We start from the raw sequence: 51,901 nt of genomic DNA on the forward strand, positions 1-51,901 counted from the left end.
CACGAGCAATAACCCTACGCCGCCAGTGGGCTGCCCATCGCCCTGTGTGGATTGCAACCAGCACCCACGACGGCGAAGAAGCCATTTTGCTGGAAGCTCATCGTCAATTGTTATTACAGTATCCAACCCTATTATTGATTCTGGTGCCACGTCATCCAGAACGTTTCCCGAAAGCGATTGAACTGACCCAAAAGGCCGGATTCAGCTACACCTTACGCAGCGGTGGCGAAGTGCCATCCAGCAGCACTCAGGTGGTGATCGGCGATACCATGGGTGAACTTATGCTTTTATATGGAATTGCCGATATGGCATTTGTCGGCGGTAGCCTGATAGAACGCGGTGGGCACAACCCACTCGAAGCCGCTGCCCACGCGATTCCAGTGATGATGGGGCCACATACTTTCAATTTCAAAGATATCTGTGCCAAGCTTGAGCAGGCCGAAGGGCTCATCACCGTCACCGATGCAGCCTCGCTGGTGAAGGAAATTAGCGTACTGCTCACCGACGAAGATTGCCGCCTCTACTATGGCCGCCATGCGGTTGAGGTTCTGCATGAGAACCAAGGGGCATTGCAGCGATTATTGCATCTGTTGGAACCTTATTTGCCGCCGCGGAGCCACTAATGAGCGCCAAAAAACGTCTGTCTGTGGTGATGATCACCAAGAATGAAGCGGATCTGCTCCCAGAATGCCTGGACTCCATTTCCTGGGCTGATGAGATTGTCGTTTTAGATTCTGGCAGTGAAGACGACACTTTGGATTTAGCTCGTCAATACGGCGCGCAGGTATACAGTAACGTTCAGTGGCAAGGTTTTGGCAAACAGCGGCAGCGAGCGCAGCAATACGCTACCGGTGACTACATTTTGATGATCGATGCCGATGAGCGCGTCACACCTGAATTAAAAGCCTCTATCGACGTGGTATTAGCGTCTCCGGATGATGATGCCGTGTATAGCTGCGGCCGCAGAAATCTGTTTTTGGGGCGTTTTATGCGCCATAGCGGCTGGTATCCGGATCGGGTGACGCGTCTGTATGCTCATCATCGATATCAATATAACGATAACCTGGTGCATGAATCTGTTGATGCCGGAAATGCGAAAGTTATTCCGCTGAAAGGGGATTTACTGCACTTAACCTGTCGTGATTTTTTTGCTTTTCAGCGTAAACAACTCAGCTACGCCGAGGCTTGGGCTACACAACGCCACCAACAAGGTAAAAGCTGTAGTTATTTCTCTATTCTTAGCCATACTCTCGGCGCTTTTTGCAAGACCTGGCTGTTCCGCGCCGGATTTTTGGATGGTAAACAAGGGTTATTGCTGGCCGTAGTTAATGCGCAATATACTTTCAATAAATACGCCGCCCTGTGGGCACTCAACCAAAAATAACGCAAAAGCGAGACGCCATGATCACCAGAGCCATTTATCCGGGCACCTTTGATCCTATGACCAACGGTCATCTGGATTTAGTCACTCGTGCGTCTTCCATGTTTGGCCATGTCATTTTGGCCATTGCCGATAGTTCACATAAAAAACCGATGTTCACACTGGATGAGCGCGTTGCATTAGCCAGCGAAGTGACAGCGCATTTGACCAACGTGGAAGTGATCGGTTTTAGCGAATTGATGGCAACCTTCGCCCAGCAGCATAAAGCGAATATTCTGGTTCGGGGTTTGCGCTCGGTATCGGATTTCGAATATGAATGGCAGTTAGCGAATATGAATCGTCATTTGATGCCTACGCTGGAAAGCGTATTTTTACTGCCATCAGAGAAATGGTCATTCATTTCCTCTTCGTTAGTAAAAGAAGTGGCGCGTCACGGCGGCGATATCACACCATTCCTTCCCGCGCCAATTACCAAGGCTTTACTGGATAAACTCTGAGTTTACCTCTGATTTAATGCTGGCAGTGACGGCAGAAAAACGTGCTGCGCTGCCCATGTTTCGCACTTTCAATCAGATGACCACAGCGCCTGCACGGCTCACCGGCTCGACCATAAACCTGTAATTCCTGCGCAAAGTACCCCGGTTTGCCATCCGACTGCAAAAAATCACGTAGCGTTGTGCCGCCCTGCTCGATAGCGCGCAGCAATACCATTTTGATAGTTGCAACTAATAATCCGACTTCTGCTTCAGTTAGCGAACCCGCTGGGCGATCGGGAGCAATACCGGCGACGAACAGCGATTCACTGGCATAGATATTCCCCACACCCACCACAACTTTATTATCCATAATCCACTGTTTAACCAAGGTTCGCTTATTGCGAGACAGGTTAAACAGGTAGGAAGCGCTAAATTCATCGCTTAACGGCTCAGGGCCGAGATGAGCCAGCACGTTGCTGGTTGCCAAATCCGAAGCCCATAGCCATGCACCAAAGCGGCGCGGGTCGGTATAGCGTAATATTTTGCCGTTACTGATCACCAAATCCACATGGTCATGTTTTTCTGCCTCGGTTTCCTCCGGCAAAATCCGCAAACTGCCTGACATACCCAAATGAATGATAATCCAGCCTTTTGGCAATTCCAGTAACAGATATTTGGCACGGCGTTGCACACTCAGTACCAGTTGATCGCTCAGAGCCAGTATTTCATCTGAAACCGGCCAGCGCAGACGGGAATTTCTGACGATGGCATATTGAATGCTGTGGCCGACCAGGTAGGGTTCAATCCCACGTCGACTGGTTTCAACTTCTGGTAATTCAGGCATTTAACCTCCGATTCAACGTGTTTACCGACCTTTATATAACAAAAAACCCGGCCGAAGCCGGGTTTTTTATTAATCCACTAAAATTATTTAATTTTAGCTTCTTTGTAGATCACGTGTTGACGGACAACTGGATCGAATTTCTTCAGTTCCAATTTTTCCGGCTTAGTACGCTTGTTCTTCGTGGTGGTATAGAAGTGACCAGTACCAGCAGAAGAAACCAGCTTGATCTTCTCGCGAACACCTTTAGCCATGATTCAGTTCCTTAATACTTCTCACCGCGGGCACGAAGTTCGGCCAAGACCGTTTCGATACCCTTCTTATCAATAACACGCATACCTTTAGCAGATACACGCAGAGTTACAAAGCGCTTCTCGCCCTCAACCCAAAAACGGTGAGAGTGCAGGTTCGGCAGAAAACGGCGTTTGGTCGCGTTCATTGCGTGGGAACGGTTGTTACCGCTCACCGGGCGCTTGCCAGTAACTTGGCAGACTCGGGACATGTCTATTCTCCAAAAATCAAATCAGCTCGAGCTTCGTATAGGGTATGGCCGCCTCGTCAGGCTTTAGAGCCCATCTCAGCAAATTCACTGAGAAGACTCAATGTCATCAGGTCAGAAACCCCTGTCACCAGGTATAAACCTGCTGAGATAGGCTCTTCACGCCAAACCCAAGATTCTCAAAGGTGGCGTAGTATACGCTCTGAAGCGTAAGTGCTCAAGTCCCGAACAGCTAAAGATCCCGAAAGGATCGAGAAAATATCTCTAAATCCAGCCTCGTTCAGCAAAAGAGACACATTCGCCACGGCCAACCACTAAATGGTCGAGCACCCTAATATCTAATAATGAGCAGGCTTTTACCACCTGCGCAGTGATTAAACGGTCGGCTTGGCTCGGTTCAGCCTTCCCCGACGGGTGATTATGCGCCAGAATCAACGCAACAGCATTAACCTTTAGCGCTTCACGCACAATTTCCCGTGGATGGACCTCTACGCTGGTGATGGTACCAGTAAACATCTCCTCATGGCGAATAACACGATGCTGGTTATCCAAAAACATCACTAAAAATATTTCCCGCTCACGTTCTGACAGCAAATTTTGCAGGTATTTTTGCGTCATTCGCGGATTTAACATCGCATTCTCTTTAGTCATATGGTCAGAAAAACATCTGGTGGCCAATTCGGAAATGGCATGAATCTGACTATATTTAGATTTTCCCATGCCTTTTTGTGCACAAAGCGTCGGATAATCCGCCGACATCAAACGATATAGAGAGCCAAATTCGGCAATTAGGTGCTCCGCCATCGCCATCACATGCAGACCCGGAATGCCCGTTCGTAAAAATATGGCCAGCAATTCAGCATCACTTAACGCCTCAGCGCCATACTTCAGTAATTTTTCTCTGGGTCCATCCCCTTTCAGCCATAGTTCCATCCTAGAACTCCCCTATTCTCAATGCCGGAGTATCATGCCATGGCCGGATTATCCTCACGACAAGCATCAATAAATCCTGCGTGACGCCACGCAAATTTCAGATTGATCGCTAACCTACGTTGCCCCCTATAGCAAAACTGCCGATGGGTTATGCTAAAATATCGCCTCTTTCGGCTTTCATTCGGACAATCATGATGACGGGACTTTCCGGCAAACATATTGTGCTCGGTATCAGTGGTGGCATAGCCGCCTACAAATGTCCCGAGCTAGTACGCCGCTTACGCGATAAAGGCGCAGACGTGCGGGTAGTGATGACAACGGCTGCCAAAGCCTTTATCACTCCGCTAACCTTGCAGGCCGTTTCGGGATATCCCGTCTCTGATGATTTGCTCGATCCTGCCGCAGAAGCCGCTATGGGCCATATCGAGCTGGGGAAATGGGCCGATCTGGTCATCATCGCTCCGGCCACCGCCGATTTACTGGCTAGAGTGGCTGCAGGCATGGCCAACGACCTGCTGACAACGCTTTGTCTGGCAACCGCAGCCCCAGTTGCCGCCGTTCCCGCAATGAATCAGCAGATGTACCGCGCGAGCGCTACACAGGCCAACCTGCAAACGCTGGGAAGCCGTGGCGTTTTGCTTTGGGGACCGGACAGCGGTAGTCAGGCCTGTGGCGATATCGGCCCTGGCCGCATGCTTGACCCATTGGAAATCGTGGCATTGGCGGAAAATCATTTTTCTGTAAAACAAGATCTGCAACATCTTCATGTCATGGTGACCGCCGGTCCTACTCGTGAAGCGCTGGATCCGGTACGTTTTATCAGTAACCACAGTTCAGGGAAAATGGGGTTCGCCATCGCTCAGGCGGCAGCGCAGCGCGGCGCTCACGTCACTTTAGTCGCTGGGCCGGTCAATCTGCCAACGCCTGCCGGAGTCACGCGCATTGATGTGATTAGCGCTCTTGAAATGCAAAGCGCCGTTCAGCAAGCCGCCCCTCATCAGAATATTTTTATTTCCTGTGCGGCCGTAGCGGATTACCGGGCGGAACAGGTTGCTGATGAAAAAATAAAAAAACAGGGTGATGAAATCACGCTGAAAATGGTGAAGAATCCAGATATTGTTGCTGGCGTCGCCGCAATGACGAAAAAACGTCCATTTGTCGTCGGGTTTGCTGCCGAAACCCAGAATGTGGAAGAATATGCGCGACAAAAACTGGTGCGGAAGAATCTGGACCTGATTTGCGCCAATGATGTTTCGCTCGCAGAGCATGGTTTTAATAGTGATACCAATGCATTGCACCTTTTTTGGCCGAACGGAGAGAAACGCTTGCCCCACAGCGATAAATCCCTGCTTGGTCAGCGTTTAATAGACGAGATTGTCAGCCGTTATGATGAAAAAAATCGACGTTAAAATTCTGAATCCACGTATTGGCACCGAATTTCCATTGCCGACCTACGCCACACCTGGCTCAGCTGGCTTGGATCTACGTGCCTGCCTGGATAGCGCAGTAGACCTGGCTCCGGGGCAAACGACTCTGCTGCCAACCGGTCTGGCTATCCACATTGGCGATACTGGTCTGGCGGCGGTAATTCTGCCGCGCTCAGGTTTAGGCCATAAGCACGGCGTGGTGTTAGGTAATCTGGTCGGCTTGATCGACTCCGATTATCAGGGGCAACTGATGGTTTCCGTGTGGAACCGTGGCCAGCAGTCTTTCACTATCGAACCGGGCGAACGTATTGCCCAGATGGTGTTTGTGCCTGTAGTACAAGCCGAGTTCAATCTGGTCGAAGATTTTGACCTCAGCGAACGCGGCACCGGTGGTTTTGGTCATTCTGGACGCCAATAACCTACCCTAAACCTCGATACCGTAAAAAAGCTATCACATAAGCCGCCTGGGCATTGTATCCAGCGCGGCCGGTGTTCAGGTTTTTGTTAATTAAGTCATTTTTAGCAAGGGTCTAATCGGACATGGCAGAGAAAGAAAATACGAAAAGGAATCGGCGCGAGGAAATATTGCAAGCTTTGGCGCAAATGCTGGAATCCAGCGATGGCAGCCAGCGGATCACCACCGCGAAGCTTGCCGCCAACGTTGGTGTTTCTGAGGCTGCGCTATATCGGCATTTCCCCAGCAAAACCAAGATGTTCGATAGCCTGATCGAGTTTATTGAAGATAGTCTTATGTCCCGCATTAATTTAATTCTGCAAGACGAAAAAGAAACTTTTAATCGTCTCAGGCTTATTCTATTGCTGGTTCTTGGGTTTGCCGAACGCAATCCAGGGCTAACCCGAATTATGACCGGACATGCTTTGATGTTTGAGCAGGATCGTTTACAGGGCCGGATTAATCAGCTATTTGAACGTATTGAAGCTCAGCTACGTCAGGTATTACGAGAAAGAAAGCTACGGGAAGGTCAGGGCTTTGCACATGATGAAACCCTGCTGGCGACGCAATTGCTGGCTTTTTGTGAAGGGATGCTGTCTCGCTTTGTTCGCTCCGAATTCCGCTATTTGCCAACGCAAGAGTTCGATGCCCGCTGGCCGCTAGTGATGGCGCAATTACAATAGGTGACGGCCAATAGTCAGTCACCGCAAAAAGTAAAAAGGGCCAATTGGCCCTTTCGTCTTTGCACTTTGTTTTCAGCAAAATGGCTTAAACGCCGTAATTCTCGCGATAAACACGAACCGCGGCCAGATGATCGGCCATTTCCGGTTTTTCTTCCAGATAGGTAATCAAATCATTCAAAGTCACGATAGAAATGACTTTGCAGTGATAATCCCGTTCCACTTCCTGAATAGCTGAAATTTCACCGCGGCCACGTTCCTGACGGTCTAACGAAATCATCACGCCCGCCAGAGAAGCGCCCTGCGCGCCGATAATCTCCATGGACTCACGAATAGCGGTACCCGCGGTAATCACATCATCAACCAGCATCACACGCCCTTGTAACGGGCTTCCCACCAGGCTGCCACCTTCACCGTGATCTTTCGCTTCCTTACGATTAAAGCAGTAAGGAACATCGCGCTGATGGTGTTCTGCCAATGCTACCGCCGTTGTGGTAGCAATAGGAATCCCCTTGTACGCAGGGCCAAACAGCAGATCAAACTCTACGCCACAATCCATCAGGGCTGCCGCATAAAAACGCCCCAATAACGCCAGATCCAGCCCGGTGTTAAACAGTCCTGCATTAAAGAAGTAAGGACTGATCCGCCCTGACTTCAGGGTAAACTCGCCGAACTTCAAAACCTGTTTGTTAAGCGCAAACTCAATAAAATCGCGCTGATAGGCTTTCATTGGTGTATCTCCTTTCCAGATTAGTGACTGCTGTGGTCAGTTACCGCATCTATCCTCGATAAAATGCTCTCAGGCAACCGGGTATAAAAAAGGCGACTATCAGGTCGCCTTTATAAAAATTATTGTTCCAACGCCGCTTTCTGCGCCTGGAAGATGGTTTCTATTCCTCCCCGCGCCAAAGCCAGCAACGCCAGCAACTCTTCATGGCTGAACGGTTCGCCTTCTGCGGTGCCTTGCACCTCAATCATTCGACCATCTTCCATCATCACCACGTTCATATCGGTTTCTGCTGCAGAATCTTCCACATATTCCAAATCGCACAGGGCCTCACCTTTTACGATACCGACAGAGACAGCGGCGACCAGCCCTTTCATCGGGTTAGCTTTCAGTTTACCTTTGGCAACCAATGCATTAAGCGCATCGGCCAGTGCCACACAGGCACCGGAGATAGACGCAGTACGAGTGCCACCGTCAGCCTGAATCACGTCGCAGTCTAAAGTGATGGTGAATTCACCCAGTTTTTTCAGATCTACCGCCGCACGCAGTGAGCGGGCGATCAGACGCTGGATTTCCAATGTACGGCCACCCTGCTTGCCTTTAGCGGCTTCGCGCGGGTTACGGCTATGCGTTGCACGCGGCAACATACCGTATTCAGCGGTGATCCACCCTTGTCCCTGCCCTTTAAGAAAACGCGGTACGCCTTCTTCAACGGTCGCGGTGCACAATACTTTGGTATCGCCAAACTCAACCAACACGGAACCTTCAGCGTGTTTCGTATAATTACGGGTCAGGGTTAATGGACGTACTTGTTCTAGTGCTCGGCCTGCTGGGCGCATGGGAATTCTCCGGCGTTAAATCGATATTGGTCGCGCATTATACGGCCTTAGTGATGTAATGCCTATCCTGCCTGAGGCTGCGAGGCTATAATCCCTGCATCTTTTCTTTGAAACGGGTACGCAACGATGATCCGCAGCATGACCGCCTACGCCCGGCGTGATATTAAGGGTGAATGGGGCAGCGCAGCCTGGGAGCTGCGTTCCGTTAACCAACGTTATCTAGAAACCTACATTCGCCTGCCAGAACAGTTCCGCAGTCTGGAACCGGTCATTCGCGAGCGTATTCGCTCCCGTCTGACTCGAGGCAAAATTGAATGCCATCTGCGCTTCGAGATGGATCCTACAGCACAAAGTTCACTGATCCTGAACGAAAAACTGGCTAAACAGCTGGTTGAAGCGGCGAACTGGGTCAAAATGCAAAGCGACGAAGGCGAAGTCAATCCGCTGGATGTGCTGCGCTGGCCGGGAGTGATGTCTGCTGAAGAACAGGATTTGGATGCTATTAGCACCGAACTGATGCAAGCGCTGGATATTGCTCTCGATGACTTTATTGTTGCCCGCGAATCTGAAGGTGCAGCGCTGAAAGCCATGATTGAGCAGCGCCTGGATGGCGTAAGCGCAGAAGTGGTTAAAGTCCGAGCTCATATGCCAAACATCTTGCAGTGGCAGCGTGAGCGTCTGCTAAGCAAATTGGAAGAAGCACAGGTTCAACTGGAAAACACCCGTCTGGAGCAAGAGTTGGTGCTGATGGCGCAGCGTGTCGATGTCGCTGAAGAGCTGGATCGCCTGGAAGCTCACGTGAGAGAAACGCATAATATTCTAAAGAAGAAAGAGGCCGTTGGTCGCCGTCTTGATTTTATGATGCAAGAATTCAACCGTGAATCGAACACGCTAGCGTCAAAATCTATTAATGCGGAAGTCACCAATTCAGCAATTGAACTGAAAGTACTTATAGAGCAAATGCGCGAGCAGATTCAGAATATCGAGTAACTTCTCACCGCATGGCAAGATAATAGAAAGCCTCTAAAGCCCGTAATCTGGACTGACCCTATAAAAAGTTGGACAGTCCAGATTACGGGCTCATTAATATCCAGATTGACTTTATTCACCGATAAAACGTAAGTTCCAATTAAATACGCTGTAGTTAAACATGTAGCGTATGGCGACATACGTAATAATCAGGGTAGCGACGACAGCCTCAAAGGTAGCCAGATAATAAAGTTGGTAGCTGTAATCTTGTACTAATTCATACTTGCTCACCAAATCCGCTAATTTATATAACGCTGTCGCACCAATTGCCATTGGGAAGGTAAACGCAGCATAACCCGGGCTAAACGGCAATTTTAGTAAACGGAAGAATGACATGTAAATTACGCAAGTCATTAATATCGCAATACCGAACAGTAATGCACATACCAGTAAAGAAGGATTTGGCACTACGGTTAAATAACCTGCCAAACTAAGGCTCGCAGGAGCAGCCATAATCGCAATGGTTGGCTTCGCTGCATCCGGAACTTCGCGGCAGAACATAAAACGATAGATCATCAGCGGCAGCATACATGCGTAACTCAACATACCGATGACTAACAATAAATACGCAACACCCATAAAGGCCTGATTAGGCACCGCAACGTCAGCCACAATAATCCCAACGGGCGGAACAAACCAACTCGGCACCATATGATGCATTTCTATTTCTTGGATCCGATGATAAATAAATACCGCAAGAAAAATCAGGTGCACTACTACCGCCAGTGACCACAAGATCTCACCCGCCAACATACTCAAATTGCCCAAGGCTTTGGAAACCACCATACACCCCATGGTAAAGGTAGGAACCACGCTACCCACCACAGGATGTTTTAAATCTGATAATAAAACTCTGAAGTGAAAAATAAATTTACTGGCTACGGCAAGTAGCAGCACCGATGCGATTATCGCCCCGATATTTTGACCTAAACCGTTTAAGGGTAATGCATTTTCCAGGCACCAACCTATACTTGAAATACCCAGTGCCAGACCGGCGATAGGCGTCGGTAATCCTCTGATTTTACTATGTATAATTTCTAACATGTTACCGCCAAAAGCATAATCTACATAAATGAATAGGGCAAATATAGATACTCACCTTTGTTTAGGATATCCTTTTTTTATTGACTTAGCGTTTAGAAGAAATAAACAAATGGATATCACGTTGAAGCAATTGAAAGTTTTCCTAGCGGTAGCGCAAAGCGGCAATTTAACGGTCGCAGCCTCCCAATTGTTTATGACGAAAGGAGCTGTCTCTCAAACCTTGGCTGAGTTAGAAAAACGTCTGGGCCAAACCCTATTCGATCGTCACCACGCTCGTATATTTATTAATCCGGAGGGGGAAAAATTAATCTCAGTGGCTGATGAGCTGCTTTCAAGAATGAAAGACATCAATACATTATTTTCCGACAGCGCCAGCGTTCACAATTTATTTTTGGGTTGTAGTAAAACCATTGGCAGCTATATTTTGCCTGCACTTTTAGGTGAGTTTAGAAATAGCTATAACTGGTTGCCTAAAATAGCTATTGAAAACACTAACGATATTCTGAGTAAGTTACTCAAATTTGAAGTAGATTTGGCTATTCTTGAGGGAAATATCAATAATAAAGATATCTTGTCTACCCCATGGTTAACAGATGAAATGGTCGTTATCGCAACCAAAGATCACCCTCTCGCATACGAAAAATCAGTCCCGTTCTCAGTATTGAGTCAGCAGTCATGGATATTGCGTGAGCAAGGTTCGGGTAGCCGCAGTTATTTTGAAAATCATCTGGCACCATTGTTATTGCAGCCGAAGGTCATTTTATCTTTGGATACTTTCGATTCAATTTTATTTTCTGTTCAACAAAATTTGGGAATCACCTACGCTTCCCGGCTTATCATCCAAAATCCTTTTTTTCACGACCATTTCTCAGTAATCAAAACAGAAACCCGTTTTTTCCGCTCGATAAGCCTCTGCCACCATCGACAAAAATATCTATCTAATGGTGCTCAACAGTGGATCAATTTTCTGATTCATGCAGGTAAACGACTTGAGTTTGCACGAAATAATCAGATAGAGAATTGATTATTAGTTATGTCCAAAACTGGATATAAAATAGCAAAAAATATTACCTGTATTCTCAAAATTCATAGGCCAGATAAGGGATATCCCATCTTCGGTAAGTCAGTAATATTCGAATTCTTTGGAAGATCTCGGTCAATTAGTTTGTTTATAAAAGCAGCATAATTAATAAATCAGCAACAAAAAAATGAACCAGTAGTATCTATGGCTAAATTAATAATCTTAATCGATATTAAATTTATCTTTAAGCCAAAAAGATCGTAGAATAATCTATAGAGAACCAATGGAAAAACCTGTCAAAAAGGCGTGTTTCAAACGCTGATTTATTGCTCTTTATTGCATTAGGATTTTAGGTAACCAAATAAAAAATAATGTTTTTCTCCAAGTATTCCTCCCAATCAATCTGTGTCAGTCTACAAATCCGTAGGCCTAAAGGCAATTCGTTCATTTACGGCTACTATTTATGGTCAGGCAGAGTAAGAAATTAAATAAACATTTTATTGGCTTGAGCCTAATCATCCTGCACTACTATTAATCAGTACGGCAGATTATCACTATGACAGGGCATGTCTTGGCGAAATGTATCTTTTCATACAGGTTGCTGTATCCAAGATGCATATGAACTTTTCGGGGTATCTCTCATGTTCGTAGATCAAGACACATCGATCCTGGACACTTACTTTGGCACCCATAGCCCCTATTGGCGCTTGGCTTTTGATAGCCAAGCCTTGGAACTCTCCGCCGTAAAAGGCACGACCAATATTGCCGTTCCTCTTGATTCACTTCAAACAGCGAAAGTCCGCGCACTGACAGCCATTACTTCCAGCCTGGAAATCAGTATTTCTATCTATGGCAATCCAGTTCATTTGCATCTGGTAGGACGAAAAATTAATGACAAGGAATGGGGAGGAACAGCTTCAGCATATTCAGATACTGAAGCTGTCGCGCGCGATCTGGTGATGGGATTGTCCTTTGCCGAACAAGTCGTTTCCGAAGCTAACTCGGTTATTGTCATTCTGGATAAAAATGGCTCCGTACAACGCTTTAATCGTTTGAGTGAAGAATACACTGGCAAAAAAGAACAAGACGTCATCGGTAAGAATGTTTTTGAATTATTTATGACACAGAAAGAAGGCGCATCCTCGCGTAAAAACATTGAAGGTTTTTTTAAAAGAGGTGCTTCTTATGAAGTGGAACGCTGGGTTAACACGGTAAAAGGAAAACGCCTGTTTCTTTTTCGTAATAAATTCGTGCACAGCGGCAGCGGTAAAAACGAACTTTATTTAATCTGCTCAGGTACAGATATTACTAAAGAGAGACGAGCACAGGAACGCCTGCGTGTGCTGGCGAATACCGATATGATTACCGGTTTGCCTAACCGCCACGCTATTCATGAGCGAATCAACAGTGCGATTCAAACTCGCGGAGACGACGCCGTAGGGATTATTTATCTTGATCTGGATAACTTCAAAAGAGTTAACGACCACTATGGCCATATGTTTGGCGATCGGCTGCTAAAAGATGTGTCACTTTCGATATTGAGCTGCTTGAAAGAAGATGAAATGCTCGCCCGTTTGGGGGGAGATGAGTTTATCGTTCTTATTGAAGATACGACGCTTTCTGCCCTCGAAAATGCCGCCCAACGTATTCTCGACCAAATGCGAGCCCCCTTCCGTATCGGATTGATTGAAGTTTATACCGGATGTTCCATTGGGATTGCGTTATGCCCACAGCATGGCGAAACGCTGGAAAATATCATCCGCAGCGCGGATACCGCGATGTACACGGCAAAAGAACTTGGCAAACGGACTTATTCTGTCTTTTCTCCGGAAATGAATAAGAAAGTGTCTGAATACATTTGGCTGGATACCAATCTGCGTAAAGGCCTGGAACAACATCAGCTTGTCGTATTTTATCAGCCAAAAATCTCAACTCGAACCGGTAAAGTCCTCAGCGTAGAAGCATTAGTTCGCTGGCGATCAACCGAGCGGGGTTTAGTTCCACCGCAAGAGTTTATCTCATATGCGGAAGAATCCGGTTTGATTGCTCCTTTGGGTCAATGGGTATTACAAACGGCTATGCAGCAAGCCGTTGACTGGCAAAAGAAAGGCATAGATTTAAGAATTGCAGTCAATGTTTCAGCCCGCCAGTTGGTGAATGAAGCGATTATTACCAGCTTTATTAAATCGCTGGAAACCTGTGAATTGACCTCCAGCTTAGTTGATGTCGAATTAACAGAAAGCTGTCTGATTGATGATGAAAATGCAGCGATTAACATTATCAAAAAGCTCAAAGAATTGGGTGCTGAAGTCCATCTGGATGATTTTGGTACCGGCTATTCTTCACTTTCCCAGTTAGCACGTATTCCTATTGATGCAATTAAATTAGATCAGAGCTTTGTGCGCGGAATAGATAAAAATCAGGTCGCGCAGTCTTTAGTTAAGGCAATCTCCGTTGTCGCCGAAACGCTCCAAATGCGAGTTATTGCAGAAGGCGTTGAAACAATAGAGGAAGAGAATTTCCTAGATTTGTTGAGCATAGATGAAAAGCAGGGATTTCTTTATGCCAAGCCAATGCCCGCAGAAGAACTGGAGCATTGGCTGAGCAAACATACCCCGCACTTTCCAAGTAATTTAACGGGAAAAACCTAACCTAAATCGCTTTTGGCATGGTGGATGTACGCCGATCCTGTAGCATGACCAGGCGTTCAATATAAGCCAGATCTTTAGCTTCGATGGAGAAAACAGAGTCCACCCAATCTTCGGTTATATCCATCAATTCTGAACGCGTCAGCTGCAAAACGCGTTGGCGTGTTCGTATCATTGCGCGCATACCGTTTAATTTTGGTCGAATAGTATCAATGAAGGTGCGAGTAGCCATATAAGCATCCCCCGGCTGAAATAATTTATCCACCAATCCGCGACTTTCATACCATTCTGCCGCATGTGATTCCCCGCTCCAGATAAGCTCCTCGGCAACACGCATACCGGCTTTTCTAGCCACCAGCGAGTATCCTCCCATGCCTGGGAACAGATTAAAGGCTATTTCCGGAAACCCCATTCGGGCAGTGGTCTGCGCTAAAACAAAGTGATGTGCCAGCGCAGCTTCAAAACCACCACCTAAAGCGCTACCTTCAATCATGGCGATTGAGATTGCTCCGGTATCAAACCCGCGGGAGGCGGAATGAACGCAATCCACGCAGGCTCTAGCGTAAGCCATTAATGTTTCACGCTTGCGGTTTTTTATCATCTGAGCAAAGAAACTTAAATCACCTCCAACATTAAACATATGTGGAACAACCGAACCTGTAACCCAGAAGTCGATAGGCAGTTTTGACTCTTTTGCTGCCTGCGCCAGTGTCATAATATTTTCAATTAACTCAAGGTTAAAACACGGACGTGGATTCGCTCGTAACAGCATCCACATGGTATTTCGCTCTTCTTCATAATAAGCAGAGACTTGCGATAGATGCCCAGCTTCGGTAAATGGGCGGCAGCTTGGGAGATTAATCATTTTCATATATTCCATCCAATAAGTGATTTCAACACAGGTAAGCCTCTCGGCTAATTCAGCTTGCTTGAGGTCGATTTCCCCTCAAATAAGGCAAGCAAATAAATAGTGAGTCACTGGATGAAAAAAGGGAGGATATATCGATATATAAAAGAATAATGGTCAGTTAGATACGACATTTAAATATAAAAACACAGTTTTAAAATCCACCCTCGGAAATTTTGTTGGCATTTTCTACATCGCAACAGGCTTTAATCGAATTAGTTTTATACTTCTTTGGCTTGTAAATTAATCTATTCAATCTAATAAAGCCCAACATTGAGGTTATTTTTATGTGAAAGTTATAAGACATTATGGATAGAATGCTGAAATATTTTCACTTAACGTTAAATGGGCTTTGTATGCTGCAAATACTACATTTTCTTTTGGCTTTGATAATCATCACGCTACTGGCCTTAGCCGCGAGCAATGATCGCAAGCAGATTCGCCTACGGTATATTCTTCAACTTTTAGCTATTGAAATTGCCTTTGCCTACTTTTTACTGCATTCCGACATTGGGCTTGGCGCGATTCAACACTTCGCTGGTTTCTTTGAAACGTTGATGAAATTTGCCGCAATTGGTACCAGCTTCGTATTTGGTAATATGAACGAACAAGGTCTCGCGTTTATATTTCTCAATGTTTTATGCCCGATTGTTTTTGTTTCAGCTTTAATAGGAATATTGCAACATTTCCGGATCTTGCCTTGGGTAATTCGCGGTATAGGTACGGTGCTTTCAAAAGTAAACGGTATGGGAAAGCTTGAATCTTTCAATGCTGTGAGCACCTTGGTTCTCGGCCAATCAGAAAACTTTATCGTCTATAAAGGCGTGATTGCCGATATTTCTCAGCGCCGTATGTATACGCTCGCCGCTACGGCCATGTCGACTGTTTCGATGTCAATCGTCAGCGCATATATGACAATGTTAGAGCCGAAGTTTGTTGTGGCAGCCTTAATACTCAACATGTTCAGCACATTCATTGTTCTTTCCATTATCAACCCTTACCCAACGGGCGATGAGCCTGAGATAAAATTAAATAAGCTACATGATGATCAAAGTTTCTTTGAGATGTTAGGGGAATACATCCTGGCTGGATTTAAAATCGCCATTATCATCGCCGCAATGCTGATTGGTTTTATTGCGCTAATCGCCGCTATTAATGCTTTGTTTACCAGCATATTTAGCGTTAGCTTCCAGGAGATTCTCGGCTATGTATTCTACCCCCTTGCCTGGCTAATAGGTATTCCAGCGCCGGATGCGCTAAAGGCAGGCAGTATTATGGCGACCAAATTAGTGTCTAACGAATTCGTTGCCATGATCGAGCTTAAAAAAATAGCGATTGATATGTCCCCGCGTGGCCTAGGCATTCTATCGGTGTTTCTGGTCTCTTTTGCTAACTTTGCCTCAATCGGCATTATCGCCGGCGCGATTAAAGGGTTGAATGAAAAACAGGGCAATGTGGTTTCCCGTTTCGGGCTGAAGCTAGTTTATGGCTCTACATTGGTTAGTTTATTATCAGCAACAATCGCTGGTTTAGTGCTTTGATGAAACGGTTGGCCTTAGAGTGCAATGCCTGAAGGCCAGCCATCATTGAAGATTAAAAATCGACACAGACGGGCGCATCAATACGCATTACTGACTCTTGTGAAAACTGCGCCTTGTACTTATCTCTCAGCAAGTTAACCGCGAGATCACTGTCTTTGCTTTCGGCATGAATCAGCATCAGCGCTTTGCTATTTTCTTTTGCTACTATCCCGTCATGCCCCAGCCATTGCCCTTTGGCTTCAAACACGGTTAATCCGTCTTTAAATTTCGGAGTAACCTCTGAGTCAACAAATGATTGCCACTCAGCGGGAGCAATCACCGGGCCTTGCGGGCGATTCATACCGAAATAAAGCGTTGTTTGCACCATAGGAACACCCTGCTGACAAACAGAGGGAACAGCCTTTATCGTAGCCGAATTCGCCGCTGACTCAGGACGTATAACGCATCCGTTTAAAATAAACCCCGAAGCAATTATTCCTAGAATAAAGCCGGCACGCCGACATAAGTAATTTCTGCTGTTATCCATATAGATAGGATTCTCTTTAGAATAGAAAATGACGCTGCATGAAATTAGCATTTAGCGGCTAACTGCTGCAATGGCGAAATCATTACGCCATTACGCCATTACGCCATTACGCCATTACGCCATTACGCCATTACGCCATTACGCCATTACGCCATTACGCCATTACGCCATTACGCCATTACGCCATTACGCCATGCAGAGTTTAAATAATCTAACTCACCCATCAATAGAAATAATAACCAACCACTGTAATACATAGCATAAAACCCCACATCGGATTAATAAATCTAATGCAAAACATACAGGGTTAGAAAATCTCAGTCGCGTTTGAATTGTGCGGCCATTACCCTTGATCTTTTGCCGCCCCCTTGTGTGAAAGACTATGTTACTTAGCGTTCTCTATATTATTGGTATTACCGCAGAAGCTATGACCGGCGCGCTAGCAGCAGGCCGTCGCCAAATGGACATGTTTGGCGTCATTATTATCGCCTCCGCCACGGCAATTGGCGGTGGTTCAGTCAGGGATATGTTGTTAGGGCATTATCCGCTGGGTTGGGTCAAAAATCCTGAATACATCGTTATCGTTGCTATCGCCGCAATAGTAACCACCTGGGTAGCACCTCTGATGCGCCATTTACGTCACCTTTTCCTGGTACTTGATGCTATCGGCCTCATCGTTTTCTCAATTATCGGAGCACAAATTGCGTTAGATATGGGCCATAGCTCTATCATTGCCGCTATCGCTGCAGTCATTACCGGTGTCTTTGGTGGCGTACTTCGTGATATGCTTTGTAACTGTATTCCCTTAGTTTTTCAGAAAGAAATCTATGCTGGAGTATCCTTTGCCGCAGCATGGATTTATATCGCTCTACAGTACACGCCGCTTTCTCATAATTGGGTTGTCATCATTACATTGGTTACTGGCCTGACTGCCCGGCTGCTTGCTTTGCGTTACCGTTTAGGATTACCCGTCTTTAAATATGAGCATCAGGATCATTGATTCTCTGTAGCTGCTAGCGCTCTATAAATTCAAACCCCTTTATTTGATGGTGCGACAACGTAGCTACAAGTTGCCGCACCTCCGAATCAGCGGCAAATGCCATTATTTGTTTTACACGCTTCTTACCTATATTCGCCAAAGATAGCCATTCTTGGTTCGAGCGCCGTAATAAATCTGTCCAGCGTTCTGGATAGTCTTCTTTTTTAGCTAGCTTGGGGAAACCCAACGCCGCCAACCACTCGCCAAACGGCCGCTCTCTTGCTACCTGAAACTGTTGATAAATCGTCTTTGCTTTCGCCGCTCCTATACCTGGTACAGCGGCAATATCATCCGGTGTAAATTCAAGCCATTCAACGAGATTACTCATCAAGCCATGGTCGATAAAGGCCTGCCAAACACCCGTACTAATACCTGCCATATTCAGTCCTGAACGGCTACTTAACCAACTCAAACGGGCAATAAATTGCTCATTACAAGAAGCGGGTTGACGGCGAAAACAGCTTAACGAATGAAATAAAGCGGAATCGGGGGGGTTAACGACATGCCGATTCTCCACTCGCCAGACAACGTTATCCAAGCGAGGGATACCTTGCCCCGCTAACGAAACTGTTATTTGATCGCCGGGAATGACGTCCCAGTACCGCCAGCGTTCAACCGATCCAACATTGACATTTTTCACCCATTTGTCATCCAGCCGAATAGGCTCTAGAGATAAAATAGCGCTGACCTTCCCTGTTCGGCCTATGGTGAAATTAACTGATTTCACCTGCGTGACTTGCTGAAAGGGAGAGTATTTCCAGGCAATAGACCAGTAACCGGGCTGTGATTGCCAATGATGCCCCGCAGGTTCTTGCTCTTGCCGGATAACAATTCCGTCGGTCACAAATGGCAACGGTGATTCAAACCAGCGTTGTCGCCATGCAACAATATCACTCGCTGAAGTGACCGGCATACTGAACTCTTTAGTCAGCGAAAATCCCATCCGCCGTAACTCACGCAGCTTCTCGGTCATAATCGCGGGTCCATCAGGCCATGCCCAAATGAAAATACCTATATCGGACAACAATGCCGAAGGTGACTTTTTCATCATTGCTCCCGCCACCAAAGCCCGGGCATTAATACCGCCAGCTTCTTTCTGTTTATGGTGAGTTACCTTTAGGAAAAGTTCGCCGTGCAGGACCAGTAACGGCGGAGCCTGAGAAATAAAGTGGGGAATTGCAGGTATATATTTCACTTTATCCGTCCAGTTCTGGCCTACTGCACCGTCGCCTCGGCTGATCGCTTGCGTCAGGTTTCCTTGAACATAGGTTAACGTGACCGCGACACCATCAACTTTAGGCTGAACCCAAAGGTTTTTTCGTTCGGCGAGCCATTCAGATAAAGCCCCTTTCCCATGGAGTTTTTTTAATCCCGTATGAGCAACGGGATGAGATAATCTATTCTGCAAACTGATGGTAGGAGAAAGAGCGTTATTAACTCTTTTCTCGGGTATTGCTATGCATCGCACCCAGTGATTGAGCCGATACCTAAGCTGATCGTAAATATCATCTTCAATCAGGCTATTACCCTGTTGAAAATAAGCGACATCCCATTCTTCTAGTTGCTTTTCCAGTCTGGAGATCTCTGTTTCGAATTCGCTGAGCGTCCATGACGGGCAATCTACCGAAGCTGACGATCTGCCATAGAAAATAGAAACCAAGAGCATCCCCAATATGATTAACTTATCCATGTTCTTTCCCTCGCCGTCCTTGGTGAACATGAGTTAATCCGCTAGCAACGAATAATTAAATAGCCCAAAAGTGAAAATGCGGCACATCTCGAAAAATACTTTTTTCGTTACTGCAACAACTTGAAATTGCTGAATCCCCTACGCAAAGTATGTAATTTGAGCTTTTTAAATACGAAACCTTGTAGTGAAATGTGTTGTAACGCTGCATGACGCGGTTAGCCCGTGTATACTGTGCGAAGATTCACACTTCTGCTTTTTATACATCAACCCTAATCAACTGAAACGTCATCATGGTTCAAGGCACGCTATACATTGTTTCCGCTCCAAGTGGGGCTGGAAAATCAAGCCTGATTCAGGCTTTACTGAAAACACAGCCGTTGTACGACACGCAGGTATCCATTTCGCATACTACGCGTGCAAAACGTCCCGGTGAAAATCATGGTGAGCATTACTATTTTGTTTCCGAACAAGAGTTTTGCCAGATGATTGAGGATGATGCCTTCCTTGAGCATGCCAAAGTTTTTGAAAACTACTACGGCACCTCACGTTTGGCCATCGAGCAAACTCTGTCTACCGGCGTTGATGTCTTTTTAGATATTGACTGGCAAGGTGCACAGCAAATTCGTAAAAAGATGCCGGCAGCGCGCAGTATATTTATTCTGCCTCCTTCAAAAGACGAGCTGGATCGTCGTTTACGAGGCCGTGGGCAGGATAGCGAAGAGGTTATTGCCAAACGAATGGCACAGGCCGTCGCAGAAATGGATCACTACGCGGAATACGATTATTTAATCGTAAATGATGATTTCGATTTGGCATTGTCCGATTTGAAAACCATTATTCGCGCCGAACGACTGCGTTTAGACCGCCAAAAACAGCGGCATGACGCTTTAATCAGCAAATTATTGGCAGACTGAACCGAGTTTCAGTATCATGCCCAGTCATTTCTTCACCTGTGGAGTAGCAGAATTATGGCACGCGTAACTGTTCAAGACGCTGTAGAGAAAATTGGTAACCGTTTTGACCTGGTGTTGGTCGCTGCTCGTCGGGCGCGCCAAATCCAGTCTGGCGGTAAAGATGCACTGGTTCCAGAAGAAAACGATAAAGTTACCGTTATCGCACTGCGTGAAATCGAAGAAGGCCTGATCACTAATCAGATCCTTGATGTTCGTGAACGCCAAGAGCAGCAAGAGCAAGAAGCCGCAGAAATTCAAGCGGTTACTGCCATTGCCGAAGGTCGTCGTTAATTAGTAATTAGACTGTGAGTCTGCCTTGTACCTGTTTGAAAGCCTGAATCTGCTGATTCAACGTTACCTGCCAGAGGAGCAGATTAAGCGCCTCAAACAGGCATATCTTGTTGCGCGTGATGCTCACGAGGGTCAGACACGCTCCAGCGGTGAGCCTTATATTACTCACCCGGTTGCCGTGGCCTGTATCCTGGCGGAAATGCGACTCGACTACGAAACCCTGATGGCGGCGTTATTGCATGACGTCATCGAAGACACGCCTGCGACATATCAAGATATGGAGCAACTGTTCGGGAAAAGCGTAGCTGAGTTGGTCGAGGGCGTATCCAAACTCGATAAATTAACCTTCCGCGACAAGAAAGAGGCCCAGGCGGAAAACTTCCGCAAAATGATCATGGCGATGGTGCAGGATATCCGCGTCATTTTGATCAAACTGGCAGACCGCACGCACAATATGCGCACTCTGGGTTCTTTACGCCCAGATAAACGCCGCCGCATAGCTCGTGAAACCCTCGAAATTTATAGCCCTTTAGCCCATCGTTTGGGTATTCATCATTTGAAAACCGAGCTTGAAGAGCTGGGTTTTGAAGCGCTATATCCCAATCGCTACCGCGTCATCAAAGAAGTGGTAAAAGCCGCTCGCGGTAACCGTAAGGAAATGATTCAAAAAATCCTGTCGGAGATTGAGGGTAGGTTAACCGAAGCGGGTATACCTTGCCGGGTCAGTGGACGTGAAAAACACCTCTATTCGATCTATTGCAAGATGAATCTTAAAGAGCAACGTTTTCACTCCATTATGGATATCTATGCTTTTCGCGTCATTGTGAAAGAAGTGGATACCTGTTACCGGGTTTTAGGCCAGGCTCATAGCCTGTACAAGCCGCGCCCCGGCAGAGTAAAAGACTACATTGCCATTCCCAAAGCTAACGGTTATCAATCGTTACATACCTCATTAATTGGCCCTCACGGCGTTCCTGTCGAAGTACAAATTCGTACTGAAGATATGGACCAAATGGCCGAAATGGGTGTTGCCGCACACTGGGCTTATAAAGAACAGGGCGAATCCGGCACCACGGCTCAAATCCGCGCCCAGCGCTGGATGCAGAGCCTGCTGGAATTACAGCAAAGCGCGGGCAGCTCATTTGAATTTATCGAAAGCGTAAAATCCGATCTGTTCCCCGATGAAATTTACGTTTTCACCCCAGAAGGTCGCATCGTCGAACTACCGGCGGGCGCAACGCCGGTAGACTTCGCCTACGCGGTACACACCGACATTGGCCATGCCTGCGTCGGTGCCCGTGTAGACCGCCAGCCTTACCCTCTTTCGCAGGCGCTTAGCAGCGGCCAAACCGTTGAGATTATTACCGCTCCGGGAGCCCGCCCTAACGCTGCATGGCTGAATTTTGTTGTGAGTTCAAAAGCCAGGGCCAAAATTCGTCAGTTGCTGAAAAACCTGAAACGCGATGAGTCCGTTAGCCTTGGCCGACGTTTACTGAATCACGCTTTGGGCAATGGCCGTAAGTTGGCAGATATTTCTCCGGAAAATATCCAGCACGAACTGGATCGCATGAAACTGGCATCGGTAGACGATCTGCTGGCTGAAATCGGTTTAGGCAATGCCATGAGCGTAGTGGTTGCGAAAAATCTACTGGGTGACCCTGCTAATATCGCCGCGTCAGGCACCAGAAAACTGCCAATTAAAGGCGCTGATGGTGTGTTGATTACCTTCGCTAAGTGTTGCAGACCTATTCCGGGCGACCCGATCATTGCGCATATTAGCCCAGGCAAAGGCTTGGTGATTCACCATGAATCCTGTCGGAATATCCGTGGCTATCAGAAAGAGCCAGAGAAATTCATGGCGGTTGAATGGGATAAAGTCACCGAGCAAGAATTTATTGCCGAAATTAAAGTCGACATGTTCAATCAGCAAGGCGCTCTGGCTAACCTAACTGCGGCTATTAATGCGGCTGAATCAAACATTCAGAGTATGAATACCGAAGAGAAAGATGGCCGAATCTACAGCGCCTTTATTCGCCTGACAACGCGAGATCGTATCCATTTGGCGAATATTATGCGTAAAATTCGTATCATGCCGGACGTAGTCAAAGTCAGCCGTAACCGCAATTAAGGCCTATGAATCCCCAACGCTATGCGCGGATTTGTGAAATGCTTGCCACCAGACAGCCGGATTTAACCGTCTGTCTGGAGCAAGTACATAAACCCCACAATGTTTCCGCAATCATTCGTACCGCTGATGCCGTAGGCATTCATCAAATCCATGCAATTTGGCCCACCGCAGAAATGAATACCCTGCTGTCTGCTGCCGCTGGCAGCAATAGTTGGGTTCAGGTTAAAACACATCCCGAAATTAGCGGTGCGGTCCAACATTTCAAAACCCAGGGTATGCAGATTCTGGCGACACATCTTTCTGATAACGCCGTTGATTTCAGAGAAATTGATTACACTCGCCCAACCTGTATTCTGATGGGGCAGGAAAAAACCGGTATTTCAAAAGAGGCCTTAGCGCTGGCCGATCGCGATATCATTATTCCGATGATCGGGATGGTGCAATCTCTAAACGTTTCCGTTGCCTCTGCGTTGATTCTGTACGAAGCTCAGCGACAGCGGCAAAATGCCGGAATGTATCAGCGTGCAGCTAGCGTGTTGGATAAAGATGAGCAGCAACGGCTGCTGTTCGAAGGCGGTTATCCGGTTTTGGCACAGGTTGCCAAACGCAAGGGTCTGCCTCCTCCTCATATCGATGAGCATGGCCAGATTATTGCCGAGCCGCAATGGTGGTCTGCTATGCAAGCAACGGAGTCGTAAATGAAAGGCCACCTGCTCGATGCCGTTCCCCTGAGTACACTCTCCGGCGTTGGCGCAAGTCAGGCTGGCAAGTTGGCGAAAATGGGGCTGGAAACCATTCAGGATCTGTTGCTCCATCTACCTCTGCGTTACGAAGACCGCACCCGCCTTTATCGTATCGGTGACCTGCTACCTGGCATTTTTGCAACCGTGGAAGGCGAAGTGCTGCGCTCTGATATTAGCTTTGGCCGCCGTCGAATGCTGACCTGTCAGATAAGCGACGGCAGCGGTATTCTTACCCTACGCTTCTTCAATTTTAACGCTGCGATGAAAAACAGCCTGTCCCCCGGCAAGCATGTTATCGCCTATGGAGAAGCTAAGCGCGGCAACCACGGGCCGGAAATCATTCATCCGGAATATCGAGTACATGGAGAAAATACGGGTATTGAATTACAAGAGTCTCTGACTCCAGTTTATCCCACGACTGAAGGTATTCGTCAGGCAACGCTGCGTAAGCTCATCGATCAGGCACTAGCCTTACTTGATATCAGCGCTATCGCAGAGTTACTGCCGCAGGAACTCAGCCGCACGCTTATCAGTTTGCCAGATGCTATTCATACCCTGCATCGCCCACCAGCAGATATTCAGTTAACCGATCTGGAGCAAGGGAAACATCCGGCACAGCGCCGATTAATATTGGAAGAACTGCTGGCTCATAATCTCAGTATGCTGGCTGTACGGGCGGGAGCACAAAGCTACAAGGCTTTGCCGTTGCTCGCTGAAGAACAGCTAAAACAACGTTTTCTGGCTAATCTCCCCTTTAAACCAACCTCTGCTCAACAAAGGGTTGTGGGTGAAATTGAACAAGATCTGACTAACCCTTTCCCCATGATGCGATTGATTCAGGGTGACGTGGGCTCGGGTAAAACACTGGTTGCCGCTCTGGCGGCGCTGCGGGCTATCGCTCATGGCAAGCAGGTCGCGCTGATGGCACCGACGGAATTATTAGCAGAACAGCACGCAAATACCTTCCGTCAGTGGTTCGAACCACTGGGGCTGGAAGTCGGCTGGCTGGCTGGTAAACAGAAAGGCAAGGCGCGGCTGGCACAGCAGGAAGCCGTTGCCAGTGGACGGGTTTCCATGGTGGTGGGTACTCACGCTATCTTTCAGGAACAGGTGCAGTTCTCAGGGCTGGCGCTGGTTATTATTGATGAACAACATCGGTTTGGTGTTCATCAGCGTTTGGCGTTATGGGAAAAAGGCGAGGAACAAGGTTTCCATCCTCATCAGTTGATTATGACCGCCACCCCAATTCCTCGCACATTGGCGATGACCGCATATGCTGATTTAGATACTTCGGTTATTGATGAATTACCTCCGGGAAGAACGCCGGTCACTACCGTTGCCATTCCGGATACCCGGCGCAGCGATATTATTGCCAGGGTGAAAAACGCCTGTCTGGAAGAAGGCCGTCAGGCTTATTGGGTCTGCACGTTGATTGAAGAATCAGAATTACTGGAAGCGCAAGCAGCGGAAGTGACCTGCGAGGAGTTGAAAGCAGCCCTGCCGGAGATAAAAGTCGGTTTAGTACATGGCCGAATGAAAGCCGCGGAAAAACAATCGGTTATGCAATCATTCAAACAAGGGGAATTGCAGCTGCTGGTTGCAACCACGGTGATTGAAGTGGGTGTCGATGTCCCTAACGCCAGCCTGATGATTATTGATAACCCGGAGCGCCTCGGTTTAGCTCAGTTGCACCAGCTGCGTGGTCGGGTCGGGCGCGGTGCAGTGGCCTCTCACTGTGTGCTGCTGTATAAAACTCCGCTCAGTAAAACGGCTCAAATGCGCTTGCAGGTTTTACGAGACAGTAACGATGGGTTTGTTATTGCGCAGAAAGACTTGGAAATACGCGGCCCCGGCGAATTATTAGGTACGCGGCAAACCGGTAGTGCAGAGTTCAAAGTTGCTGATTTAATGAGAGATCAGGCTATGTTGCCTGAGGTTCAGCGCATTGCCCGTCACCTTCAACAGCAATATCCTGAAAGTGCAAAAGCGCTGATTGAACGTTGGCTGCCAGAGCGATCTCGCTACACCAACGCTTAAATATTATAAGGGAAAGCCATTGCGGCTTTCCCTTTAAACACCGACTTTAGCCCGCAACTGCTGGGAATATTGGCAGCAACAGATAAAGTTTTATCACAATCGCATTGACGATATCGATGAAGAAAGCACCAACCATTGGCACAACCAAGAATGCCAAATGAGAAGGGCCGAAACGATCGGTAATCGCCTGCATATTAGCGATTGCCGTCGGCGTCGCGCCTAAGCCGAAACCACAGTGACCCGCAGCCAACACAGCCGCATCATAGTTTTTACCCATCACTCGGTAAGTCACAAAGATTGCGTATAGCGCCATCGCCAACGCCTGAACCACCAGAATAACCAGCATTGGTAAAGCCAGGGAAGCCAGCTCCCAAAGTTTGAGGCTCATCAGCGCCATTGCCAAAAACAGCGACAAACTGACGTTACCCAGCACGGAAACCGCACGGTCAAACACCTTGTAAAAGCCAACCATAGCCAGACCGTTGCTAAGGATCACGCCAACAAACAGCACGCAAACAAAGGTCGGTAATTCAAACATTGTGCCCTGTAGCAAGGCTGCAATGTGATGCCCTGCCATCAAACAAATGGCAATCATCGCAATGGTTTCGACCATCACCAACGGCGTAATCAGACGGCCAGTAGATGGTTTTTCAAATGCAGATGGCAGCTCGCTATCTTCCGGTTTTCCATCCGGCGTAGAAGAATGCTTCACCAGATAACGGGCCACAGGGCCGCCGATCAATCCACCTAAAACCAGGCCGAATGTGGCACAAGCCATTGCTACTTCGGTAGCATTTTCAAAACCATAACGCTCGACGAACAGTTTACTCCACGCCGCACCGGTTCCGTGACCACCGGAAAGCGTGATAGAACCCGCCAATAGGCCCATCAAAGGATCTAGCCCCATCAGCTTCGCTAACGCGATACCGATGGCGTTCTGCATTAATAGCAGGCCGACTACCACAAAAACGAATACGCTTAACGCTTTCCCGCCGGCACGCAGGCTGGCCAGATTCGCGTTCAAGCCTATGGTGGCAAAGAAAGTCAGCATTAGCGGATCTTTGAGGGACATATCAAAGCTGATTTCCCAGCCAAGAGTTTTTTGCACCAGCAATAACAGCAGAGCTACCAGCAAACCACCGGCAACAGGTTCGGGAATTGTATATTTAGTTAGGAAGGGAACCGATTGTACGAGTTTACGCCCTAGTAACAGAACCAGTGTGGCCGCTACGAGCGTGCCATAGGTATCGAGATGAAACATCCTGGTACTCCATGTAATTAAAATATCTAATAAAAATATGACGTTAGCCGAATCCTTAAAAAACGCCAAAGCAGGTTAGGGTGGATTAGAAAAAAAAACGCTGAGAATTACAAGTTTGGTGAGATAAAAATGCGAGCAGGCAACAAATGCGTATTTTGAAAAAATCGAAGCGCAACCGATTGCTTTTGTGAAGCGGATCATTAAAATGCCCCCTTTGCCGATTCTGGAATGCCAACCCATGACCACGCAATCCGCCGAGCTAAAGACCTCACGGCCGGCCTCTCATACTAATGCACCCAGCGAACTGATTTACCGATTGGAAGATCGTCCACCGTTGCCACAAACCCTATTTGCCGCTTGTCAGCATTTATTAGCCATGTTTGTGGCGGTGATCACTCCCGCGCTGCTTATCTGCCAGGCTTTAGGTTTACCGGCGCAGGATACCCAGCGAATTATTAGTATGTCCCTATTTGCGTCAGGACTCGCCTCTATTTTACAAATAAAAACCTGGGGACCCGTGGGTTCTGGTCTGTTATCGATTCAGGGCACCAGTTTCAACTTTGTTTCTCCGCTGATTATGGGCGGGCTGGCGTTGAAAAATGGCGGTGCCGATATCCCGACCATGATGGCCGCGCTGTTTGGTACGCTAATGGTCGCGTCTTGCACCGAGATCCTGCTATCTCGCGTTTTGCATTTGGCTCGTCGCATTATTACGCCGTTGGTTTCCGGCATTGTCGTGATGATTATCGGCCTATCGCTGATTCAGGTTGGCCTGACATCCATTGGTGGCGGATATGGCGCGATGAGCGATCATACCTTTGGCTCACCGAAAAACTTATTACTCGCCGGCGCGGTGTTGGTCGTTATTATCCTGCTAAACCGTCAGCGCAATCCGTACCTGCGCGTTGCTTCATTAGTCATAGCAATGGCCGTTGGCTATCTGTTGGCTTGGGCTATGGATATGCTGCCAGCCAGCCAACCTGCTGCCGAAACGGCTCTAATAACCATTCCAACGCCGTTTTATTACGGTTTATCCTTTGACTGGAACCTATTGATTCCGCTGATGCTGATCTTTATGGTGACTTCACTGGAAACAATCGGTGATATCACTGCCACTTCTGACGTTTCCGAACAACCGGTCAGCGGCCCGCTATATATGAAGCGTTTGAAAGGCGGCGTATTGGCGAACGGTTTGAATTCAATGGTTTCAGCCATCTTCAATACCTTCCCAAATTCATGCTTCGGTCAGAATAACGGCGTTATTCAGCTCACCGGCGTAGCCAGCCGTTACGTGGGGTTTGTCGTTGCTCTGATGCTGATTCTGTTGGGCCTGTTCCCTGCGGTAGCCGGTTTTGTACAGCATATCCCTGAGCCAGTATTAGGCGGCGCGACCATCGTCATGTTCGGCACTATTGCCGCATCCGGCGTACGCATTGTCTCTCGCGAAACCCTAAATCGTCGGGCGATTATGATTATGGCTCTTTCATTGGCGGTAGGTATGGGCGTGGCTCAGCAACCGCTGATTCTACAGTTTGCTCCTGATTGGATTAAAACCTTGCTGTCTTCGGGCATTGCCGCCGGTGGCATCACCGCTATCGTGCTGAATCTGATCTTCCCGCAGGAAAAGTAGCTTCCCTGGAAGTGACCCCCATAAATAAATCCAAATGGTCGATGCTATTGCAGCATTGACCATTTTTTATTCCTGATTAAAGGATTGTCTATTGAGGTCAGGGTCGAATTGCGGCATAAACGGAGATAACTTCACGCCAACAGACTGAGATTTACCAGATGAAAACTATCGGAAAAGTACTCCTGACGCTGTTACTGCTCCTGATGTTGCTGGTAGCCATCGCTTATTTACTGTTGCAAACCAGTTGGGGAGCTAAAAACCTCAGCCGCTGGGTGAGCGATAGCAGCCAATATCAGCTATCTCTGGGTAAAATCGATCACGATTGGTCTCAGCCGGGGCAGATTACCTTCAGCGATGTCATGATTTCGCAAACCAACAAGCCCGTCTTTCTTAACGCTGGGCAGGTTGTTTTTGGGCTCAGCTGGCGTCAAATTACCGAGCCACGACACTTCCGCAGCCTACTGTTACAACAGGGCAGCCTAAATCTGGACGCGCCTTCCCCAGCGTTAAATATTCAGGCCGATACGCTACGGCTGGCAAATATGGCGCTAAATACCGCTTCGCCCGGTTCAAGCATTCAAGGTAAGAATATCACTGGCGGTATTATTCCGTGGCAACCCAAAGCTGGCGATCGCTTGGGTGAGAACAACCAATTTCAGCTTAGCGCCGATGAGCTAACCATCGGTGGGAATGCTTTCGAAAATGTCTTTGTACAAGGTACAAAAAACAAACAGGCGCTTAAACTCACTAACTTCGGTGCCAATATCGCCCAAGGGGAACTGACCGGTGAAGCGAGTCGCGAGCAGGATGGCCGCTGGCAGGTAGAGCATTTGCGTCTCAGTAATGTGCGCCTGCAAACCGCGAAGACGCTGGACGATCTGTGGCATAGCTATACGCAACTGCCGCCGGTCACGGTTAAACGTTTCGATTTGATCGATGCGCGAGTCGAAGGCAATAACTGGGCGTTTAACGATTTGGATCTCACGCTAAAGAATGTGGCGTTTGAAAAAGGTGATTGGCGTAGCGCCGACGGCGAGCTAGCGCTTAATGCGGGGGATATTATCAAGGGTGATATCCATCTGATCGACCCTATGCTGACGCTGGAACTTTCCGATAACGGTGCGGCGATTAAACAATTTTCTACCCGCTGGCAAAACGGGCTGATCCGAGCTACCGGTAACTGGAACCGAGCCAATCATCAGTTACAGCTTAATGAGCTGGCGATTGTTTCTCTAGAATATACGTTGCCGGAAAACTGGCGGCAGCTCTGGCAAAAGCCACTACCGAGCTGGCTAGCAGCAGTACAGATCAATAAGCTATCCGCCAGCCGTAACCTGCTGATTGATATCAATCCTGATTTCCCATTCCAGCTCACCGCGCTGGACGGTTTTGGCAGCGATCTGGTACTGGCAAAAAATAGCCAGTGGGGAGTTTGGTCTGGTTCACTAACGCTTAATGCAGGTAATGCTACCTTCAACCGCAATGATTTGCGCCGCCCATCATTGGCTCTCACCGCTAATGATCAGCGAATAACCTTCAGCGATCTCAGCGCATTCACACCGGAAGGCTTACTGGAAGCCCAAGCTGAAATCGGGCAATCCGCAGAGCGCCCATTCTCTCTAACGCTGACGGGGCGTTCGGTGGATGTAAATTTCTTGCACAATTGGGGGTGGCCAAAACTGCCGTTCGAAGGCAAAGGAAATCTGAATGTGCAGCTAAAAGGCAGTCTGGCTCAGAGCATTCCCTTTAAAAGCTCGCTGAACGGCTCTTTAAAGGCGATAGAGAACGGCGGGCAACAAGTTGACCAACTGATGCAGGCTGGCGAAGTGAACGGCGTGACAACGCCCTGAGGCAATATAATTCGGGTTCTAACTGCTATTCTAACAACTAACCGACGTCGCACGAGGTTGTAGCCGTGATCTGCTGCAACCTCGCGCAAGAGGGGATAAGCGGCGGTTAACCTGCTTCGGCGTCCCCTGGCGTTACCGGCAACACCATATAAGTGCCTGAAAATACGGCTCCAGCATTTTCATCACCAAATAAATTCACTTCCAATTGCACCCGCGCCCTACGTCCACGCGCCAAACGATCCAGATCGCCACTGATCGAGCCTAAATCGGCAATGGCTCTTGGCCGTCCGGTCACTGGCGCGCTGTAGCGAATATGGGCATCGGCCAGAATAATGGTACCGCCGAGCTGGCGTTCACGCAGTAACAGCCAGATCAAACCCCATCCAGTCAGCGTTGCCAGTGAAAATAAACTACCGGCGAACAGCGTATGGTGGGGATTTTGATTGCCAGCCTCGGGCATGGTCGTCACAAAACGCTGCCCGGTGTATTGGCTGATACGCACGCCCATTTTCTCACTGAGCGGAATATGGTCGTACCAAGCCTGCTGTAGCTGACCACACCAGTCTGGGCGATGCAGGATATCATCCATGGTCGCCACCGGCTTAATCATCAAAAAGTGACGTACCGGCGTGGTTTGCGGCGCGGTAATTTCTCCCTGACTGACAAACCCCAGCTTGCCGAAGAACTCCACCGCATCTTCACGGGCGCTACACACTACCCGCTTAACCCCTTCCTGACGCGCTACGGATTCCAGCGTCATCGCCACCAGCGTGCCTAATCCTTTGCCCTGTACAGCCGGATCCACTGCTAAAAACCGAATAGCAGCCTCATTATCAGCATTGATATATAAACGACCAACGGCAACGGGTTTCCCCTGCTCGTCCACCACCATTTGGTGATGCGCCATTGCATCATAGGCATCCTTTTCGGAGCCAACAGGTTGATGCAGTGGTTTGCGTAACATTTCCCAACGGAATTGATAATAATCTTTAAGTTCTTGTTCTGTTATGGGTACGCGTAGGTGATACATAGAAGCTATCTCTCTTAGAAATCCATCAACAAAATGTATTCCGCTACCCTCAGTAATAACAGAGCCAGAATATCCCCACCCTAAACCTGTAGCCAGAAAGTCACCGGGCCGTCATTGACCAGACTGACTTTCATGTCCGCAGCAAATTGTCCTGTTTCAGTTTTTACACCACGCTCGCGACACTGAGCAACAAAATACTGATAAAGCCTGTCGGCTTCTTCTGGAACCGCACCGCGCGAAAAACTCGGCCTCATGCCTTTTTGGGTATCCGCCACCAGCGTGAATTGGGAAACCACCAGCAGGCTACCGCCAGCTTGCTGAACGTTGAGATTCATCTTGTCGTTTTCGTCACTAAAGATACGGTAGCCCAACACTCGTTCACACAAACGCTGCGCTTTTTGTTCGGTATCTCCTTGCTCAACGCCCAGTAACACCAATAATCCCGAGCCAATCGTGCCAACGGTAACGCCATCCACATCCACGCTGGCGCTTTGCGCTCGTTGAATCAAAGCAATCATAACAACCTACATCTCCTGATTTTGCGTTTCGTCACCCGGTTCCTGCTTTCGTAATGATCGATGCTCACCTAATGTTACGGTGATTTCTGCTCCCAACAATACGATGCACCAGCTCCAGTAAACCCATAAAAATAAAATGGGTATGACCGCCAAGACACCATAAATTAACTGATAGGAAGGAAATAGCGTGATATACAGCGTAAATCCCTTCTTTCCTAATTCGAACAAAACTGCCGCCACCAGCGCGCCAACCAGCGCATCTTTGACCGGCACCGGTACCGTTGGCACCACGCTGTACAGTAACCAGAATGAAATCCAGGACAGTATTAACGGAAAGATTCGTAATACCTGATCGATAAAACTATTCACTCCGGTGGTTGCCAGCCAGTTCAATGAAAGTAAATACGAACTGATCGCCATACTGGCACCGACCAAAATCGGCCCCAGCGTCAACACCATCCAATACACTGCGAAGGAAAAGACGATAGAACGCTTATTCTTGCTGCGCCAAATGGTATTCAGCACGCTATCCACCGAGTAAATCAGCAACAGCGCGGTGACAATCAGGCCACAGGTACCCACGGCCGTCATGCGGTTAGAGTTGGCGACAAACCGCTCAATATAGTTTTGGATAACATTGCCAGCAGATGGCATAAAGTTAGCAAAAACGAAATTCTTCAGTTGAATACTGATATCCGAAAACATCGGAAATGCGGCAAACAGCGCAAAAATCACCGTAATCAACGGGACTAAAGACAGTAATGAGACATAGGCTAGATGTCCAGCCAGCATAGTTAAGCCATCGTGATCTATGCGTCTGAAGAGCATTCGCCCAAAGCTGGCGCTGGGTTTTAACGGCGACGGTAAACGAAAGCGCGGAAATCCTGCCATATTCACCTCGAGGTCAAAAATGGGATTGAGAGCGAAGAGTGAGTCAGAAAAGGGTTAACCCTAATGCGTTAACCCGTGATCTCATTAGGAAAAATAGGCTGGAATAACGGTTTTGTCAGTTACATGAACCGCATTAATACCCAAGGCCTCCGCCGCTTCGATATTTGCAGCCACATCGTCAAAGAACACCGCCTGCTCCGGAGGGTAGTTTTCATTATTTAAAACATGGTGATAAATATCGGCATCCGGTTTACGCATCCCTAAATCCTGCGACAAATACATATAGTCTGCCGCTGCAGCGACCTCAGGATAATGTTGCGGCCAATAATTGCAATGCAAACGGTTGGTATTAGAGAGCACCACAACTCTGTGACCTTGCTCGCGCAGCTTTTTCATTATCTCAATAACTTCAGGGCGCAAACCAACAAAAATCGCCTGCCAACCGGTGGCAAACTGTTCAAAACTCAGGGAAAGCCCCATTTCGTCACTAAAGCGGCGCGCAAAATCTTCGTCGCTGATTTCACCTCGCTCATGCTGCTGAAAAATATCACCCATGGTGAAACGTTCGGTCAAAGTTGCCAGGGGCACACTGCTCAGTTTGCTCCAGACACCCAAAACGCGTTTGAAGTCGATATCAACAATCACATTCCCCAGATCAAAGATATACAGCATAGCGCTCTCCCAAATTTGAAGGTGAGTTCACTGTAACGGTAAAAAAGAAGGCTGAACAGACGGAGGAAGAAAAAGGAAAGGATAGAATTGAATATACGGTGGGGTATAAAAAGAACTCAGGGCGCCAATTGCGCCCTAAGTGTCTGTTATAGCTTAAAAAGGATTAACCTTCTTTGCTACCACGGCCAGCACGCTTACGATCGTTTTCCGTCAGATGACGCTTACGGATACGGATAGATTGCGGGGTTACTTCAACCAGTTCGTCGTCATCGATGAACTCCAGCGCTTGCTCCAGGGTTTTCTTGAGGAAAGGAACCAGAGTGGTTGCTTCATCAGTACCGGAGGCACGCATGTTGGTCAATTGCTTACCAGTCAGGCAGTTTACAGTCAGGTCGTTAGAGCGTGAGTGAATACCGATGATCTGGCCTTCATACACTTCGGTGCCGTGACCGATGAACAGCTTGCCGCGATCCTGCAATTTGTACAGTGCGAACGCAACAGCTTTACCCTGACCGTTAGAGATCAGTACGCCGTTCTGACGTTGACCGATTTCGCCTGGACGCACATCATCGTAGTGACTGAATGTGGAGTACAGCAGACCAGTACCAGAAGTCATGGTCATGAATTCAGTACGGAAACCGATCAGGCCGCGGCTAGGGATGGAGTAATCCAAACGGATACGCCCCTTGCCATCTGGAACCATGTCTTTCACGTCGCCTTTACGCTCACCCATGGCTTGCATTACTGCGCCCTGGTGTTGCTCTTCGATATCCAGCGTTACGTTTTCGAATGGTTCTTGGTTACGACCGTCAATCATACGGTTGATAACTTTAGGACGAGATACAGCCAGCTCGAAACCTTCACGACGCATGTTCTCGATCAGAACCGACAGGTGAAGTTCACCACGGCCTGAAACGCGGAATGCATCAGCATCTTCAGTTTCTTCAACACGCAGCGCCACGTTGTGGATCAATTCTTTGTTCAGACGGTCAAGAATCTGACGTGATGTCACATACTTACCTTCTTTACCACAGAATGGAGAGGTGTTAACGCAGAAGTACATGGTTACGGTTGGTTCATCAACAGACAGTGCTGGCAATGCTTCAACAGCATTCACATCACAAATAGTGTCAGAGATGTTCAACTCGCCCAGGCCGGTAATCGCGATGATGTCACCGGCTTCTGCCAGATTGGTCTCGATACGCTCCAGGCCCATGTGGCCCAATACTTTACCGACTTTACCGTTGCGAGTTTTACCTTCGCTATCGATAATGGTCACTTGCTGGTTAGGCTTAACAACGCCACGTTTGATACGGCCGATACCGATAACACCAACGTAGTTGTTGTAGTCCAGCTGGGAGATTTGCATCTGCAGTGGACCGTCACGGTCAACTTTTGGCGCAGGTACATGATCAACGATAGCTTGGTACAGCGGGGTCATGTCTTCCGCCATATCGTTGTGGTCTTCACCAGCAATACCCATCAATGCAGATGCATAGATGATAGGGAAGTCCAGCTGCTCGTCAGTCGCATCCAGGTTTACGAACAGGTCGAATACCTGATCCACAACCCAGTCAGGACGCGCGCCCGGACGGTCAACTTTGTTGATAACCACGATTGGTTTCAGACCATGAGCAAAGGCTTTCTTGGTCACGAAACGGGTCTGCGGCATCGGGCCATCCATTGCGTCGACGACCAGCAGCACGGAGTCAACCATTGACATCACACGCTCAACCTCACCACCGAAATCGGCGTGTCCTGGGGTATCCACGATGTTGATGCGGTAGTCTTTCCAATTAATGGCAGTATTTTTTGCGAGGATGGTTATACCACGCTCTTTCTCCAAGTCATTGGAGTCCATTACACGTTCGGTTGCTTCAGTACGTTCGCCGAAAGTACCGGATTGTTGCAGCAACTTATCGACCAGGGTAGTTTTCCCATGGTCAACGTGCGCAATAATGGCGATGTTACGCAGATTCTCGATCACAGCTTTTTTGCCTCAGGCATTTAGAAATAGCGCGCTATTGTACACGTAATAAGCGAGGGACTAAACAAGATCACAACCATCTCTTATAAACAACCTGACATCGGTTAGATTGTGATCCTATTCACGGTGCAAAAATCGCCTTTCGGCGCACTCTTGCACCAATATGGTGCCCAATGGCGCATAGGAAGCACCAAAATAGTGCAATATAACTATCCTGGTGCATACTGAATATCAGCAGACCCCCATGATATGGCATAAATGGGTGGTTTGAAAAGTTGGCACAGTTTTCGCAATACTCTTTTTAAGCTAAAAAAGTCTTTTTCCAGACAAAAATGGCAGCTAGCCACAACCTCAGTACATAACGGTAATCGTTCCACGACGACGACTATGACAAATCCGGGAGATATAAGTATGTCCGCTGAACATGTTTTGACGATGATCCATGAGCACGAAGTGAAATTTATTGATTTACGTTTCACCGATACCAAAGGGAAAGAGCAGCATGTCACCATCCCGGCTCATCAAGTCAACGCTGACTTCTTTGAAGAAGGCAAAATGTTTGATGGCTCCTCGATTGGCGGCTGGAAAGGCATTAACGAATCCGACATGGTATTGATGCCGGATGCCAGCACCGCAGTAATGGACCCGTTCTTCGCTGATTCTACCCTGATTATCCGTTGTGACATTCTGGAACCAGGTACCATGCAGGGTTATGACCGCGATCCGCGCTCTATCTCTAAACGTGCTGAAGACTTCCTAAAATCTTCCGGTCTGGCTGACACCGTACTGTTCGGGCCAGAGCCAGAGTTCTTCCTGTTTGATGACGTGCGTTTTGGCAACGACATCTCTGGCGCTTACTATCATATCGATGATATCGAAGCGGCGTGGAACTCTGGTACCAAATACGAAGGCGGTAACAAAGCTCACCGTCCCGGCGTGAAAGGCGGCTACTTCCCGGTGCCACCGGTCGATTCCGCTCAGGATCTGCGTTCTACCATGTGCCTGACCATGGAGGAAATGGGTCTGGTGGTTGAAGCTCATCACCACGAAGTGGCAACCGCTGGTCAGAACGAAGTGGCAACCCGCTTCAATACCATGACCAAGAAAGCTGACGAAATCCAGATTTACAAATACGTGGTGCACAACGTGGCTCACGCATTTGGCAAAACCGCGACCTTTATGCCTAAACCACTGGTTGGCGATAACGGTTCTGGTATGCACTGCCATATGTCACTGGCGAAAAACGGGACTAACCTGTTTGCTGGCGACAAATACGGCGGCCTGTCTGAAATGGCGCTGTTCTACATCGGCGGTATCATCAAACACGCTAAAGCAATCAACGCCTTCGCTAACCCAACCACCAACTCTTACAAGCGTTTGGTTCCGGGCTATGAAGCTCCGGTTATGCTGGCCTACTCTGCCCGTAACCGTTCTGCGTCAATCCGTATTCCAGTGATTGCCAGCCCGAAAGGTCGTCGTATTGAAGTTCGCTTCCCAGATCCTGCGGCTAACCCGTATCTGGCGTTTGCTGCCCAGTTGATGGCTGGTTTGGACGGCATTATCAACAAAATTCATCCTGGCGATGCTATGGATAAAAATCTTTACGACCTGCCGCCAGAAGAAGCGAAAGAGATCCCAACCGTTGCCGGTTCTCTGGACGAAGCACTGGCTGCACTGGATGCAGACCGCGAGTTCCTGACCCGTGGTGGTGTATTCACTGATGATTCCATCGATGCTTATATTGCATTGAAACAGGAAGAAATGGATCGTGTGCGCATGACTCCACACCCAGTTGAGTTCGAACTGTATTACAGCGTCTAATTTTAAGTAGCCTTTTTTTGTTGCCGTGGAAACTTTTAGCCCATCTTCGGATGGGCTTTTTTCTCCACTTTATCTTTCTTTAATAGTAACCTGACTCGGCAATTACGCTGATTTTTCAGGATAAATGCACTGAACCGGTGTTGGAGTCTGCTATATGGCAACAGGCACGCTGCCCGATGCTGGGCAGATACTCAATTCTCTCATTAACAGCATTCTGCTGTTAGATGATGACCTGGCTATTCACTACGCCAATCCCGCAGCTCAACAACTGCTGGCGCAAAGCTCCCGTAAACTTTTTGGTACACCTCTGCCAGATTTATTAGGCTATTTTTCGCTCAACATTCCGCTAATGCGGGAAAGTCTGATCTCAGGGCAAGGTTTTACCGATAATGAAGTGACGCTGGTAGTCGATGGGCGAGCACATATTTTATCGCTGACGGCACAATCGCTACCCGAAGGTTTTATTCTGCTGGAAATGGCGCCGATGGATAATCAGCGCCGCCTCAGTCAGGAGCAACTCCAGCACGCTCAGCAGGTGGCAGCGCGAGATCTGGTACGAGGATTAGCCCACGAGATTAAAAACCCGCTCGGTGGCTTACGCGGCGCAGCACAGCTATTGGCGAAGGCTCTACCTGACCCATCGCTACTGGAATACACCAAAGTGATTATCGAACAAGCCGATCGTCTGCGTAATCTGGTGGATCGCCTGCTTGGCCCTCAACGTCCCGGTCAGCATATCAACCAAAGTATTCATCAGGTTGCTGAACGGGTTTGCCAGTTGGTATCACTGGAAAAACCGAATAATGTCACCCTGATTCGTGATTACGATCCCAGCCTGCCGGAATTGGCTCACGATCCGGATCAAATTGAACAGGTATTACTGAATATCACCCGCAACGCCTTACAGGCCTTGGGTGAAAAAGGCGGCAATATCACTCTGCGTACCCGCACGGCGTTTCAGATAACGCTTCACGGCGTTCGCTACCGTCTGGCCGCTCGAATTGATATAGAAGATAACGGCCCCGGTGTACCCGCGCAGCTTCAGGATACTCTGTTCTATCCTATGGTCAGCGGCCGCGAGGGAGGAACTGGCCTCGGCCTGTCCATAGCACGCAGCCTTATCGATCAGCATTCGGGTAAGATTGAATTTAACAGTTGGCCGGGACACACCGAATTTTCGGTTTACCTGCCTATTCGCCAGTGAGGTTTCCATGCAACGAGGGATAGTCTGGATCGTCGATGACGATAGCTCCATCCGCTGGGTGCTTGAACGCGCACTGACTGGAGCAGGTTTAAACTGTGTCAGTTTCGACAACGGCCATGCCGTGTTGGATGCATTGGCTACACAAACTCCGGATGTGTTGTTATCAGATATTCGTATGCCAGGAATGGACGGTTTAGCGCTGCTCAAGCAGATTAAACAGCGCCACCCGATGCTCCCGGTCATCATAATGACAGCGCATTCCGATTTGGATGCGGCGGTCAGCGCCTATCAACAAGGTGCTTTCGATTATCTGCCAAAACCTTTCGATATTGATGAGGCTGTCGCGCTGGTTGAACGCGCTATCAGCCATTATCAGGAGCAGCAACAACCGCCGCGCAGCCAACCTGCCAGTGGGCCGACGACTGATATTATCGGTGAGGCACCGGCAATGCAGGACGTATTCCGCATTATTGGCCGCCTTTCCCGCTCATCCATTAGCGTTTTGATTAATGGTGAGTCTGGAACCGGCAAGGAATTAGTCGCTCATGCTCTCCATCGCCATAGCCCACGGGCAAAAGCGCCGTTTATCGCCTTAAATATGGCGGCAATTCCGAAGGATTTGATTGAATCCGAGCTATTTGGTCACGAAAAAGGCGCTTTTACCGGCGCAAATCAGGTGCGTCAGGGACGATTTGAACAGGCCGACGGCGGCACCTTATTTCTGGATGAAATCGGCGATATGCCGATGGACGTACAAACTCGCCTACTGCGAGTGCTAGCTGACGGCCAGTTCTATCGGGTTGGCGGATATGCGCCAGTGAAAGTAGATGTGCGTATTATTGCAGCTACTCACCAAAATCTGGAGTTGCGGGTTCAGGAAGGGAAATTCCGCGATGATTTATTCCATCGCTTAAACGTGATTCGGGTTCATTTACCGCCGCTGCGAGAACGTCGGGAGGATATTCCTCGTCTGGCGCGCTATTTCTTACAAGTTGCAGCCAAAGAATTGGGCGTGGAAGCCAAAAATCTTCATCCGGATACAGAAACGGCCCTGACTCGTTTACCCTGGCCGGGTAACGTCCGTCAGTTGGAAAATACCTGTCGTTGGCTAACGGTGATGGCAGCTGGACAGGAAGTACTGATTCAGGATTTGCCGGGAGAGCTGTTTGAAACCGTCTCGCCAAATGCCGAAGACCAGAAACAGCAGGATAGCTGGGCCACACTACTGGCTCAATGGGCAGACAGAGCTTTGCGTTCTGGTCATCAAGATTTGTTATCGGAAGCACAGCCAGAAATGGAGCGCACTTTGCTCACCACCGCTTTGCGCCATACTCAAGGACATAAGCAAGAAGCCGCACGGTTACTGGGCTGGGGACGTAACACTCTAACCAGAAAGCTAAAAGAATTGGGAATGGAATAGTCGAGAAATAACGCCCTCAGTCGCAGCTATAGCTCTGAGGGCGATTAATCATCAGATAACGCGGGAGAATTGCTGTTTACGTGCCTGTTTTCGCAAATAAATATCAAAACACATACAGATATTGCGAATCAGTAAACGACCTCGAGATGTCACCCGAATGCCCGTTTCGTCTCGCTCCACCAGCCCATCGTCTTCAAACTGCGCCAGCAAAGCCAAATCTTCGGCAAAGTAATCAGCAAAACGAATACCATACTGTTGCTCAATCGGTGCGTAATTCAGCTGGAAATGACAAATTAGCGTTTTAATCACGTCACGACGAATGCAGTCATCCTCGGTCATCGCCAGCCCGCGCCACAACGCATTTCCTCGTTCCTCAACCTTTGCGTAATAGGTTTTCAGATCTTTTTCATTTTGCGCGTAGCTATCGCCCAACATGCTAATCGCCGAAACGCCCAGCCCCAGCAGATCACTTTCACCTTGCGTGGTATAACCCTGGAAATTTCGATGTAATGTCCCTTCCCGCTGCGCCACCGCCAGTTCATCATCCGGACGAGCAAAGTGATCCATACCAATAAATTGATATCCTGAATCTGTCAGGAAACTGATCGTGTGCTGCAAAATGTCCAGACGCTGTTCCGGGCTAGGCAAATCTTCATCTTTGATTTTTCGCTGAGCCGCGAACAATGAAGGCAAATGAGCGTAATTGAACACGCTCAAGCGATCTGGGCCAAGCTCTGCTACCCGTTTTAGCGTGAAAGCAAAACTTTCTGGCGTCTGCTTCGGTAAACCATAGATCAAATCAATATTGGTCGATTTGAATCCCACCGCTTTAGCGCGAGCAATCAGCGCAAAGATAAAGTCTTCGTCCTGTTCACGGTTGACCAATCGCTGAACTTCTTTATTGAAATCCTGCACCCCCATGCTCAGGCGGTTAAAGCCTTCGGCACGCAGGTGATCGATAACGTCTAGCTCAATTTCACGCGGGTCGACTTCAATGGATTGTTCCGCTTCGGGTAAAAAATCAAAATTATCCCGTAGCAAATTCATTAACTGCGTGATTTGTGTGTTATTCAGATAGGTTGGCGTCCCGCCGCCCCAGTGCATCTGACTGACCTGACGCCCTTTGAATAAGCTTGCGCGCTGACGAATTTCTTTTTCCAGTACCGCCAGATATTCATCAGCCTTATGCTGCTGGCGAGTAACCAGCTTATTACAGCCGCAAAAGTAGCAAAGCTTATGACAAAACGGGATGTGGACATACAGCGAAAGCGGTCGCTCAGGGTAACGGCCAACCGCCCGTTCATAAGCCGCATCATCATAAGATTCGCTAAACTCAAGGGCGGTGGGATATGAGGTATAACGTGGACCTGAATAGTTATATTTTTGAATTAGGGCCAGATCCCAAACAACAGCGTTCTCAGACATTGTTCATTCCTTCCGATATTTTTTTCTACCGGGCCGGTTAAAAGGCGATTGTTTACGTTGTCTGGCCGCGGAAGCGCTGCGCAGGCGGGATTTCCGCTGCGACAGCCGCCATAGTTTACCCAATAACCACACTAGATAACATGTAAGTAGTAGGGTTATCGTCGGGATCACCCAATTCATAGCTTAGAATGCGTCTTTATTACCGCGTTTCAGTAACTGTAAGATATCTTCCTGCTTCTCTTCAGGCTTTTCATCATCTTCGTCATCACCAAGTTCAATACCCAGCTGTTCCATCAATGCGTCGATGCGATCCAACGTCAGATCGACATAAGCCTGATCTTCTTTGCTCAATACTTCGTCATTATCCAGACGATCCAGTAATGCATCCAGGCGTTCGTCATTTTCCAGCTTAGCCAGCTCTTCTTCCGGTGTCAGACGTGGTTTGGCTACAGGCTTAGGCGCAGCAGGCTTAGCTTTAACTTTGCCTTCAACCACCAGCGGTACAGGCACTTTACTGCCGATACGCGGATCTTTTTCCTGAACCTGAGTCTGGCCTTTCTTGTTGTTGGCCTCTACGTTGGTTCTCGCACCTGAGCGATTACCGCTGTGTCTTTTCTGACGTTTACGTTCGCGAGCTTCAAGATCAAGCTCTACGCGTGTCTTTTTATTACGCTTTGGTGTTGCGGTTTTGCCGCGCGGTGCTTTCGTTGGCTGGTTCATAACCTGTGCTCTTAAATTAGGTAAATAAATATAGGATTGGATTTAGTATAGGATTGCGGCGGAATCTAGCAGAAAGCAGACAAAGAAAAAAGGCGGCAGGTTGCCCTGTCGCCTTTTTTCGCACCTTCTGCGGAAGGATATCCTTACAGCGCAATCCGTGCGCTTATCCAACTTCCCTGTTTATCCCTTGACTACACGACACTCCATGTCGGTCTGTCCGTAAAATTTACCGCTCCTTGCAGCCTTCCTTTGCTCCGCCCGATCCTGGCATTTACTCGTTCTTCCTTGCCGACTTGAAAGTCACCATCCTGACTCATCCGTGGGTCATCGTCCTTAATCTCTGCTGATTCCTTTCGATTCCCTGAGACAACAACCCATCCCGAGTCGCTGATAATTTCCTTTTGGTACATCCCAGTACCGGCGATAACTTTACTAGCCCGTTGTTTTTACTCAAGACACTTACACCAATGCGGACTGGTTCAATTATCACCGTATTGATAATAGATTGTTTTTAAAGCAAGATTTCTTAACAATACTTAAAAAATAAGACATCGCCGCAGCAAAAAATGGGCAATCGCTTACAAAACATCAAGTTCCAGAGCCATTTTTCTCGCATACTGAGTTAATCGAGATAAACCCCCCGCTTTCCCGCCGATGTAGTTATAATCCCCCCATGTTAGCTATCTCTTACGGAGACGAAAAATTTTGACCATTAAAAACTATAACTATCATATGACCCATTTCGTCATCAGTGCTCCGGATATTCGCCATCTTCCGCGCGACGAAGGCATTGAGGTCGCATTTGCGGGCCGTTCCAATGCGGGTAAGTCCAGCGCGCTTAACACATTGACCAACCAAAAAAGTCTGGCACGTACCAGTAAAACGCCGGGACGTACTCAGTTGATCAACCTGTTTGAAGTGACCGATGGTATCCGTCTGGTGGATTTACCGGGTTACGGTTACGCAGAAGTACCTGAAGAAATGAAAATCAAATGGCAGCGCGCGCTGGGTGAATATTTACAGAAGCGTAACTGCCTGAAAGGGCTGGTTGTGTTGATGGATATTCGCCATCCATTGAAAGATCTGGATCAGCAAATGATTACCTGGGCCGTTGCTGTAGGTACGCCAGTGATGCTGTTACTGACCAAAGCCGATAAATTGGCTTCCGGTGCGCGTAAAGCCCAGTTGAATATGGTTCGCGAAGCCATTATTCCTTTCATGGGTGATATTCAGGTCGAAGCGTTCTCTTCACTGAAAAAAATTGGCGTTGATAAACTGCGGGAAAAACTGGACACCTGGTTCAGCGAAATTCCGCCGGAAGTGATGGAAGAACTGGAAGACGACGGCGAGTAAGCAAGATTCCGCACTGTGATTAACCGGTTTATCTCTTAATCCTCCACTCTACGGGCGGCAGCCTCTGGTTGTTGCCCGGTATTGCTTCCCAGACTTAACCCCGCGTCCCTGTTTCTTCCCCAAATTGCATTCTAACGCTGAATAAATCGGCCAATGGCCGGATTGCGCCCATAAAAAACGCCCCAGTCAATAAATGACTGGGGCGGCTAAAATATTCAGCCAAATCCGATTACGTGAAGTAAAAGGTCTGAAAGATAGAACATCTTACCTCTGTACCCTACATCTGTAACTCTACATCATTTTTTCGCAGGGCAAAAGAATTTTTTGTTGTATAGTTACACAAATTGGCACGATTCAGCGGTGAGGAACCGAGCATAATCGGCACCTAATGTAGCTTAATTACATAAAACGCTTTAATAATCGCCACTTAGTGAGCCTGATCCCAATTCTTACCCACGCCGACATCAACCTTCAACGGCACGTCCAATTCCATGCTCTGTTCCATCAGATCGCGAATCTTCTGAGTGGCACTTTCCAGCACGCTTTCATGCACTTCAAACACCAACTCATCGTGTACCTGCATGATCACACGAACTAGAGGCTCTTCCTGCTGTTGTAACCAGTTATCTACTGCAATCATTGCTCGCTTAATAATATCGGCAGCGGTGCCTTGCATAGGCGCATTAATCGCTTCACGCTCCGCAGCTTTACGACGAGTGGCATTACGGGAGTTAATATCGGGCAGGTACAAGCGGCGCCCATCCAGAGTGGTCACATAACCTTGCTCGGCCGCTTGTTTACGCGTTCTTTCCATATATTCCAGCACCCCCGGATAACGCTCAAAATACAGATCCATGTAACGTTGAGCTTCCCCACGCGGAATATTCAGCTGACGCGCCAAACCAAAGGCGCTCATACCGTAAATCAAACCAAAGTTAATCGCCTTCGCGCTACGGCGCTGCTCTGAGGTTACATTTTCCAGCGCCACGCCAAAGACTTCTGCCGCCGTTGCCCGGTGAATATCTTTACCCGCAGCAAAAGCCGCCAGCAGGCCTTTATCCTGTGAAAGATGCGCCATAATTCTCAGTTCGATTTGAGAATAATCGGCAGCCAGAATGCTGTAATCGGTTGGTGCGATAAATGCCTGACGAATTCGTCGACCTTCCTCATTTCTTACAGGAATGTTTTGCAGGTTAGGATCGCGAGAAGATAAACGGCCGGTAGCCGTTACCGCCTGATGATATGAAGTATGTACTCGCCCGGAAACCGGGTTAATCATTAAAGGTAACTTATCGGTATAGGTACTTTTCAGCTTGGCCAGGCCACGATATTCGAGAATAACCTTCGGCAGCGGGTAATCCAGCGCCAGTTCTGCCAACACTTCCTCATTGGTGGACGGCGCGCCGCCCGGCGTTTTTTTCAAAATGGGCAGTTTCTGCTTTTCATACAAAATGGCCTGTAGCTGCTTCGGCGACGCCAGATTAAAAGGTTCGCCTGCCAATTCGTGCGCCTGTTTCTCCAATTCAGCCAAACGAATGGTTAATTCTTGAGAATGCGTAGAAAGAATAGATTGGTCGATTAACACGCCGGTGCGTTCTATATGCGACAAAACCGGCAGCAGCGGCATTTCAATTTCTCGGAAAATACGCAGTAAACCTTCGCTTTCCTGTAGCTTCGGCCACATGGCTAAATGCAATTGCAGAGTCACATCCGCATCTTCTGCCGCATAAGGCGAAGCCTGTTCCAGTGCAATCTGGTTGAAAGTCAGCTGGTTCTTACCTTTTCCGGCAATTTCTTCAAAAGTAATGGTTTTATGATTGAGATAACGCTCAGACAGGCTATCCATATCATGGCGGCCAGCAACGCTATTCAACACATAAGATTCCAGCATGGTGTCAAATTCGATGCCACGCAGATCGATATCATAACGAGCCAGCAGGCTTTTATCGAACTTCAGGTTCTGCCCGACTTTATGCGATTTCGCGTCTTCCAGCAGCGGTTTAAGGTGTGCCAATACCCAATCACGATCCAGCTGCGCTGGCGCGTCCAGATAATCATGAGCTACGGGCAGATAAGCCGCTTCACCGGGAGCAATAGCGAAAGAAAGCCCGATGAGATTGGCAGTCAAAGTGTCTAAACCGTCAGTTTCTGTATCAAAAGCAAAGACATCAGCCTTTTTCAGCCGCTCAAACCAATCGAAGAAAGTTTCTTCATCCAAAATGGTCTGGTAGTTTTCTTGTGAAAGCTGTGCCGTCACCTCAGCAATCGGAGCAGCAATATCTACAGCGGCGGCAGCTTTACTATCACTCTTACCCGTCCCCGTCGGGCGCGGTTTATTGCCCTCCAGCCACTTTCCGCCTTCTAAATCAACCAGCCAGCGTTTGAATTCATAACGCCCAAATAATGTATGCAGCTGATCGACATCGGGAGCCGAAACCGTCAACTCGCTACAAGTCACATCCAGCTCAACATCAGTTTTAATCGTAGCCAGTTTATAAGAGAGGTAGGCAACGTCTTTGTTCTGTTCCAGCTTGGCAGCCATGGTTTTCGCGCCGCGGAAAGTCAGGGTCGCGATTTTATCCAGATTGCTATAAAGCGTATCCAACCCACCTAAGCCTTGTAATAACGCCTGCGCGGTCTTTTCTCCCACGCCCGGCACGCCAGGAATGTTATCCGACGCGTCCCCCATCAGCGCCAGAAAATCGATGATCAGTTCTGGAGGTATGCCATATTTTTCGCATACTTCTTCTGGACCAAGGATGGTGTTGTTCATGGTATTGATCAGGGTGATATTTGGCGTGACTAACTGCGCCATATCTTTATCACCGGTGCTGATTAATACTGAGTGGCCGGCTTTCTCGGCTTCCTGCGCCAAAGTGCCAATCACGTCATCAGCCTCAACGCCAGAAACCGCTAACAGCGGCAGCCCCATCGCTTTCACCATTTGGTGTAACGGCTCAATCTGCGAGCGCAAATCATCAGGCATCGGCGGGCGGTGAGATTTATATTCAGCAAATAGCTCATCACGGAAGGTTTTACCTTTGGCATCAAAAACTACCGCAACATGGCTTGGATGGTACTGTAGCAGCAGGCTGCGCAGCATGTTAAGCACGCCATACATCGCACCTGTTGGTTCCCCGCTGGCGTTGGTCAGTGGAGGAAATGCATGGTAGGCGCGATAGAGGTAAGAGGAGCCGTCAACCAGGATTAAGGGGTTTTCTGCGATTTGTGCCATAAGGTGTCTTCATCTTTAATTGCTGAGTCTGGTGCTAAGAATGCCATAGCTGACAGCAAGAGACGAATCTTAGCGGCCTTTCTTGTGTGATTTTCGTGAGCGATCGCTGCATGATCGAACCGATCCGTTCTGTGGATAACTTTGTGAGTAAAAGAGTAAAGAGGATCTATTTTAATAACATTACCCATCGAGAGTATTATTAAAATACATATAAATCATTGAGTTAAAATAATCTACATTCACAATTATCGTCATGAAATTTTTATCGTAATTGTGGATATTAGTTAATTGAACTTTTTATATAGGGAATTAATATTGGTGTATTTTCCTGGCGGAGAATATTGGATATCAAAATTTTAAAAACGGTGGATAGCTTTTCAGGCCCTATGGATGTGACGCTGGTATAAATTAAAACACCTTACTGTAAAATGCTTAAGCGATATTTCTATAATCGATAGATTGGTTTTTAGGAATTTTCTTAAACTAATTGAATCAATTGAATATTCAATGAAGGAAAATCGTCATTTTATTCCAGCCTAGTTAATTAAACGTTGTCACTTTATATTGATAATACAAATTTATTCCATGTTTATCATAGTGTTTTTTTAAGGTAATAAACCGGCCGAAGCCGGTTTATTATCACTGAATTATCATTACTTTTGTTTAATCAAAAAGTTAACGACATCAGAATATTGTTTAGCGTAGGCTTCTTGTGAAGAGGTATCAATACCGTCGTTTTTGATTTGGTATTTACCATTCACGAACATAGCAGGAACGCCGCGTAATCCGAGGTCTTCAGCCGCTTTTTGTTGTTGCGCGACCAATGATTTAACGACGAAGCTATTGATAGCACTATCATACTCTTCTGCAGGAACACCGGCTTTGATAAACACATTACGAATATCAGATGGAGTCTGAACAACCTGAGTTTTCTGCACACCTTCAAACATCAATGGAGTAATTTTATCTTCTACACCCAATGCCAAGGCAACAGCCCATGCCTGAGTTAACTCTTTACCTAGAGGCCCCAAAAAGTCTACATGATAACGAGTCATTTTAGTGCCTTCTGGCAGTGACTTCTTCACTGTTTCAGGCACTTTATATATCTCTTCAAACTGATAGCAATGTGGGCAATAGAATGAGAAGAACTCCAAAACCTGCGGCTCGCCTGTTGCCGGTTTATCTAAAGTCACATATTGGGAACCATCAGAAAATTGTGCTGCTGAGGCACTAAATGCCATCACCATACCCACTAATGCAAGCCATACTTTATTCATACAATAAAAATCTCCATTATCTTAACATCAATACATTGGAATCAGCTGTAGAGGGGGTGCCTGCAACAACTTAACCTGCTCTGCAAATACCGAAGTCTGCTGTAACCAAAAATCAGGCTCCGCCATCCACGGAAAACTTTTAGGAAAAGCTGGATCTTGCCAACGTCTGACGACCCAAGCCAGGTAATAAACCATACGCATAGCGCGTAAAGGTTCGATCAACGTTAATTCCCGCTGATCAAAATCTGCAAATTCGCCATAAGCCTCCAGCAATATATCCAACTGAATAAGCTGCTCGCTACGTTCTCCATGTAATAACATCCAGAGATCCTGCACTGCCGGGCCATTACGCGAGTCATCCAAATCAACAAAAAATGGGCCGTCACGCCAAAGAATATTACCTGGGTGACAGTCTCCATGCAGACGAATAGGCTGCCAGTCAGTACGCCAGTACTGTTTGATAGTATCAATAAGCAAATCTGTTGCAGCTAAAAACTTATCTTTCTGCTTGGTTGGAACCAACTCACAGTCTGCCAGCAGGCTTCGCGGTTCAGTCAGATATTCTTCAACGCTCATCGTTGGTCGGGTTATAAACCGGCTTTTGCTACCAACCCGATGTATTCGCCCGAGAAAGCGCCCGACCCACTCTAATTGATCCAGATTATCGATCTCATACTGACGCCCGCCCACGCTGGGGAATACAACAAAGAAAAAACCGCAGTGGGTATGCAAAGTCTGGCCATTCAGCGCTAAAGGCGCTACGGCCGGAATTTCTGCTTCCGCTAGATCGAGAGAAAAACGGTGCTCTTCCTCAATTTGGGCGGCATTCCAGCGCTCAGGTCGATAAAATTTCACGACATAACGCTTCCGGTCTTCATCCATAAACTGATAAACCCGGTTTTCATAGCTGTTTAACGCCGTTAAACCTGAATCCACTCGCAATCCGACGCCTTCAAGGGCATCCATGATCAGGTCTGGAGACAATGACTGAAAATTAAAAGCAGAGTTATTTAGAACAGCATTTTTAGGCATCAGTTATTCACGGTGATCTATTGATAGCAGAAGATAACATCATTCAAAAAACGTCGGCATTCATTGCCATGACTAATCTTTAATGATGCCACGAGCCCGTAACAACGCCGTTTTGAAATCTTCTTCATAGTCTTTTTTCAAACCTGGAATGGTTTCTGTAGCGGCAGAACCTCGCATCTTCAGATGATAAATGAGAATATCGTCCGTCAAATCTGAAAAATCGCCTTTAAAACCCGCTTCTATTGCCAGCTTTTGCAGGAACTGAATGAGATTCAGATCGGGTTCTTGTTGCCAGGCCGGATGTAAAAGTTCAATCAGTTCATTTACGCGATGACATTTCATAGAAAAACTATCCTATTTGAAAATATGAAGACAAAGTAGCAGGGTTAGCCAGGTAGTGAAAGAGACCTAACTGTCAATAAAGGTAAATCCTTACTCCGTCACTGGTTTAGTTATACAATTCCTGAATCGCTTATTGTAATAAGGTCGGCCAATGCAGCCAATGATTACCGGAATAATTCTCGCAGGAGGGCGCTCAACTCGAATGGGGGGGGAAGATAAGGGATTGCTTCAACTGAGCGGAAAATTGCTGTACCAGCATGTCGCAGATAAATTGGCTCCTCAGGTTAAGCATTTACTGATTAATACTAACCGCAATATCTCTTGCTATGAGAAATCCGGGATTCCAGTTTTTAGCGATATCACTGACGACTTTTCCGGCCCTTTGGCGGGAATGCTAGCAGGATTAAATATAGCCGCGACTGAATGGTGCATTTTTGTGCCTTGCGATGTCCCAGATATTCCATCAAATATGGTTGAGAAACTTTGGCAGGGCCGAAATAACACGCTGGCCGCTTATGTGAACGATGGTGAAAGAGATCATCCAACGCTGGTTTTACTGCATAAAAGCCTGATAACAACATTAGAGAACTATCTGGCAAATGGAGAAAGAAAACTAATGGTCTTACTCCAAAATATTCATGCTCAACGGGTTATATTTAATGAATCAGCAGAGATGTTTTGTAATTTAAATACGCCTGAAGACTGTGCGTTATGGGAAGAAAGGAATACAGAAAGACAATGAGCAAGCCAATTCCCCCACTCCTAGGAATAGCGGCATACAGCGGCACAGGGAAAACGACATTACTGAAGCAACTTATTCCCCTATTACGACAGCGTGGCGTTCGGGTAGGGCTAATTAAGCATACTCATCATAATATGGATGTCGATACGCCAGGTAAAGATAGCTATGAGCTACGGAAAGCCGGTGCAGACCAGACATTAGTTGCTAGTGATAAACGTTGGGCGCTAATGACTGAAACGCCAGATAATCCGTCATTGGATCTCCAATATTTAGCAAGCCGATTGGATGCAAACAGTATCGATCTCGTATTGGTCGAGGGGTTCAAACATGAGCCTATCAATAAGATCGCCCTATATCGAGCGGCTGTAGGAAAACCTTTTACCGGAGTAATCGATAAGCATGTTATTGCGCTAGCAAGCGATGAACCGGCACCTACAGATTTACCGCAATTGGATATTAATCAACCCTATCATATTGCTGATTTCATCTGTTCCTGGCTGAAAAGTCAGTCTTAACTGCTGCTGATAGTATAAAGCTGGTCACGCCATTAGGTTGGCTCGAAGATGATGACTTAGCTGACTTTTCAACAGGACGCTTGCGCCTGACAGCCCACACTCTTGCCGCTAAAACCACTTTTCAAACAGCCACTTATTCACACCGTTAATAGCATCTTATAACACCCTGATAACTGGGCTAATTTGGGGTAGGGTTGCATCACATTGCCTAAAACTTCGGCAAAATCACCCTCATTGCAAGTTAACAACACAACAATCTAGATGATAAAAAAGGTTATTTGGTATGTAGCCTGACTCGTCAGTCACCGCCAGAGTTTTAACCAGCAGTTAAAAATCTTCTGTCTGTTACTCTTCGCAGTGAGGCCGGTAGTGTATCAGAGGCCTCAGCATCCCGACTGGCGACACGTTTTATCCCCTTACGCCCCACCGGATGCAAGCCTGGCTCTTGAGCTACCGCCGAGTGTGAATACCCGTTAATGGGGATGAGTTTCCGATAAAACCGACCTGGTTCGTTGGTTACATGGCTTTTTAATAAAATATAAGCCCGGTGAGTGACTGTATCTGCCTGAAAATGCTGCGAATTTACTGCCTGAAAACGTCAACGGCGGCGCAATTTACCGGATAAGCCGCCCCCTATGGAATGAAAATCGCCATATACGCCTTCAACGCCCGGCATTCCCGGGGGTTCCCATGCCCTTAAACGCAAAAAGCCCCCCGCAATCGCAGGAGGCTCGGTTCGAGGGCGGCAATGACTTTTATCCGCCTCGCGTCTGTCTTTTTTCCATAGCAAAAACCCCACGCTTTTGGCATGGGGTCTTGGCTTGATTTGATGCCTGGCAGTGTCCTACTCTCGCATGGGGAGACCCCACACTACCATCGGCGCTACGGCGTTTCACTTCTGAGTTCGGCATGGGATCAGGTGGGACCACCGCGCTATTGCCGCCAGGCAAATTCTGTTTTAATCAACCCGCCACGTGATTTACATCACACAGCCAGTCAATCCAATCTGTTAACAATGCTGAAAATCAAAACGCTCTCTAAAACACCTTCGGTGTTGTAAGGTTAAGCCTCACGGATCATTAGTACTGGTTAGCTCATGCATCGCTGCACTTACACACCCAG

48 protein-coding genes and 1 rRNA gene (1 of these 49 only partly in view) are annotated in these 51,901 nt (G+C 47.7%); 25 read left to right on the forward strand and 24 right to left on the reverse strand.

What is annotated here, in order from left to right; all coding sequences use genetic code 11:
• The 3 genes in view from waaA to coaD are tightly spaced (at most 17 nt apart) and all read left to right on the forward strand, a layout consistent with a single transcriptional unit that may run on beyond the window.
• On the forward strand, positions 1 to 623 hold the 3' portion of the coding sequence (gene waaA, locus PL78_RS08015) for a lipid IV(A) 3-deoxy-D-manno-octulosonic acid transferase (protein ID WP_064514602.1). Its footprint begins 655 nt before the window's first position; only the last 623 of its 1,278 coding nucleotides appear in the window; its start codon lies beyond the left edge, outside the window; the stop codon is at positions 621 to 623.
• Complete coding sequence (locus PL78_RS08020; RefSeq protein ID WP_064514605.1) at positions 623 to 1,384, forward strand: glycosyltransferase family 2 protein; 762 nt, start codon at positions 623 to 625, stop codon at positions 1,382 to 1,384. The genes waaA and PL78_RS08020 overlap by 1 nt, the downstream gene beginning before the upstream one ends.
• 17 nt (positions 1,385 to 1,401) lie before the next feature.
• On the forward strand, positions 1,402 to 1,878 hold the full coding sequence (gene coaD, locus PL78_RS08025; protein ID WP_064514607.1) for a pantetheine-phosphate adenylyltransferase: 477 nt from the start codon (positions 1,402 to 1,404) through the stop codon (positions 1,876 to 1,878).
• A 13-nt stretch (positions 1,879 to 1,891) separates the two neighbouring features.
• On the opposite strand, the gene mutM is transcribed toward coaD, so the two are convergent.
• The 4 genes from mutM to radC all read right to left on the reverse strand — a co-directional run bounded on the left by mutM (position 1,892) and on the right by radC (position 4,130).
• The gene (gene mutM, locus PL78_RS08030) at positions 1,892 to 2,701 is read right to left on the reverse strand and encodes a bifunctional DNA-formamidopyrimidine glycosylase/DNA-(apurinic or apyrimidinic site) lyase (protein ID WP_064514610.1); all 810 of its coding nucleotides are present in this window, start codon (positions 2,699 to 2,701) and stop codon (positions 1,892 to 1,894) included.
• Between the two features lie 83 nt (positions 2,702 to 2,784).
• Complete coding sequence (gene rpmG, locus PL78_RS08035) at positions 2,785 to 2,952, reverse strand: 50S ribosomal protein L33 (protein WP_004392084.1); 168 nt, start codon at positions 2,950 to 2,952, stop codon at positions 2,785 to 2,787.
• A gap of 11 nt (positions 2,953 to 2,963) precedes the next feature.
• The gene (gene rpmB / locus PL78_RS08040) at positions 2,964 to 3,200 is read right to left on the reverse strand and encodes a 50S ribosomal protein L28 (protein ID WP_032816691.1); all 237 of its coding nucleotides are present in this window, start codon (positions 3,198 to 3,200) and stop codon (positions 2,964 to 2,966) included.
• Between the two features lie 261 nt (positions 3,201 to 3,461).
• Positions 3,462 to 4,130, reverse strand: a complete 669-nt coding sequence (radC, locus tag PL78_RS08045) for a RadC family protein (protein WP_064514612.1) — start codon at positions 4,128 to 4,130, stop codon at positions 3,462 to 3,464.
• A gap of 191 nt (positions 4,131 to 4,321) precedes the next feature.
• Between radC and coaBC the strand changes: the two genes are divergently transcribed.
• From coaBC to slmA, 3 genes are all read left to right on the forward strand, one after another.
• A complete protein-coding gene (gene coaBC / locus PL78_RS08050; protein ID WP_064514614.1) occupies positions 4,322 to 5,539 on the forward strand; it encodes a bifunctional phosphopantothenoylcysteine decarboxylase/phosphopantothenate--cysteine ligase CoaBC in 1,218 nt (405 codons plus the stop codon).
• Entirely contained in the window at positions 5,517 to 5,975 is a 459-nt protein-coding gene (gene dut / locus PL78_RS08055) for a dUTP diphosphatase (protein ID WP_064514616.1), read from the forward strand. Before coaBC ends, dut begins: the two co-directional genes overlap by 23 nt.
• A 122-nt stretch (positions 5,976 to 6,097) precedes the next feature.
• On the forward strand, positions 6,098 to 6,694 hold the full coding sequence (gene slmA, locus PL78_RS08060) for a nucleoid occlusion factor SlmA (RefSeq protein WP_049601457.1): 597 nt from the start codon (positions 6,098 to 6,100) through the stop codon (positions 6,692 to 6,694).
• A gap of 85 nt (positions 6,695 to 6,779) precedes the next feature.
• On the opposite strand, the gene pyrE is transcribed toward slmA, so the two are convergent.
• Both pyrE and rph read right to left on the reverse strand, forming a co-directional pair.
• Positions 6,780 to 7,421, reverse strand: a complete 642-nt coding sequence (gene pyrE, locus PL78_RS08065; protein WP_064514618.1) for an orotate phosphoribosyltransferase — start codon at positions 7,419 to 7,421, stop codon at positions 6,780 to 6,782.
• Between the two features lie 119 nt (positions 7,422 to 7,540).
• Positions 7,541 to 8,257 (reverse strand): ribonuclease PH, encoded by a 717-nt coding sequence (gene rph, locus PL78_RS08070; RefSeq protein WP_049601453.1) that lies wholly within the window; start codon positions 8,255 to 8,257, stop codon positions 7,541 to 7,543.
• 126 nt (positions 8,258 to 8,383) lie between these two features.
• Here rph and PL78_RS08075 point away from each other — a divergent pair, with 126 nt between their 5' ends.
• On the forward strand, positions 8,384 to 9,247 hold the full coding sequence (locus PL78_RS08075) for a YicC/YloC family endoribonuclease (RefSeq protein WP_064514620.1): 864 nt from the start codon (positions 8,384 to 8,386) through the stop codon (positions 9,245 to 9,247).
• A 111-nt stretch (positions 9,248 to 9,358) separates the two neighbouring features.
• On the opposite strand, the gene PL78_RS08080 is transcribed toward PL78_RS08075, so the two are convergent.
• On the reverse strand, positions 9,359 to 10,330 hold the full coding sequence (locus PL78_RS08080) for a TDT family transporter (RefSeq protein WP_064514622.1): 972 nt from the start codon (positions 10,328 to 10,330) through the stop codon (positions 9,359 to 9,361).
• Between the two features lie 109 nt (positions 10,331 to 10,439).
• Here PL78_RS08080 and PL78_RS08085 point away from each other — a divergent pair, with 109 nt between their 5' ends.
• Entirely contained in the window at positions 10,440 to 11,354 is a 915-nt protein-coding gene (locus PL78_RS08085; RefSeq protein WP_064514623.1) for a LysR substrate-binding domain-containing protein, read from the forward strand.
• Positions 11,355 to 11,992: 638 nt separating this feature from the next.
• Entirely contained in the window at positions 11,993 to 14,002 is a 2,010-nt protein-coding gene (pdeR, locus tag PL78_RS08090; RefSeq protein ID WP_064514625.1) for a cyclic di-GMP phosphodiesterase, read from the forward strand.
• 1 nt (position 14,003) lies between these two features.
• Here the strand turns inward: pdeR and PL78_RS08095 are convergent, their stop codons facing one another.
• On the reverse strand, positions 14,004 to 14,870 hold the full coding sequence (locus PL78_RS08095; protein ID WP_064514627.1) for a crotonase/enoyl-CoA hydratase family protein: 867 nt from the start codon (positions 14,868 to 14,870) through the stop codon (positions 14,004 to 14,006).
• Between the two features lie 392 nt (positions 14,871 to 15,262).
• Between PL78_RS08095 and PL78_RS08100 the strand changes: the two genes are divergently transcribed.
• The gene (locus tag PL78_RS08100) at positions 15,263 to 16,447 is read left to right on the forward strand and encodes a NupC/NupG family nucleoside CNT transporter (protein ID WP_064518324.1); all 1,185 of its coding nucleotides are present in this window, start codon (positions 15,263 to 15,265) and stop codon (positions 16,445 to 16,447) included.
• A 52-nt stretch (positions 16,448 to 16,499) separates the two neighbouring features.
• Here the strand turns inward: PL78_RS08100 and PL78_RS08105 are convergent, their stop codons facing one another.
• Positions 16,500 to 16,973, reverse strand: coding sequence for a DUF3574 domain-containing protein (locus PL78_RS08105; RefSeq protein ID WP_064514628.1), 474 nt, complete (start codon positions 16,971 to 16,973; stop codon positions 16,500 to 16,502).
• 70 nt (positions 16,974 to 17,043) lie between these two features.
• Here PL78_RS08105 and PL78_RS19955 point away from each other — a divergent pair, with 70 nt between their 5' ends.
• Positions 17,044 to 17,232 carry a hypothetical protein gene (locus tag PL78_RS19955; RefSeq protein ID WP_084414305.1) on the forward strand — a complete coding sequence of 63 codons (189 nt, stop codon included), beginning with the start codon at positions 17,044 to 17,046 and terminating at the stop codon, positions 17,230 to 17,232.
• A gap of 123 nt (positions 17,233 to 17,355) precedes the next feature.
• Positions 17,356 to 17,973, forward strand: a complete 618-nt coding sequence (locus PL78_RS08110; RefSeq protein ID WP_049601436.1) for a trimeric intracellular cation channel family protein — start codon at positions 17,356 to 17,358, stop codon at positions 17,971 to 17,973.
• A 13-nt stretch (positions 17,974 to 17,986) separates the two neighbouring features.
• Here the strand turns inward: PL78_RS08110 and ligB are convergent, their stop codons facing one another.
• Positions 17,987 to 19,702 (reverse strand): NAD-dependent DNA ligase LigB, encoded by a 1,716-nt coding sequence (gene ligB / locus PL78_RS08115; protein ID WP_084414378.1) that lies wholly within the window; start codon positions 19,700 to 19,702, stop codon positions 17,987 to 17,989.
• Positions 19,703 to 19,992: 290 nt separating this feature from the next.
• Between ligB and gmk the strand changes: the two genes are divergently transcribed.
• Genes gmk through recG form a run of 5 tightly spaced genes read left to right on the forward strand, consistent with a single transcriptional unit; the run spans position 19,993 to position 25,854 of the window.
• Complete coding sequence (gene gmk, locus PL78_RS08120; RefSeq protein WP_049601430.1) at positions 19,993 to 20,616, forward strand: guanylate kinase; 624 nt, start codon at positions 19,993 to 19,995, stop codon at positions 20,614 to 20,616.
• Positions 20,617 to 20,670: 54 nt separating this feature from the next.
• Positions 20,671 to 20,946 carry a DNA-directed RNA polymerase subunit omega gene (rpoZ, locus tag PL78_RS08125; protein WP_004392061.1) on the forward strand — a complete coding sequence of 92 codons (276 nt, stop codon included), beginning with the start codon at positions 20,671 to 20,673 and terminating at the stop codon, positions 20,944 to 20,946.
• A 25-nt stretch (positions 20,947 to 20,971) separates the two neighbouring features.
• Positions 20,972 to 23,074 (forward strand): bifunctional GTP diphosphokinase/guanosine-3',5'-bis pyrophosphate 3'-pyrophosphohydrolase, encoded by a 2,103-nt coding sequence (spoT, locus tag PL78_RS08130; protein WP_064514632.1) that lies wholly within the window; start codon positions 20,972 to 20,974, stop codon positions 23,072 to 23,074.
• A gap of 5 nt (positions 23,075 to 23,079) precedes the next feature.
• Entirely contained in the window at positions 23,080 to 23,772 is a 693-nt protein-coding gene (trmH, locus tag PL78_RS08135; RefSeq protein WP_071889792.1) for a tRNA (guanosine(18)-2'-O)-methyltransferase TrmH, read from the forward strand.
• On the forward strand, positions 23,773 to 25,854 hold the full coding sequence (gene recG / locus PL78_RS08140; RefSeq protein WP_064514636.1) for an ATP-dependent DNA helicase RecG: 2,082 nt from the start codon (positions 23,773 to 23,775) through the stop codon (positions 25,852 to 25,854).
• 46 nt (positions 25,855 to 25,900) lie between these two features.
• Here the strand turns inward: recG and gltS are convergent, their stop codons facing one another.
• Positions 25,901 to 27,115, reverse strand: coding sequence for a sodium/glutamate symporter (gene gltS / locus PL78_RS08145; protein WP_064514638.1), 1,215 nt, complete (start codon positions 27,113 to 27,115; stop codon positions 25,901 to 25,903).
• 238 nt (positions 27,116 to 27,353) lie between these two features.
• Between gltS and PL78_RS08150 the strand changes: the two genes are divergently transcribed.
• Positions 27,354 to 28,745, forward strand: coding sequence for a nucleobase:cation symporter-2 family protein (locus tag PL78_RS08150; RefSeq protein WP_064514640.1), 1,392 nt, complete (start codon positions 27,354 to 27,356; stop codon positions 28,743 to 28,745).
• A 158-nt stretch (positions 28,746 to 28,903) separates the two neighbouring features.
• Positions 28,904 to 30,595, forward strand: a complete 1,692-nt coding sequence (locus PL78_RS08155; RefSeq protein ID WP_064514642.1) for an AsmA family protein — start codon at positions 28,904 to 28,906, stop codon at positions 30,593 to 30,595.
• 106 nt (positions 30,596 to 30,701) lie between these two features.
• Here PL78_RS08155 and fabY read toward each other — a convergent pair whose 3' ends face one another.
• From fabY to typA, 5 genes are all read right to left on the reverse strand, one after another.
• On the reverse strand, positions 30,702 to 31,625 hold the full coding sequence (gene fabY, locus PL78_RS08160; RefSeq protein ID WP_049601414.1) for a fatty acid biosynthesis protein FabY: 924 nt from the start codon (positions 31,623 to 31,625) through the stop codon (positions 30,702 to 30,704).
• 80 nt (positions 31,626 to 31,705) lie between these two features.
• Positions 31,706 to 32,143: a D-aminoacyl-tRNA deacylase gene (gene dtd, locus PL78_RS08165; RefSeq protein WP_064514644.1), complete on the reverse strand. Its 438-nt coding sequence runs from the start codon at positions 32,141 to 32,143 to the stop codon at positions 31,706 to 31,708.
• A 6-nt stretch (positions 32,144 to 32,149) separates the two neighbouring features.
• Positions 32,150 to 33,034 carry a virulence factor BrkB family protein gene (locus PL78_RS08170; protein WP_064514646.1) on the reverse strand — a complete coding sequence of 295 codons (885 nt, stop codon included), beginning with the start codon at positions 33,032 to 33,034 and terminating at the stop codon, positions 32,150 to 32,152.
• A gap of 84 nt (positions 33,035 to 33,118) precedes the next feature.
• The gene (gene yihX / locus PL78_RS08175; protein ID WP_064514648.1) at positions 33,119 to 33,706 is read right to left on the reverse strand and encodes a glucose-1-phosphatase; all 588 of its coding nucleotides are present in this window, start codon (positions 33,704 to 33,706) and stop codon (positions 33,119 to 33,121) included.
• A gap of 163 nt (positions 33,707 to 33,869) precedes the next feature.
• Complete coding sequence (typA, locus tag PL78_RS08180; protein ID WP_049601403.1) at positions 33,870 to 35,693, reverse strand: ribosome-dependent GTPase TypA; 1,824 nt, start codon at positions 35,691 to 35,693, stop codon at positions 33,870 to 33,872.
• Between the two features lie 411 nt (positions 35,694 to 36,104).
• On the opposite strand from typA, the gene glnA reads away from it, so the two are divergent.
• The 3 genes from glnA to glnG all read left to right on the forward strand — a co-directional run bounded on the left by glnA (position 36,105) and on the right by glnG (position 40,138).
• Positions 36,105 to 37,514, forward strand: coding sequence for a glutamate--ammonia ligase (glnA, locus tag PL78_RS08185; protein WP_049601400.1), 1,410 nt, complete (start codon positions 36,105 to 36,107; stop codon positions 37,512 to 37,514).
• A 154-nt stretch (positions 37,515 to 37,668) separates the two neighbouring features.
• Entirely contained in the window at positions 37,669 to 38,718 is a 1,050-nt protein-coding gene (gene glnL / locus PL78_RS08190; protein WP_064514651.1) for a nitrogen regulation protein NR(II), read from the forward strand.
• 7 nt (positions 38,719 to 38,725) lie between these two features.
• Positions 38,726 to 40,138: a nitrogen regulation protein NR(I) gene (glnG, locus tag PL78_RS08195; protein ID WP_064514653.1), complete on the forward strand. Its 1,413-nt coding sequence runs from the start codon at positions 38,726 to 38,728 to the stop codon at positions 40,136 to 40,138.
• Between the two features lie 51 nt (positions 40,139 to 40,189).
• Here the strand turns inward: glnG and hemN are convergent, their stop codons facing one another.
• Positions 40,190 to 41,563 carry an oxygen-independent coproporphyrinogen III oxidase gene (hemN, locus tag PL78_RS08200; protein ID WP_064514655.1) on the reverse strand — a complete coding sequence of 458 codons (1,374 nt, stop codon included), beginning with the start codon at positions 41,561 to 41,563 and terminating at the stop codon, positions 40,190 to 40,192.
• Positions 41,564 to 41,746: 183 nt separating this feature from the next.
• The gene (gene yihI, locus PL78_RS08205) at positions 41,747 to 42,283 is read right to left on the reverse strand and encodes a Der GTPase-activating protein YihI (RefSeq protein WP_064514657.1); all 537 of its coding nucleotides are present in this window, start codon (positions 42,281 to 42,283) and stop codon (positions 41,747 to 41,749) included.
• A gap of 705 nt (positions 42,284 to 42,988) precedes the next feature.
• Here yihI and yihA point away from each other — a divergent pair.
• Complete coding sequence (gene yihA, locus PL78_RS08215) at positions 42,989 to 43,636, forward strand: ribosome biogenesis GTP-binding protein YihA/YsxC (RefSeq protein ID WP_049601387.1); 648 nt, start codon at positions 42,989 to 42,991, stop codon at positions 43,634 to 43,636.
• A gap of 215 nt (positions 43,637 to 43,851) precedes the next feature.
• On the opposite strand, the gene spfP is transcribed toward yihA, so the two are convergent.
• The 5 genes from spfP to PL78_RS08235 all read right to left on the reverse strand — a co-directional run bounded on the left by spfP (position 43,852) and on the right by PL78_RS08235 (position 49,522).
• Positions 43,852 to 43,899 carry a small protein SpfP gene (gene spfP, locus PL78_RS21180; protein ID WP_071892919.1) on the reverse strand — a complete coding sequence of 16 codons (48 nt, stop codon included), beginning with the start codon at positions 43,897 to 43,899 and terminating at the stop codon, positions 43,852 to 43,854.
• A 164-nt stretch (positions 43,900 to 44,063) separates the two neighbouring features.
• Positions 44,064 to 46,871, reverse strand: a complete 2,808-nt coding sequence (gene polA, locus PL78_RS08220; RefSeq protein ID WP_064514661.1) for a DNA polymerase I — start codon at positions 46,869 to 46,871, stop codon at positions 44,064 to 44,066.
• A 653-nt stretch (positions 46,872 to 47,524) separates the two neighbouring features.
• Complete coding sequence (dsbA, locus tag PL78_RS08225) at positions 47,525 to 48,148, reverse strand: thiol:disulfide interchange protein DsbA (protein WP_064514663.1); 624 nt, start codon at positions 48,146 to 48,148, stop codon at positions 47,525 to 47,527.
• A gap of 27 nt (positions 48,149 to 48,175) precedes the next feature.
• Positions 48,176 to 49,180 carry a serine/threonine protein kinase gene (locus tag PL78_RS08230; protein ID WP_071889798.1) on the reverse strand — a complete coding sequence of 335 codons (1,005 nt, stop codon included), beginning with the start codon at positions 49,178 to 49,180 and terminating at the stop codon, positions 48,176 to 48,178.
• A gap of 72 nt (positions 49,181 to 49,252) precedes the next feature.
• Positions 49,253 to 49,522: a YihD family protein gene (locus tag PL78_RS08235; protein WP_049601376.1), complete on the reverse strand. Its 270-nt coding sequence runs from the start codon at positions 49,520 to 49,522 to the stop codon at positions 49,253 to 49,255.
• A gap of 151 nt (positions 49,523 to 49,673) precedes the next feature.
• On the opposite strand from PL78_RS08235, the gene mobA reads away from it, so the two are divergent.
• Together mobA and mobB are read left to right on the forward strand one after the other, a co-directional pair.
• Positions 49,674 to 50,264: a molybdenum cofactor guanylyltransferase MobA gene (gene mobA, locus PL78_RS08240; protein WP_064514665.1), complete on the forward strand. Its 591-nt coding sequence runs from the start codon at positions 49,674 to 49,676 to the stop codon at positions 50,262 to 50,264.
• On the forward strand, positions 50,261 to 50,779 hold the full coding sequence (gene mobB, locus PL78_RS08245; RefSeq protein ID WP_064514667.1) for a molybdopterin-guanine dinucleotide biosynthesis protein MobB: 519 nt from the start codon (positions 50,261 to 50,263) through the stop codon (positions 50,777 to 50,779). The genes mobA and mobB overlap by 4 nt, the downstream gene beginning before the upstream one ends.
• Before the next feature lie 831 nt (positions 50,780 to 51,610).
• Here mobB and rrf read toward each other — a convergent pair.
• Positions 51,611 to 51,726, reverse strand: a 5S ribosomal RNA gene (gene rrf, locus PL78_RS08250).
• Positions 51,727 to 51,901 lie beyond the last annotated feature (175 nt).

Source organism: Yersinia entomophaga, assembly GCF_001656035.1.
GTDB classification, from domain to species: Bacteria; Pseudomonadota; Gammaproteobacteria; order Enterobacterales; family Enterobacteriaceae; genus Yersinia; species Yersinia entomophaga.

What these genes read in the sequence shown, in the direction of transcription:
- PL78_RS08020 (WP_064514605.1), top strand. Translation starts at nt 623, where the DNA reads ATGAGCGCCAAAAAACGTCTGTCTGTGGTGATGATCACCAAGAATGAA.
- coaD (WP_064514607.1), top strand. Translation starts at nt 1,402, where the DNA reads ATGATCACCAGAGCCATTTATCCGGGCACCTTTGATCCTATGACCAAC.
- mutM (WP_064514610.1), bottom strand. Translation starts at nt 2,701, where the DNA reads ATGCCTGAATTACCAGAAGTTGAAACCAGTCGACGTGGGATTGAACCC.
- rpmG (WP_004392084.1), bottom strand. Translation starts at nt 2,952, where the DNA reads ATGGCTAAAGGTGTTCGCGAGAAGATCAAGCTGGTTTCTTCTGCTGGT.
- rpmB (WP_032816691.1), bottom strand. Translation starts at nt 3,200, where the DNA reads ATGTCCCGAGTCTGCCAAGTTACTGGCAAGCGCCCGGTGAGCGGTAAC.
- radC (WP_064514612.1), bottom strand. Translation starts at nt 4,130, where the DNA reads ATGGAACTATGGCTGAAAGGGGATGGACCCAGAGAAAAATTACTGAAG.
- coaBC (WP_064514614.1), top strand. Translation starts at nt 4,322, where the DNA reads ATGATGACGGGACTTTCCGGCAAACATATTGTGCTCGGTATCAGTGGT.
- dut (WP_064514616.1), top strand. Translation starts at nt 5,517, where the DNA reads ATGATGAAAAAAATCGACGTTAAAATTCTGAATCCACGTATTGGCACC.
- slmA (WP_049601457.1), top strand. Translation starts at nt 6,098, where the DNA reads ATGGCAGAGAAAGAAAATACGAAAAGGAATCGGCGCGAGGAAATATTG.
- pyrE (WP_064514618.1), bottom strand. Translation starts at nt 7,421, where the DNA reads ATGAAAGCCTATCAGCGCGATTTTATTGAGTTTGCGCTTAACAAACAG.
- rph (WP_049601453.1), bottom strand. Translation starts at nt 8,257, where the DNA reads ATGCGCCCAGCAGGCCGAGCACTAGAACAAGTACGTCCATTAACCCTG.
- PL78_RS08075 (WP_064514620.1), top strand. Translation starts at nt 8,384, where the DNA reads ATGATCCGCAGCATGACCGCCTACGCCCGGCGTGATATTAAGGGTGAA.
- PL78_RS08080 (WP_064514622.1), bottom strand. Translation starts at nt 10,330, where the DNA reads ATGTTAGAAATTATACATAGTAAAATCAGAGGATTACCGACGCCTATC.
- PL78_RS08085 (WP_064514623.1), top strand. Translation starts at nt 10,440, where the DNA reads ATGGATATCACGTTGAAGCAATTGAAAGTTTTCCTAGCGGTAGCGCAA.
- pdeR (WP_064514625.1), top strand. Translation starts at nt 11,993, where the DNA reads ATGTTCGTAGATCAAGACACATCGATCCTGGACACTTACTTTGGCACC.
- PL78_RS08095 (WP_064514627.1), bottom strand. Translation starts at nt 14,870, where the DNA reads ATGAAAATGATTAATCTCCCAAGCTGCCGCCCATTTACCGAAGCTGGG.
- PL78_RS08100 (WP_064518324.1), top strand. Translation starts at nt 15,263, where the DNA reads ATGCTGCAAATACTACATTTTCTTTTGGCTTTGATAATCATCACGCTA.
- PL78_RS08105 (WP_064514628.1), bottom strand. Translation starts at nt 16,973, where the DNA reads ATGGATAACAGCAGAAATTACTTATGTCGGCGTGCCGGCTTTATTCTA.
- PL78_RS19955 (WP_084414305.1), top strand. Translation starts at nt 17,044, where the DNA reads ATGGCGAAATCATTACGCCATTACGCCATTACGCCATTACGCCATTAC.
- PL78_RS08110 (WP_049601436.1), top strand. Translation starts at nt 17,356, where the DNA reads ATGTTACTTAGCGTTCTCTATATTATTGGTATTACCGCAGAAGCTATG.
- ligB (WP_084414378.1), bottom strand. Translation starts at nt 19,702, where the DNA reads ATGGATAAGTTAATCATATTGGGGATGCTCTTGGTTTCTATTTTCTAT.
- gmk (WP_049601430.1), top strand. Translation starts at nt 19,993, where the DNA reads ATGGTTCAAGGCACGCTATACATTGTTTCCGCTCCAAGTGGGGCTGGA.
- rpoZ (WP_004392061.1), top strand. Translation starts at nt 20,671, where the DNA reads ATGGCACGCGTAACTGTTCAAGACGCTGTAGAGAAAATTGGTAACCGT.
- trmH (WP_071889792.1), top strand. Translation starts at nt 23,080, where the DNA reads ATGAATCCCCAACGCTATGCGCGGATTTGTGAAATGCTTGCCACCAGA.
- recG (WP_064514636.1), top strand. Translation starts at nt 23,773, where the DNA reads ATGAAAGGCCACCTGCTCGATGCCGTTCCCCTGAGTACACTCTCCGGC.
- gltS (WP_064514638.1), bottom strand. Translation starts at nt 27,115, where the DNA reads ATGTTTCATCTCGATACCTATGGCACGCTCGTAGCGGCCACACTGGTT.
- PL78_RS08150 (WP_064514640.1), top strand. Translation starts at nt 27,354, where the DNA reads ATGACCACGCAATCCGCCGAGCTAAAGACCTCACGGCCGGCCTCTCAT.
- PL78_RS08155 (WP_064514642.1), top strand. Translation starts at nt 28,904, where the DNA reads ATGAAAACTATCGGAAAAGTACTCCTGACGCTGTTACTGCTCCTGATG.
- fabY (WP_049601414.1), bottom strand. Translation starts at nt 31,625, where the DNA reads ATGTATCACCTACGCGTACCCATAACAGAACAAGAACTTAAAGATTAT.
- dtd (WP_064514644.1), bottom strand. Translation starts at nt 32,143, where the DNA reads ATGATTGCTTTGATTCAACGAGCGCAAAGCGCCAGCGTGGATGTGGAT.
- PL78_RS08170 (WP_064514646.1), bottom strand. Translation starts at nt 33,034, where the DNA reads ATGGCAGGATTTCCGCGCTTTCGTTTACCGTCGCCGTTAAAACCCAGC.
- yihX (WP_064514648.1), bottom strand. Translation starts at nt 33,706, where the DNA reads ATGCTGTATATCTTTGATCTGGGGAATGTGATTGTTGATATCGACTTC.
- glnA (WP_049601400.1), top strand. Translation starts at nt 36,105, where the DNA reads ATGTCCGCTGAACATGTTTTGACGATGATCCATGAGCACGAAGTGAAA.
- glnL (WP_064514651.1), top strand. Translation starts at nt 37,669, where the DNA reads ATGGCAACAGGCACGCTGCCCGATGCTGGGCAGATACTCAATTCTCTC.
- glnG (WP_064514653.1), top strand. Translation starts at nt 38,726, where the DNA reads ATGCAACGAGGGATAGTCTGGATCGTCGATGACGATAGCTCCATCCGC.
- hemN (WP_064514655.1), bottom strand. Translation starts at nt 41,563, where the DNA reads ATGTCTGAGAACGCTGTTGTTTGGGATCTGGCCCTAATTCAAAAATAT.
- yihI (WP_064514657.1), bottom strand. Translation starts at nt 42,283, where the DNA reads ATGAACCAGCCAACGAAAGCACCGCGCGGCAAAACCGCAACACCAAAG.
- polA (WP_064514661.1), bottom strand. Translation starts at nt 46,871, where the DNA reads ATGGCACAAATCGCAGAAAACCCCTTAATCCTGGTTGACGGCTCCTCT.
- dsbA (WP_064514663.1), bottom strand. Translation starts at nt 48,148, where the DNA reads ATGAATAAAGTATGGCTTGCATTAGTGGGTATGGTGATGGCATTTAGT.
- PL78_RS08230 (WP_071889798.1), bottom strand. Translation starts at nt 49,180, where the DNA reads ATGCCTAAAAATGCTGTTCTAAATAACTCTGCTTTTAATTTTCAGTCA.
- PL78_RS08235 (WP_049601376.1), bottom strand. Translation starts at nt 49,522, where the DNA reads ATGAAATGTCATCGCGTAAATGAACTGATTGAACTTTTACATCCGGCC.
- mobA (WP_064514665.1), top strand. Translation starts at nt 49,674, where the DNA reads ATGCAGCCAATGATTACCGGAATAATTCTCGCAGGAGGGCGCTCAACT.
- mobB (WP_064514667.1), top strand. Translation starts at nt 50,261, where the DNA reads ATGAGCAAGCCAATTCCCCCACTCCTAGGAATAGCGGCATACAGCGGC.